The sequence below is a fragment of the Seleniivibrio woodruffii genome (assembly GCF_029267515.1).
Classification (GTDB): domain Bacteria; phylum Chrysiogenota; class Deferribacteres; order Deferribacterales; family Geovibrionaceae; genus Seleniivibrio; species Seleniivibrio woodruffii_A.
In genome coordinates, this window is the sequence record NZ_JAJUIS010000013.1 from 1 (window position 1) to 43,033 (window position 43,033).

A 43,033-nucleotide genomic window follows, 5' to 3' on the forward strand; every position below is an offset into this window, starting at 1 on the left:
CGAAATTTTCTCCATCCATGGAAAAATTTCGTCAGCGCTTCTGTCGGCAAAGCCTCCATACGCTCACGTTACTCTCGCTCAACCGAATAAATCCGGTTTCACTCTCTCCACGGATTTCTTCCTGAAATCTTAAATGCCTGTTTCCTCTATCTCTGGACTGACAGCCTTATACTGAGGCATTACCATACCGACGGTGGCATTGATATACGTCGGGTCGGCGACAGAATATTTTTTGCCCTTATATGTCAGATAAGCTCCTATGGTTTTGTCGCCCATGTCAACCGCTGTTGCAACGTGGTCAGGGTAATTCAGCATAACCACATCCTTTTTAAGCAGTTTTTCAACCAGATATGCGAAGAAAACACTTCTGTCCTCGCAATCGCTGTAGGGATAATAGATTATCTCCTCTGCATAGAAAGACTTTTCTTTTCCGAACTGCTGGTCGTCCGTCTTATAATCGAAAGCAGTCTGGACGAAGCGCAGAAGGATGTTTATGCTCTCTTCCGTGGATTTACCCTGAACGATTCCAGCGAGTGTGGGCAGAATTGTCTTGTCAACCCACTGCGGAACAGATGCGGAAGTATATATCGGCAGATCGGTCTGCGGAAAAGAGGTCAGGTATGCGATGTCATACTTATTGGCAACTGCCTTTACGGTGTATTTATTTTTATCATATTCAAATGACAGGTCTCTGTCGAAACGGGAAAAAGAAAGTTTCGGCTGCTTCATGTTCAGAAAGCTGACAGCCTTTGTCGCAGTGGGATAATTGCCTTTGTATGTGTAAAGCGCTTCAGTTGAGGTGTTTATCTTCTCAAGGGTATTCACGAGATAAAACCGTTTGCTGTCAAATGTATAAAAAGAGATATCATACAGACTGGAATCCGCCGGCAGCATGAGTTTTGTAACGCCTGATTTCGTGTAGCCCAGCTTCGCGTTGTATCCGCTCTTAACAAGAAAAAACCATGCAAGCATTTTTTGCTCGGATGCCTCAAACATGAGTTTCGATGTGAATCTGTCAACCAGCATAACATAACCCCAATCGCTGAGGTTAATCTCTTTTGCAGTTTTATGAAGCACTGTCAGAGATTTGTTATAGTCGGCGGAAGCAACGGTCTCCCACCATTTCGCAACGTTGTCGGAAGATACGGGTTTCTGCACGTTAGCTTTTATTTTTCTGTCATAGGGTATGCTCAGGCTGATCCCGAAAAAAGTCATATCTACGGAATCGCCTTCTGTCGGGGCATAGAAAGGCTTGGGTTCCGGTATATCACCTGTGAAAGAGGGCTGCGGTTCCTTTGGCTCGGCTGGTTCTTCTTTTGGTTTAACAACCGGCTTCGGCGTTTCCGCTTTCGGCTGTTCCTTAACAGGCTCCGGCTTGGGCGCAGGAACAACCACAGGAGCAGGTGCTGGTTTCGCTATTATCTTAACAGGTTCTGGCTTTGCCACTGGTTTTGTTTCAGGCTGAACCACAGGTTTCGGCTCATCAAACTGCTTAACAGGCTTCTGACCTTTATATTCTTTCCACTGCTGTTTCAGAAAGGCGGAAAACTGCCTGTCCATCTCATCCAGATAGCTTTTATATTCACCCATAACGGATTTTTTGTAATCTTCGAAACTGCCTGCGGCATTTGCCTGAAATGCGAAAACACAGGATAAAGCGATTGCCAAGAAACCTTTCATGTCCGTCTCCCAGAATTTGATATCACCAATATACAACGCAAACGCCTCTGTTTCGAGTGAAAAAGAACATTGCGACTTAGACAAAGGAGAAAAAAAGCCGGATTACTTCGCTGCACCAGTAAAAACAAAAAAAGAAAAAGCTATCTCTGCCATAGCTTTAGCCAGAAACAATCTCATCAGATTTTAACAGGATTTAGTTTATAGGCAACCTGAACATTGAGATAAAATAAAGAAGGGAGCGTCCCCGCGGAAAGCCCGCAGAGACGCGTTATTATCAGTTGAATTCTACAGAAATGATTTCGTATTCGATATCGCCGCCGGGAGCCTGAACGATAACTTCATCTCCGGCTTTCTTGTTAACAAGGGCGCGGGCAAGCGGCGACATGATGGACACTGTACCTTTTGATATATTAGCCTCGTCCGGACCGACAATCTTATATTTTTTATGTTCGGAAGTTTCAACATTTTCGATGACAACAGTAGCTCCGAACACAATCTTCTCTCCGGAGAGAGTTGTTGTGTCAATAACCTGAAATCTGCCCATTTTGCTTTCAAGCTCGGCTATGCGCGCTTCTATCATGCCCTGACGTTCTTTCGCAGCGTCATATTCGGCATTTTCGCTGAGGTCTCCGTGGCTTCTCGCCTCTTCAATAGCAAGAACGATCTCTTTTCTATCGACAGACTTGAGTCTTTCCAGTTCTTTTTTCAGCGTTGCATATCCTTCAGTCGTGATCGGGATCCTTTCCATCCTTTTCCTCCGAGACTTTCCTACCGGTTACGAAGCTGCTAATATACCCGTCCTTGAGTCTTATTTCAAGCTCATCTTGCAAGCGCACATCAAATACGCTGCGGACAGCCTTTCCGTTTGCACTCACCCGTGCATAACCTTTTTTCAGAAGGTTGTCGGGATTCAGCGTACACAGCTTCGCCATCAGTGGTTCCAGTCTTGCTTTGTTTTCCGCCGTTTTTTTCTGGGTTGAAACAATCATTCTGGTTTCAAACCGTTCGACGTTGTTCATGTATTTTTCCGCCCTCCTCATTGGGGAGAGCAATGAAATCCTTGCGTGCAGCCTGTCCGTTCTGACAGATACCCTGTTCAGACCGGTCTGCGTGCGCTCACGCAGAACTGACAAAAGACCGTCCAGTTGCCTGCGGTCTTTCTGCACCCTTGCCGCGGGTGACAATGATTGTAGTATACCAGCAAGTTCGGATAAATGTGTGTTTTTTTTATTTATAATTTCTTTTATATCTGCCATCAATGACTTACCAAGATACGCAAGCCTTTGTCTGTCTCTGTTTATCCTGTGAAGGGGTGATGCGGCTATGACACCTGCCTGAAGCATGTCCAGTCTCTGAACGTTTTGGTACAGCCTGTTCAGCATCAGCTCCGCCATGCGTTTTTTATGATTCTCCACGTCCCGCACCGCATTGACATATCCCGTGCAAAGGTGCGTTGCTGCCGCGGTTGGCGTTGCGACGCGCAAATCCGCCACAAAATCGCATATGGAAAAGTCCCGCTCGTGTCCAATGGCGCTGACAGTAGGTACGGCACATGCCGAAAATGCACGCGCCACCTGTTCCTCGTTGAAAACAGCAAGATCTTCAAGCGAACCGCCGCCGCGCATAAGAACCAGAGCGTCGTACCTGTGCGTCATGGCTCCGGCAGAGTTCAGCGCTTTTACAATAGGCGCTATGGCATCTTTGCCCTGAACAGGCACAGACCACACGTCCACGGCAAAAACGCCGCCCGTATTTTTCATAGTAACCAGAAAATCCTTTATCGCTGCACCTGTCGCAGAAGTAACCACGGCGACCCTCTTAGGCAGCAGCGGAACAGTTTTTTTACGGCTCTCGTCGAAAAGTCCTTCCGCCTCCAGCTTCCGTTTCACCTCTTCAAAAAGTTTCCAGAACAGCCCCACGGAATCGTAATCCATCCGCTTCACAAGAAGCTGATAGTTCCCGCCCGCCTCATAAACCGTAAGCTCCCCTATCGCCTCGACACTGTCCCCGTTTTTCGGATTATAATCCCGCATGGACATGGCAGAACCCTTGAACATGACGCATTTTATCTGTGATTTTTCATCTTTCAGAACGAAATACAGGTGTCCTGCCGGCGATACGGAAAAACTGGATATCTCACCTTTAACGGCGATATTGTCTTTGAAAGTCCCCTCAAAGAGCTGTTTAACAGTCCTTGTGAGTTCCGTTACGGTATATTTGTTCATTTGGATTTTTCAGATTTTTTATCGGTCGGTTTGTCTTTGTTTTCCAGAATATACAGGTCTTCGTCCTGCTGTTTCATGTTAAGGTCTTTCTTTATAAGCATTTCAAGATAGTCTTTGTCTTTGCGTACAAGGTTGAGTTCGTCGGTAAGCACCTTAACCTTTTTGTCGGTCTCTTCGATACGCTTTTCATAGGACGCACGTATTGCGGCAAGTTCCCTGTATTTCAGGATGCCGTTGTGTCCGAAAACCATATAAAATATCAGCACGCCTATTATGACAATAAAAACTATGTTGGTTTTCATTTAACGCCCGTCAGGTCTTTTCTTTTGCTGAATTATACCACAGGTTTCAGCCATTCCCACGCGCTGTTCAAGAATTTTTCTCGCTTTTTCAAAAAAGCCCAGAACAAAGTCGAACTGGTAATCCTGAAAAGTCCACTCAAGCGGGACATACGAACCCTTTCTGCGGTAAAGCTGGAGGTCGCCGTATATGTTGTCGCGCAGGTATATCCTGTGGGTAAAGTTCTTTGTACTCGCCGCAACTACCTTTTCCATGGCAACATAGCCCGGATCAATGTTAATTATCCTTTTACCGCCCACAGCAAGAGTGTCCTCGATATTCACCGCATGTATCTTGTAATCCGGCAGGTTGTCCGGATGCTCCACGAGATCGTAGAGGGCAAAATATTTCGCGAGATTTTCTCCCATCTCAGGCTCATAATAGGACGTATGCGAAAAGTCGAACTCCGCGGACTTCACAATCGGTTCGCCGAAAAGCGGCAGCGCGAACTCATCGGGATTCTTAACATAATCCTTGTTGTAAAGGATGGCATTAAAGAATATGACCCTTCCGGTCTGCCTGAATCCGCCGCCGGTGACCATCAGTTCATTTCGAGTTCGAGGATTTCCTCAGAAGGCTCTATTGTGGAAATAGCGTGTTTGTAGATCATTTTCTGAGATTCGTCTTTCATAATAATCACAAAGTTGTCAAACCCCTTGATAACGCCTTCAATCTTGACACCGTTGACAAGATATACTGTCATGGGTATGCGTTTTTTTCTAAGGTGGTTCAGAAACACATCTTGAATATTGATTTTCTTGCTCATTACGAGCCCCCTAAAAACAGATAAATAAGTAAAATTGCATTAACAATATATTTTACTTTATCCAAAATACAGTTCTAATTCAAGTGAAAAACACTTGAGAGAGTATTTTTACCGTCTGACCATCCTTCATATCCAGATAAGTTGTGTCCTGCATATGCCGGAACCATGTCAGTTGACGTTTTGCGAAGTTTCTTGTTGCCGTCTGTATCCGTTCACAAACCGACACAACATCGTATCCGCCGCGGACGCATCCTGCTATCTCTCTGTAGCCTATCGCTTTGAACGAATCCATGGATTCATCGTATCCCATTTCCAGAAGCCTTTTCACTTCTTCTGCCCAGCCGTCTTTCAGCATCTGCACGACTCTTTTGTTTATGCGGTCGTAAATAAGCTGTCTGTCGCCGCCTATAACAAAAATATTGTACTCATAAGCGGGGCTGCGGTGATATTTCTTCTGTGCTTCCTTAACATTCATTCCGAGCTGGCGGTTTATTTCCAGTCCGCGGACTATACGTGTTTTGTCGGCGGGTTTGACATTCGCCGCAAATTCAGGGTCGATGTCTTCCAACTCCGCATGAAGCGCGGCATACCCCCTTGCTTCGGCATCCTCTTCAAGCCGTGCACGCAAGTCCTTATCCCTCTCAGGCGCCGCGAATATGCCCTTTTGCAGCGATTCGATATAAAGCCCGGTTCCGCCGGCTATGACGGGTATTTTTCCACGGGAAAGCACGTCGGCGATTATCTGCTCCGCCTGCTCAAAGAATATTCCGGCGGAATATGTCCCGTCAGGGTTCATAACGTCTATAAGGTGATGAGGCACAGCCTCAAGCTCCTCTTTTGAAGCCTTTGCCGTGCCGATATCCATATGCCGGTACACCTGATAGGCGTCGGCGCTGATTATCTCTATCGGGTAATGTTTTGCCAGCTCCAGAACGGCGGCGGTTTTGCCTGTTGCCGTCGGACCTGTAACTACGGGTATTCTCATCTGTCGAATTTCCTGAAAAGCCATGCCCTGTCCATTTTAAAAACTATGGGTCTTCCGTGGGGACATGTATAGGGATTTGAAGTGCGGAAAAGGTCGTCCACAATCTTGCGCATCTCGTGCATTTCCAGCCTGTCACCAGCCTTAACGGCGTTTTTGCAGCTCATGACTATCACGCGGTAATCCACGCTGCTGTCCTTGCGGTTCTCAATCATATCGGCAAGTATCTCCCGTATCTCTTTGGCGATGTCGCGGTTGAGTACGTCGGACGGCACGCGGCTGACCTTCAGGCTGTTCCCGCCGAAAGGTTCTATGTCGTATCCGAAGGCTGAAAGCACCTCGGAACCTTTTTCTATGATGTCCGCCTCGTCCTCGGTGACGTCTATAAGAATAGGCTCGTAAAGCACGATGGATGGAACGGAGACTGTCTTCTCTTCAAGATATTTTTCGTAAAGCACCCGTTCGTGGGCAACGTGCTGGTCGATAAAGAAAGCCTCTTCGCCCTTCTCGCACACTATCACAGTGTTAAAAAGCTGTCCCACAACACGCACCCGTTCCTCTTCGGGAACGTCCGGCACCTTAACGGCATCGTCCGCGCGGGCTGTGTACTGTACGGTTTCAAGCTCTTTCGCCATATCGAAACTGCGCACGGCATCTTTTGTGAAATTCTTTTCATTGTACTTCGATTCATAGACGGTAACAGGTTTAAACACGGGTTCAGGAGCGCGCATCTGTTCGCCTGTCTCCCTGCCCGCTTCTTCAAGAATCTTTTTGACTGTGTTGTGTACGAAGCTGAAAATCTCTCTGGAATCAAGAAGTTTCACGACAGTCTTGGCGGGATGGACGTTCACGTCCACCTTTTCCGGGTTGATATGCATGGATATTGCCGCCGCAGGAAATTTTCCTTCGGGGATAAGCCTGTGATAAGCGGTTATAACAGCCTGAACCAGCGAAAGGTCTTTCACCACACGCCCGTTTATGCCTATGATTATCATATCTTTGCGGAATTTATGCACAGAAGGCAGAGAAACCGCCGCCTTCACGCTCATATCCTCAAATTCATTTTCGCCGCACACAACATCGGTCTCCTGAAACACCCTTACGGCACGTTTCAGCATATCTTCCGACCTGTCGACGGAATATACGCGTTTACCGTTGATATCGAGATCAACTGCAATGTGCGGGTTTATGAGGGAGAACTGCCGCACGAAACGGGCAATCTCCTTCTCTTCCGTCTGATAGTTTTTGAAGAATTTCAGACGCGCCGGAACGTTGGCGAACAGTGATCTCACCTCCACCCTTGTCCCCTCCTGTATGGCGGCGGGGAGGATATCGGACTTTTCACCGTATTTTATGCGAAGTTCCGCGCCGATGTAGCCTTTACGGAATGAGCGGATGGAGAAATCGGACACGGAGGATATGGCGGCAAGCGCCTCTCCGCGGAAACCGAACGTTGCGACGCGGTAAACGTCGTCAACGGTTGATATCTTGCTGGTGGCAAAGCGTTCAACGGCAAGGGGCAGGTCGTCGGGGACTATGCCTTTTCCGTTGTCCGTGACACATATATAGCCCGCTCCGCCGTTTTCAACCACAACGGACAGTCTGTCCGCTCCGGCATCGGCAGAGTTTTCCATCAGCTCTTTTATGACGTTATAGGGACGTTCAACGACTTCGCCTGCTGCAACCTTGTTGGCGACATCCTCGCAAAGTCTTTTAATTTCGTTCATGTTTACTCGGCAAAAACGCCCATATTGCGGAATTTCTGATACCTGTCCTCAAAAAGCTGCTCAGGTGTCATTGTTTTCAGTTCCGCGAGGTTTCTGACTATAAAGTCCTTAACCTTAGCCGCTGTTGCGGGGTGGTTCCTGTGGGCGCCGCCCATAGGTTCCTCTATTATCTCGTCGATGATATTCAGTTCTTTAAGGTCTTTGGATGTGAGCTTGAGGGCTTCCGCCGCTTTGCCCGCATATGACGCGTCTTTCCAGAGGATAGATGCGCAGCCTTCAGGGCTGATAACTGCGTATATTGAGTGTTCAAGCATACCGATACGGTTGCCCATGGCTATTGCCAGCGCTCCGCCTGAACCGCCTTCTCCGGCGATAACGGTTATCATGGGAACTTTAAGCCCCGCCATAACCATAAGGCTTCTGGCGATCGCCTCCGCCTGTCCACGCTCCTCGGCACCTATTCCGGGGTAAGCTCCGGGGGTGTCAACAAACGTTATTACAGGACGTTTGAACATGTCCGCCATTTCGAAAAGTCTCTGGGACTTTCTGTAGCCTTCGGGGTTAACCATTCCGAAGTTGCGGTGGATGTTCTCTTTCGTGTTGCGCCCTTTCTGGTGCCCGATAACCATGACGGGTTCGCCGTCCAGCTTCGCCATGCCGCACACAAGGGCGGGGTCTTCGCGGAAAAGCCTGTCGCCGTGAAGCTCAGTGAAGTCGGTGAAGATATTCTGGATGTAATCCAGTGTGTAGGGTCTGTCGGGGTGGCGGGCCACCATGACTTTCTGCTGGGGAGTGAGACGCTTATATATGTTTGCTCTGACCTTCGCCAGTTTGTCTTCAAGACTGGAAATCTCTTTGTTCATCTGGTCGCTGTTCAGCCCCGGAAGGTTGCGAAGCTCGTCAAGCTGTGCCTCAATCTCAACTATCGGTGCTTCAAAATCAAGTACCGTTGCCATTTTTCACCTCATGCCTTTCATTGGTTGTGTATAATAACTTTTAAGCGGTTCAATATCAAGGAATAAAATATAAGCTATTACGGGACAAAAGAAAGCCCGCAGAAAACCGCGGGCTCGTATCTTAAATCCCATTGCTGTTTAGATGCAAGCAGTACAAGGAAAGTCTTTTGAGAGGGCTGCGAGCATACATTGCAAGTATGTGAGCAGTTCCGAAAAAGACCTGACGCCGTAATGCGAAGCATATAAACGGCAATATGTTATTTCATGTCGCGTATAGCCATCTCGTACATATCAGGATTAAATCCACCTACCCCTTTACCGTTAAAGAAAATATGCGGAGTGCCTGTGATACCCAGAGATGAGGCATATTTAGCCTGCGCATCAACTTTGGCGGCGATCTCTTTAGAGTTCACAAGGCTTTTGAATTTTGCTGGATTGCCGGATTTTGCAGCGAATATTTCAACAATCTGAGCATCGGTTTTGGAATCGGTCGCCTGATCTGTTGAATAGAGTGCATCGGAAAAATCTTTGCCGAGAGAAAGACCGGCTTCAAATATTTTTGAATAGATGGGTGCTTTCGGGTGGATAGCAAGGGGAAGAGCTATCATGTATACGGCTGCGTCGGGTTTAGCCTGTGCCAGCATACCTCTGAGAACAGCGTGAGCCTTGCGGCAGTATGGGCACTGGAAATCGCTTACAACAACGATGGTGTTTTTCGCGCCTTTCTTACCGTCGAAAAGGGTTGCTTTTGAAAGATCGATGTTAGTTTTGGGTGTTGAGCTGTATACAAGTGCATCCTTGATGCTTACGTTGTTTGAAGCGTTAACAATTTCAGGAATTATGTATTTGCCGTCGGAGAACATGTACTGTTCCTGACTTCTCTTTGTCTTGGTGTCTGTGATTGAAATTTTGATAAAATAGAGACCTGTGGGTTCGTTGAGTTTCTTCACCACTGTAACAGTGGGAACAAGATTTGTAAGGTTCTGGCTTTTAAAGAAATTTTTCATGCTGGTTTCGAGACCCGTTTTAACGTCGGCCGCGAAAGCGTTAAGAGAGAGAGCCAGTAAAAGGACTGTCAGTACAGCCGTGATTCTTTTCATTTTTTCCTCCGAAATGGAATGACGGGAATATACACCCGCCATATATGACAGAGCAACACTTTTTTTAGTTCATTTGTTCCATCTGGACTTGATTAATAAAGTATTTGGTGTTAAAAATTGCGTTCAATTCTTTCTTTCGAATCTCAAGGAGTTTTTTAGATGGACTACAAAGATACCCTGAATCTCCCCCAAACGGAATTTCCCATGAAGGCGAGCCTCACTGTCAAGGAACCGGAACGCCTTAAAAAATGGGAAGAGGAAAAGGCGTATGAGAAAATGCTGTCCGCAAGAGACAGAAACAACCCATACATACTCCACGACGGACCTCCCTATGCAAACGGCGAAATTCACATCGGACACGCTCTTAACAAGATTCTGAAAGATATTATAGTTAAATTGAAAGCATTTGAAGGATACTACACTCCCTACGTACCCGGATGGGACTGCCACGGTCTGCCCATTGAACTGCAGGTTGACAAAAAACTCGGCAGCAAAAAGCAAGGCATGACAAAATCCGAGATACGGAAGGAATGCCGCAGCTACGCCGACAAGTTCATCGACCTCCAGAGACAGGGCTTCAAGCGTCTGGGCGGTTTCGGCGACTGGGATCATCCTTATATTACTATGGACTATAAATACGAGGCGAAGACTTTACAGGAACTCTACCGTTTCTTCGACAACGGCGGCGTTTTCAAAGGTCTTAAACCCGTTTACTGGTGTACGTCATGCGTTACGGCGCTTGCGGAAGCCGAAGTTGAATACGATAACCACACGTCAACTTCCGTATACGTTAAATTTCCCATGAAGGATGCTTTCAAGGCAAAATTCGGTCTCGCCGAAACCGACAAAGTATCCGCAGTGATATGGACGACGACTCCGTGGACGCTCCCTGCAAACCTCGGAATATGCGCCAACGCTGAGCTTGAATACTCAATCATCAAAATCACCGACACCTGCAACAAAAACCTTGCAGTCGGCGAATATATAATTGTTGCAACCGACCTCATCAAAGGACTGAACGAAGAGTTCCATATCCACGGATTTGAAACAGTAAAAGTGTTCTTCGGAACGGAGCTTGAGCGCGTAGAGTTTAAACACTGCTTCTACGACAGGCTGTCGCTGGGAATCCTCGGCGACCACGTTACGCTGGATGCAGGTACCGGACTTGTGCACACAGCACCCGGTCACGGTCAGGAAGACTACGAAGTCGGGCTTAAATACGGGCTTGAGATACTCAACCCCGTTGACGACAGAGGATTTTACAAGCGCAACGTGGAGATATTCGCGGAGCAGAGCATATATAAAGCGGGCAAAGAGATAGTCACCATGATGGACGAGCAGGGAAGTCTGCTTTCAAGCGGCGACATAAACCACTCATACCCCCACTGCTGGCGCTGCAAACACCCCGTGATATTCCGTGCCACACCCCAGTGGTTCATCGGCATGGAGCGCAACGACCTGCGCAAAAAGACCCTTTCGGAGATTAAAAAGGTGCGCTGGACACCCGTGTGGGGAGAAAACCGCATCACATCCATGATAGAGAACCGTCCCGACTGGTGTATCTCACGCCAGAGAACGTGGGGCGTACCCATCGCCGTTTTCCTCTGTGAGGACTGCGACGAGATAATCATCAACAAAGAGATACAGGAACGCGTTCTGTCGGCTTTCCGCGAACACGGAGCCGATGCGTGGTTCGACAACGAAAACTCCGCTTTCATACCCGAAGGCACGAAATGCCCCAAATGCGGCGGCACACACTTTAAGAAGGAAACTGACATCCTCGACGTATGGTTTGACTCAGGCACATCCCACTCCGCCGTTCTTGAAGAAAGAGACGAGCTTTCATGGCCTGCGAACATGTACCTTGAAGGTTCCGACCAGCACAGAGGATGGTTCCACAGTTCTATCCTTGAAAGCGTCGGCACACGCGGCACAGCACCATATAAAGAGGTGCTCACCCACGGTTTCGTCGTTGACGGAAAAGGACGCAAAATGTCGAAATCCGTTGGCAACGTCGTTTCGCCCGCCGAGATAATCAACAAATACGGCGCAGAGGTTCTGCGTCTCTGGGTTTCCGCAGAGGATTACTCAGAAGACATCAGAATATCCGACGACATCATAAACCGACTGGTGGAATCATACAGAAAGATACGCAACACTGCGCGTTATCTGCTTGGAAACCTGTACGATTTCAACCCCGACACAGATATGACGGAATTTAAAGATATGCTCGACCTCGACCGTTTCGCCCTTTCAAGATGGCAGACGGTGAAAAAGCGTATCTATGAGGCATACGACAGATATCAGCTCCACGTCTTCTATCACTCGTTCCTGAACTTCTGCATAAACGACCTGTCGTCCTTCTATCTGGACATACTGAAAGACAGGCTGTACGCATACAAACCCGCATCACGGGAAAGACGTTCCGCGCAGACCGCCATGTATACCATCCTTAAAGAGATGGCAGAGGTCATGGCTCCCGTACTGTCCTTCACCGCGGATGAGATATACGAATACATGCCCGCATGTTCATCCAAAAAGGAGAATATCTTCATGGAAATGTTCGCACCCGCCGTTGAATATGACGATGCGGAAAACGCAGCGAAATGGCAGAAGATACTTGAAGTGCGCAAAGAGGTTACGAAAGCCCTTGAGGTGGCGAGAGCCGCAAAGGTAATCGGTCACCCGCTGGATGCCGACGTTGTTATAGGCGTTGACGAAGACACCAAAAAATATCTCACAGCCGACGAAGGTATAGAGAGAATATTCATCGTTTCCGAAGTGCGTTTCGAAGACCCCGCGGCAATGACAGACTGCCACGTTTCCGAAGACGGAAAGGTAAAAGTTAAGGTAGCCGTGTCCTCAAACGGAAAATGTGAAAGATGCTGGACAAAATCGTCCACCATAGGACATAACCCCGAACATCCGACACTTTGCAAAAGATGTGCCGAGGCGCTTTCATGATGAAAAAAGCAATGATAGCACTTGCACTCGCCGTAGTCGTCCTTGACCAGTGGACAAAAGCGTATATTGTGAAGAACTTCATTCTCCACGAATCGCGCCCAGTCATAGACGGTTTCTTCGATATCACATACATACTGAACCCCGGTGCGGCGTTCGGCTTTCTCGGCAGGCTGCCGGAAACCTACCGCAAGATGTTCTTCATCGCGGTTACCATTCTGGCAATATCATGTGTGGCTTACCTTCTCATCAAAGAAAAAGGGATGAAACTCCGCCTTTTTTCATATACTCTTGTATTGGCGGGAGCTGTGGGTAACTTCATCGACAGGCTCTTTGTGGGAAAGGTGGTTGACTTTCTGCTGTTCTATTACAAAACATGGCAGTGGCCGGCGTTCAATGTCGCGGATATCGCTATCTCGACCGGCATCGGGCTTCTGCTGCTGGACTATATATTCATAAAGAGGAGCACAAATGAGAATAATGCCTAAAACCGCTCTCATCAGCGTTTCCGACAAGGGCGGCATCGTAGACTTCGCAAAAGGTCTCAAAAAACACGGCGTAAAGATCATTTCCACGGGAGGAACCGCAAAACTGCTCGCAGACAGCGGTGTGGAGATAATTGAAATTTCCGAGTTCACAGGATTCCCCGAAATGCTTGACGGCAGAGTGAAAACTCTCCACCCGAAAGTACACGGAGGCATACTTAACATCCGTGACAACGCGAAACATCAGGCAACCATGAAAGAACACGATCTTGAAAACATCGACATGGTTGTTGTGAACCTCTATCCGTTCGAAGCCACAGTTGCAAAAGGCGCAGAGCACGACGAAGTTGTTGAAAACATCGACATCGGCGGTCCCTCTATGATCCGTTCCGCAGCGAAAAACCACAAGTTCGTGGCTGTCGTGGTGGACAACAACGACTTTTCAAGAATACTCTCCGAAATGGATAACGGCGGTACCGAGCTTGAAACCCGTATCGACCTCGCAAGAAAAGCGTATTCCCACACAGGCGTTTATGACTCCATAATCGCTTCGTATTTCAATAAAAAACTCGGCGTTAAATTCCCTGAGGAGATAGCTATCCCCGCGCGCAAAAAACAGCCTATGCGCTACGGCGAAAACCCCCATCAGGATTCAGCGTTCTACGTTAAGCCCCTTGTGAACGAAGTAAGCGTTGCCACAGGCAGACAGCTTCAGGGCAAAGAGCTTTCATTCAACAACATAGTAGACATCCACGCAACCCTTGAGCTTGTGAAAGAGTTCAAAGAACCCGCGGTTGCAATCATAAAACACACTAACCCCTGCGGCTGCGCAACAGGCGACAACGTTTACGAAGCATACCTGAAAGCCCTTGAGTGCGACCCGGTATCCGCTTTCGGCGGAATCGTGGGAGTTAACCGCGAAGTTGACAAAAAGCTGGCTGAAAAACTCGGGGAACTCTTCCTTGAAGTGGTTCTCGCACCCTCTTTCACAGAGGAAGCAAAAGAGTTCTTCGCCGCTAAAAAGAACCTTCGCCTTATCGAACTCGGCGATATTTACGGCGCAAGGGACTCTGAACTCGATATCAAAAACGTAACGGGCGGTATTCTTCTGCAAGACCGCGACCTGCACGAAATCAAAGATATCAGAAGCCTCCCCGTGCCCACCAAAAGAAAACCTACAGACTTTGAATACAAAGCTATGGATTTCGCATGGAAGGTTGCAAAACACGTTAAATCCAACGCCATCGTTTACACCACAGACGACAGAACCATAGGTGTGGGCGCAGGACAGATGAGCCGTGTAGATTCCTCCAAAATCGCCGCAAGCAAAGCCAGAGCCGAGCTTAAAGGCACCGTTATGTCTTCCGACGCATTCTTCCCATTCAGAGACAGCGTGGACGAAGCGGCAGGCAGAGGCATCACAGCCATTATCTCACCCGGAGGATCCATCAGGGATGAGGAAGTTATCAAAGCCGCAGACGAGCACGGCATCGCCATGGTCTTCACCGGCGTGAGACACTTCAAACACTAAAAATTAAATAATGAGATTGCCGCGTCGCTACGCTCCCCGCAATGACCGGAAAACGTCTCTGCGAGGAGGGACGACGAAGCAGTCTCATAAATAGATGAATAATATCAGAAAATCCTCGCATACAAACCTAATAGCGGGGATTTTTTGTATACCACATAAAAGGAGATGACGATGAAAGTCCTTGTTATAGGCTCAGGCGGAAGAGAACACGCCCTGTGCTGGAAAATAGCGCAAAGCCCCCTTGTGGCAAAGATTTATGCCGCACCCGGCAACGGCGGAACTCACCTTGAGAACAAGACCGAGAACATCGCCATAGAAGCGACCGACATTAAAAAACTGCTGGATTTCGCACTGACAGAGAAAATAGACCTGACGGTTGTCGGTCCCGAAGATCCCCTTGCCGCGGGCATTGTGGATATCTTTGAAGATAACGGACTGAGGGTTTTCGGTCCCTGCAAGGCGGCGGCACAGCTTGAAGCGAGCAAAGCCTTTGCAAAAGATGTCATGATAAAGGCGGGCATCCCCACTGCAAAATACGGTGAGTTCACCGATTACGAATCAGCAAAAAACTATGTCCACGAACACGGAGCCCCCATAGTCGTTAAAGCTGACGGGCTTGCCGCAGGAAAAGGCGTTACGGTGGCTATGACCTTTGAAGAAGCTCTGAAAGCTCTGGAAGAGATTTTTATAGACAGCGTTTTCGGCGATGCCGGAAGCAAGGTAGTTATTGAGGAGTTCCTTCTGGGCGAAGAGGCTTCATACCTCGCCTTCACCGACGGAAAAACGGTTCTGCCCATGGTCACAAGTCAGGATCACAAAGCTGTTTACGACGGCGACAAAGGACCCAACACAGGCGGAATGGGCGCATATTCACCTGCACCTGTGGTAACTCCCGAACTGTTTGACAGAGTTACGAAAGAGATTGCATACCCCCTCATAAAAACCATGGCAAAGGACGGAATCGTCTTCAAAGGTATAATCTACGCGGGGCTCATGATACATAACGGTCAGCCCAAAGTGCTTGAGTTCAACGCGCGTTTCGGCGACCCGGAAACACAGCCTGTGCTTTCACGCCTGAAATCAGACATTATACCTGTTTTCCTCGCCTGTACAGACCAGACCATTGACAAGGTTGAGATAGAGTGGAGCGACAACCCCACCGTATGCGTGGTGATGGCTTCCGGCGGCTATCCCAAAGACTATAAGAAAGGCTATGAGATATCAGGTATAGCCGAAGCAGACAAAATTGAAGGCGTTAAGGTTTTCCACGCAGGTACAGCAGACAGAGACGGCAAGACCGTCAACACAGGCGGACGCGTTCTTGGTGTCACAGCCATCGGCGACACTCTGGAAGAGACCATCAAAACGGCATACAAAGCGGTTGAAAAGATACACTGGACAGACGTACACTACAGAAAAGATATCGGAGCAAAGGCTCTCAGGAGGCTGAAAGGTGAGTAAGGTCGGAATAATAATGGGCAGCAAAAGCGACTTTGACATAGCAAAGGATGCAGTTGATATCCTCAAAGGTTTCGGTATCGAATACGAAGTTATCGTTTCCAGCGCCCACAGAACACCCGAACGCACTCTGGAATGGGCAAAGACCGCCGAACAGCGCGGACTTGACGCCATAATCGCCCTCGCTGGTGCCGCTGCGCACCTCGCAGGTGTTGTGGCGAGCGAAACCAACCTCCCCGTGATAGCTGTACCCGTGTCGGCAACTTCTCTTAACGGTCTGGATGCACTGCTCTCAATGGTGCAGATGCCCGGCGGTATACCCGTTGCGACAATGGCGATAGGCAAGGCTGGAGCTAAAAACGCGGGAATCTTCGCAGGACAGATAATCGCCCGTTCAAACGCGGAAGTCGCCGTAAAAGTGGCGCAATACAAAGAAGATATGAAAGAAAAAGTCTATAAGGACAACGAAGCGGTTCAGGAAATGCTGTAATGCTCATAGCACCATTCAGAAACGCGGAAGAAATATTCAGGCGGGCTTCCCTTTGCGGGGAGCCTGTCGTTTTCCCAACCGACACAATCTACGGCATAGGCGCGCCCATCACAGACAAAAAAGCCAATGACAAAATTTTCGACATCAAAGGCAGAGACAGGTCGAAACCTTTTCCGGTACTGGTATCCTCTTTCGGACAGGCGGCGGAACTTGCGGATTTTGACGGACAATGTCAGAAGATTATGGATTTTTTGTGGAGCAAAGGTTCTTTCACTCTGCTTTTAAAAGCAAAAAAAGAGGTTGATGACCTATATAAACTTAATGACACGATAGCGCTCCGTTTACCCCATATGTCAATTTTAAAACATTTGATTAACAAAACAGGTCCGATAAGCGCAACAAGCGCGAACCCCAGTAGTGTCGGATATGACCCGAATGAGGGGAATATAATATTCTGTTTCAAAGACTTAGTTAACTATTTCATCATCGGCGGAAGCACAGGTTCCGTCTCCTCCGTAATCATAGACCTCACAACTCCGCAGCCCGTATTAGTCAGAGGGGATTTCGACATCAGTTGTTTAACACGTATCTGAAAATGTTGTAAACGCCTAATATCCGTTATTGACAGTTTCTTTAGACGGGATTAATATCGTCAAACTTTTATCGAGAGGAGACATCATGAAAAAAGTTATCATTTCAATGATGGTTGTATTCGCGTTCGCACTTGTTGCCTATGCAGCCGCTAACGGTCCCGCTACAATAGACCTTGTTAAAGAGTTCAACGTAGCAGCACCCACTAAAAAAGCTGTTCAATTCCCCCACGCTGTTCACCAGTCTAAACTTCAGTGTGTTGACTGCCACATGTCTGACAAAGGCGGAGCACTGAAAAACCAGAAAACCGGCGCAGCTTTCGAACCCGCTAAACTCGGCATTAAAGGCATGAAAAACGCGGCTCACGACGATTTCTGCTGGGCTTGCCACGTTGAGAAAAAAGTTCCCCAAGGCAAATCCTGCAACAAATGCCACAAGTAATCTGATTATTTAAGGCATTAAAAAAGGAAAAAATGACCCCGTCTAAGGACGGGGTTTTTTTATGTCGTGGATTTAAGGAAATATCAAAGGGCTTTTTCAATCTCCGCTATCTGTTCGGAAATGGCGGCTTCATCAACATGCTGGTGCGCTTTTTCAAGAAATTCTTTTGCTTTTGCCAGATTGATGTGTCTGTCTTCGCTGAGAGTTTCATTCGCCTTCTCTATTCTCTGTTTTGCCATATCCAGAAGCGACCAGAGCATAAAACGCACCTGACGCACCTTGTCCATCTTAATTGATATTCTGAACAGGAAGAACGCGAATATTATGTAAGGAACCCATATGTACCATTTGGCGGGCTGATAAAGCAGATATACCGTGATAATTGTTATCAGTGATATTGCAATGGCTATAAAAAGCCCCGGCACACCGATGTAAAAGACCGGTTCGTTGCCGTTTTTATAGCGCATGGATCTGAACAGACGCTGGTTTCCGTATTTTTTCTTATAAATATCATACATTTGTTCAAAACTTTCTGTTATGTGTACCTTTTCCATACCGTTTTCCTTATGTATTAATGACTTTGGTTCTACAATAAATCACTCTTATTTACAATATTTATAAAACAATTTTAAGATATGTGTTATAATATAATATTACTATAATTATTTATATTGCAAATTGGATAATATAGAATATGTGGTGAACAGATGCGTATCAAAGTTAAATTGATTCTGTCTTATCTTCTTGTGTCGGCTTTCATTGTTGTTCTTTCCCTCTCTTTTATCTCATCCAGCAGTAAAGTCAACGGTTTTATCAGCACAAACCTGAACACTATCCTTGCTGACAAAGAGGCTTCAGGTGTTATCAACAACGAGTTCAAAAACGTTGTAATCTCACTTAAAAGCGCCATAAACACAACTGACGCAAAAGAAATTGACAAATTTGAACAGCAGACCACAGCAAGTTTTGAAAAGATAGACAAAGCAGTGGGACTTGTTAAGGATTCCGAAGAACTGGAAAAGATGAGCCATGACCTGAGGGCTAAGTCCGACGAATTTTTACGCACGAAAAAGGAATATATCCGCGTCCACGACGAAATGATGCTCCTTTTCGACGATATGGACTCCATTTTCCGTAAACAGAAGGGGCTTATTACTGTCAGCATGAACGAGCTTAAAAAATCCGGCGGTAATACGGCGTACCTTGAAAGAATGATGGAAGAACCCCTTGAGATAAAGGTTTATATCTCCGAGCTTATGACCTCCGGCGACGACGTGGATGTTGAAGAGGGGATATACTCCCTGCGAGGCTTCAACAAAACACTTGCGGCAAAAACGAGCACTATGGCGGCATCCTCTTCAAATGCCTTCGTTAAGGACAGAATGAAGCTCCTTCTTGGGGCAACACAGGAGATGGACAAGGCTGCGCTGGACATGCAGAAGATACGCGTAAACGCTCTGCATCTTGAAAAGAGCCTTTTCAGCCAGATAGACGGACTCGAAAAAACCGTAGCTGGTACGGAAAGCACACTGAATGCGATGGAATCATCCGCGCGCAACCAGATGGACAGCGGTATCAAAGAGGTATCGGCTATTTCCAGCCGCGTCACCAGCACAACGTTCATTATGCTCGCCGTTATCCTAGTTCTTGCGGTACTTGTCGGTCTTTTCTCTGCTACAAAGATAACCACCCCTCTCATAAGTATCATGAAGGTGGCAGACTGCATTAAAAAAGGCGACCTCACCTGCCAGGATATCAAAAAAACATCTAAGGACGAGTTCGGCGACCTCACCGATTCCATAAACGGGATGAAGAGCAACCTATATGAACTGGTTCATAACATAAAGGACAGCACGGACTACCTTAACACCACCAGTGACCAGACGGTTGCCCTTATGGCACAGATGAACGAAAACCTGAACAATACAAGCATGGAGATGGCTGCGGTTGCATCCGCTGCGGAGGAGCTTTCATCCTCCACATCAAACATCATAGACAGCGTTCAGAACGGCATCAGCGAGGTGCACAACGCAAGAAGCAAGGTTCTGGACGGAAACTCGAAGCTCCAGCAGTCGATAGATCAGGTAAACAACGTAGCGGCCGGGCTTGCAGGCGTGTCGGAAAATCTTGGCGACCTGAAAACGGCAAGCCAGCAGATAACAAATATCGTCAGCATCATCGTTGACATTGCCGAGCAGACAAACCTGCTCGCTCTCAACGCCGCTATTGAGGCGGCGCGTGCAGGCGAAGCCGGTAGAGGATTTGCGGTTGTTGCCGACGAAGTGCGTAAACTGGCGGAGAAGACCAGCACCTCAACTCAGGAGATATCCGGCATGGTCGGCTCCATACAGAAAAACGTTACAGACGTGGTCACGAAGATAAACACAGGAATTGAAGACGTTAAGCACAGTTCCGACTCCATAAACATCGTGGGTGCGAGCTTTGCAGAGGTCGTGAACCAGATGAAGACCGCGGCAGCAAGTGTAGAACCCATCCTCACCATCATAGAACAGCAGTCGGAGGCTATAAACAACATAACGTCAACCGTAACAAATGTTAGTATTGCATCGGCTGACAATAAGGTTATAGTAGACGATGTGAGTCAGTTCTCCAACAAGATAGGCGAACTGGCACACCAGCTCAAGGAGAATACGGCTCAGTTCAAGGTGTAGGTTTGGATAACGAATTATTAAAACTCAATAACTTAACAAAACAATACAGAGCCTTTGAGGGAATCTTCAAAGGCTCTTCTACTATCATAAAGGCTGTGGACAACATCAGCCTTTCAATAACAAAAGGGCGCTCGCTTGGTATAGTGGGTGAATCGGGCAGCGGGAAAACAACACTTGCAAAGATACTCACCGGAATAATTATGCAGGACAGCGGCGAAGTGCTTTACAAGGGCAGAGATATCCACGCGCTCGGCAAAGACTATCAGGAATACCGCAGAAACGTCCAGATGGTGTTTCAGGATCCATACCTCAGCCTGAATCCTAAACTAACTGTCTTTTCTTCAATGAAAGACGCTGTGATAAAATACAGCGGTAAAAAGAACGTAAGGCAGGAGTGCGAAAACTACCTTGCCATGGTGGGGCTGGACAAAGAATATCTGGACAGATACCCTCACGAATTTTCCGGCGGACAGCGCCAGAGGCTCTCCATAGCCCGCGCGCTCTCGCTTAACCCTGAAATAATCGTCGCCGATGAACCCGTCAGTTCTCTGGACGTATCCGTTCAGTCGCAGATTCTCAACCTGATGAAAAAATTAAAACTTGAAAACAGCCTGACGTTTATTTTAATATCACATGACCTTGCCGTGGTCTCTTTTCTCTGCGACGACATACTGGTCATGAACAGAGGCGAGGCTGTGGAATACGGGACGGCTCAGGAAGTTCTTGAGAACCCGCAGCAGGAATATACAAAGCGGCTCATCGCCGCCAGCAAGGGTGAATAATGCTGAACGTTTACAACACGCTCACAGGGCAGAAAGAGATTTTCAAACCTATCGAAGACAAAAAAGTGAAAATATACGTCTGCGGCGTAACCGTTTACGACTTCTGCCACATAGGACACGCCAGAAGCTCAACCGTTTTCGACGTTATCCGCAGGTACCTCATACACAAAGGATACGAGGTGACGTTCGTTAAAAACTTCACCGATATAGACGACAAGATAATCAAACGGAGCAACGAACAGAACATCCTCTGGACAGAGCTTACCGACAGATTTATAAAAGAGCACGACGCTGATATGGATGCGCTGAACATTCTGCGTCCTGATTTCACACCGAAAGCAACAGACTACATCGGCAAGATGATAGAGATGTGCGAAACCCTCATCGCAAAGGGCTTTGCATACGAATCCAACGGCGACATATATTACCGCGTGCAGAAATTCGAGGACTACGGCAAACTTTCGCACAGAAAGCTGGACGACATGATGGCTGGAGCCCGCATTGAAGTTAACGACAACAAAGAGAATCCATTCGACTTCGTTCTCTGGAAAGCGTCCAAACCCAGCGAACCAAGCTGGCAAAGCCCATGGGGACCTGGTCGCCCCGGATGGCACATTGAATGCAGCGTAATGAGCGAGGATATACTCGGTCTGCCCTTCGACATCCACGGCGGCGGACGCGACCTTGTTTTCCCCCACCATGAAAACGAGATAGCGCAGTCAGAGGCTGCCTGCGGATGTGAGTTTGCCAAATACTGGATACACAACGGCTTCGTTAACGTCAATCAGGAAAAGATGTCCAAATCACTCGGCAATTTCTTCACCATAAGAACGGTTCTGGAAGAGTTCGACCCTGAAATTGTGCGTTTCTTCCTCCTTACGACACACTACAGAAGTTCTCTGGATTTCTCGCAGGATCATCTGCTGGAGGCGGAACGCTCTCTGGACAGGATATACACCATGCTGGACGAGCTGAACAGGTTCAATGCCGGCAAGAAAGGCGCGGATGTCGCCGCGGAAGCCATGAAAACGGCAGATGTTTTCATGGAAAAGTTCAAAGCGGCAATGGACGACGACTTTAATACTCCGGAGGTACTGGCGGCGCTTTTTGAGGCGGTGCGTGAGTTCAACAGACTCATGGCGTCAAAACCTGAGAAAAACAGCTTTTCCGTGTTGAAAGAAGCGTGTGAAAAGGTATTCGCAGTGACGGCATCAGTTCTTGGTATAATCACTTATACCCCATCCGAATGGTTCAGGCTTAACCTGTCCATACCGGAAGAGGAGCTTGAAAACCTTATCAGCCAGCGCACGGAAGCAAAAAAGAACAAGGATTTCGAAAAGGCTGACGGGATACGCAACGGACTTAAAGAGAAAGGCATAGAATTGCTGGACACCATTGAAGGCACAATTTACAGAGCGAAAAAGATTCGCACAATATAAAGTATTTGCATAATCATATAGAATACGAGACTGCTTCACCCTTACAGGGTTTGCAGAGACAGAGGAGAGAGAAACGGCTTCGCGAGGGCTAACTAGCCGAAGGCTGTATGAGTCCATATTCAATTTAGTTGTCGAATAATGCCCGAAGCGATCTCATACTCCATAAAGTGCGTTAACTCAAATGAACAATACTCTAAATGCAAAAAGGCAGACCGGAGAAGTCTGCCTTTTCTATTTCTTAGAACCTACAGGGGATATACAAAGAGCTTTCGCTCAAGGATTGTCTTTGTTCGTCGGATTATACTTCAAAGATAATTGCAATCGAAAATAGTTCAATAAAATAATTCAAATTATTTTAATTCGTTCATTCCGTCGATAAAAGCGTATATCTCATCCGGTATATTTATATTTTCCGGGTTCACAGGACCCAGAATTTTCTTTTTATGCAGAACATTTTTTGCCAGATCCACCATCTGTATGGGGCGGCTTCTGCCCGCCTTGTCCATAAAAATAAGCACCATAGGCTCCGTGGGGCGCGCTGTATTCATCTTCCCGACAACGGCAAGTTCGTTGGTGTCCAGCAGAACCAGAGACCCGACAGGGTATATCCCGACGTTCATCACGAAGAACTCGAATACTTTTTTATTTATGTGGCTGTCCGTCCATTTGAACATGAGTTTCAATGCGGCGGGAGGTTCCATTCCCTTATGATAGCATCTGTCGCTGGTGATGGCGTCGTATATGTCCACAACAGCGCCTATCTTTCCCTCGACGGATATATGCTCGTCTTTAAGTCCCTGCGGATAGCCGGAGCCGTCGTATCTTTCGTGGTGCTGAAGAGCGAGATTAAGCATATCCTTAGGCAGCCCCTGTTTGACAAGATATTCGTAACCAAGGATAACGTGGCTTTTCATCACATTGAATTCATCGTCGGTCAGTTTTCCCGGCTTGTTCAGAACCCCTGTCGGAACCAGCATCTTTCCCGCATCGTGCAGAAGACCCGCCTGCGCGATGCGTTCAACCTCCTTTGCGCTCATCCCCAGATGCGCCGCAAGGCTCGAAGCGAATATGCTCACGTTCATGGAGTGGAGAAACGTGTAGTCGTCGTGATATTTCAGTTTCGTCATGCTGGACATCACGCCCTTGTTTTTAAGTGTGATTTCAGCGATATTGGACGCGACAGACTTAACGGCGTGTTCGTTGAACATCTTGCCGGAACGGATGTCGCCCAATACGTTATGAACTATTTTGACAGATTCGGAGTAAAGGGCTTTCGCACTGGATATATCGTCCAGATTGATATAATTGTCTTTGATAATTTCTTTTCTGTGCTCGATAAACTCGTCGGGTTTGCCGTTGAAAACGTCAACAACAGCCTCTTCCCTTTCGTCCCGCTCAACGTAGACATATTCCACGCCGTTATTGACGAGCTTTTCGATAACGGATCTGTCTTTAACATGAAATTTGTGTGTAAGAAAACCCGTTTCAAGCCAGCTTCTGTCCAGCTTGATCACTTTGTCACCGATTTGCAGGTCGTTGACGCTGATCTTTTTCATTTGGACCCCACTGAAAAAAGATTCAGCTAAAACTTAATCATGTGATGAGCCGTACTGTTTTTTGATAAACTGCCATCCGTTATAGACATGTTTTTCAACAACCTTTTCGACCATCTCCGCGTCTTTCTTTTCAAAGGCTTCCAGCAGATCGCTGTGTTCTTCCTTGACCTCCTTGGTTCGTCCCTCGATGGAGAAGGAATAAACGGTAGCTCTTTTAAACTGCTGCTGCAAACCCTCAAGCATTTTGATAAGTCGTTCGTTTCCGCATTTATAAATAAATATCCGGTGAAAATCGTAGTTCCAGTGGATCATCTGGGAAACAGCCCTTGATGAACCTGCGTCCATCTTTTTAACAAGCTCGCGCATTTTGTCAAGGTCATGATTGTCCAGATGCTCAATGGCAAGTTTTGAAGCCAGCGGCTCCAGCTTCATTTTTATAACAAAGATATCGTCAATATCCTTTTCCGTTAGCGTTGTAACGATTGCCCCGCGTCTGGGGATTATCTCTATAAAACCTTCCATCTCAAGCAGGCGAAGTGCCTCGCGGATGGGTGTGCGTGAAATTCCAAGCATCTCAGAAAGTTTCGGTTCAACAAGTCTTTCTCCGGGCTTGAGCTGACCTTTGATGATGCTGTTTCGAATGGTCGCCGCTATTTTTTCACTTAGCGGAGTATTGTCGATGTTAATGTCTTTAGCAGCCACAAAAGTTCCTCTTTATAATATCAGGCGTTGCTGTTGATCCGCTGTTTAAGGTATTCCCAGCCGCTTATGATGTGTTCGCGGACTGTTTTTTCAGCCAGATCCGGGTCTTTGGAAATGAAAGCGTCTATAATTTTCTTGTGTTCTTTAACGGCATTTGCAGCTCTGCCCGCGTCGGACATGAGCATACTTTTAAGTCTCTGGAAATTTTTCGACATACCGTCGAGAATATCGACAAGTTTTTCGTTGCCGGATGCGGCTATGAAAACGTTGTGAAAATCTATGTTGTCTTTATGGTGTTCGTCGGGGATTCCCGGATTTTTTTCCGCATAATCCCTGAATTTTTTGTTTATACCGATAAGGATCTCTATCTGTTCGCTTGTAAGGTTAAGCGTTGCCTGTCTTGCGGCGAGACCTTCAAGGTTTGCCTTGATGGCATAAAGGTCATCAATATCTTTTATTGTCAGTTCCTTAACCACAGCTCCGCGTCTGGGAACAATCTCTATAAAACCTTCGCCTTCAAGCTGGCGAAGAGCCTCTCTTATAGGTGTTCTGGAGATCCCCAGATTTTTAGCGAGCTTAGGTTCCACCAACCTTTCACCGTTACGGTAAACGCCTTTGATTATGTCGGTTCTGATTATATCGGCGATCTTTTCCCGCAGCGGCTTGCTTTCAATGAATACGTCCTGATTCAAGCAGCCAACCCCTCACCTGAATACTCTGCTTAAAAAGTACACAGTATACAGTATACAATAAACCGAATATAACTGTTTTTTTTTTCCACGTCAACGGGTATTCGGAATGATTTGAAATAAAACAAATTCAAACTAATTAACACAAGGGTTCAAAAAAAAGGAAAGAAGACCCGTAAGCCGGATTCTGTTCTAACGGTCATTTATCCAGCCCCGCGGTTGCCCGCGGGATCAAGCTGCCCACCCGCAGACAAAGGACGGGCAATCCTTAACTGTCTGCCTATTTGGCATTGCACCGGATGGGGTTTGCCCTGCCGCCTGCGTTACCGCAGGCGCGGTGGTCTCTTACACCGCCGTTTCACCCTTACCGTGTTTTCACACGGCGGTTTGTTTTCTGTGGCACTGTCCCTGCCTCACGACAGACCGACGTTATCGGTCATCCTGCCCTTTGGTGTCCGGACTTTCCTCCCGCGCAAAATACGCCGGCGACCGTCCGGTCTTCTTTCATTTATAAAATGTATAGGTTAAACAGATTTTTTACAACACTTTTAATGCGAAAGCTGCCCCAACCTTGAGAGCCAGAACGCATACTCCTCAGCGGAAACGCTGCTGTTCCAAAGCCCGAAAGCCACCGCGGCTAAGATAAGCGCCGTAGACACGCCTAAAACAGCGAATGGGAGATATTTCGCTTTGATATCCTTTCCGCAAGTCTGAAGGCATTCTTCGTTCTGACGCACTACTATGCAGTCATGGCAGCCTATGCAGTCAGGATTGAGAACAAGTTTGGCTTCGTGCACCTGAATGTTCATGGGACAGGCGTTCGTACACTTCATGCAGCTTACGCAGGCATCGGCGTTCCGCTTTATAACAAACGGAGAGACCGCCGCGATAACAGAGTGGAACACCCCGTACGGGCAAAGATACTTACACCAGAATCCTTTAAAAAGAAGCGTAAGCGCCGACATAGAAATAACGAAAATGATTGTAATTGTGCCTGGCGAAGTGAAGAACTCCAGCATTTTTGCATCAGCCAGCTTATTGTAAGGTGACTGGAGAAAACCTTCTATGGCGGACACAGGCATGTTTACCAGGATTATATATGCAAAGAAGCCGAACAGCCCGTATTTGACAACGGACAGAACGTATCCGGCGTATTTATTAACCCTCATTCCGCGACCTATGAGCGAAACCATTTCAGAGACAAACCCCACGGGACAGATATATCCGCAGAACGAACGGCGGAAAAGAAAGCTGACGATCATGAAGATAATGAACAGACTGAGACCCGCCGGATGCACCCAGTCGTAGCTTCCGGTGAGTATGAATCTTTTGAGCGCAGCAAGAGCGCTGATAGGCAGAAACGCCTCCACCCCGCCAGGTTTTACAATATCAAATCTTCCGCTCTGGATGTGGTTTAAAAATCTTACGAACATGATTCCCAGATAGATTGAAGACGCGAAAAAGATAAACTGAACGATTCTTCTGTTTCTCATTTTTTCCCCCGAAACATAGATAAAATAATTAAATCCGCCGGTAATTGACGGATATCAAAAAACGATGTCTATAATTCTTTCGGGGCGGTTTGTGGTGAGGCTGTCCACACCTGTTTCCTGATAAAACAGAGCCTCGGCCGGGTCGTCCACTGTCCAGACATTAAGATGCAGATCTTTCAGACGCTCACGCATGACCGGAACGTGCACACTGTCGGCGCGGGTTGAAAAACCATCCAGATTTGCCCGGCGCACCATTTTTTCAGCATGGTCGTACATTTCATCCTCAATCTGGATATTGTATCCAAACTCACCTATCCACAATGTCTTATACTCAGGCAGCAGCCTTTTTGCCTCTGCGGCGACATCGTAACCGAACCCGAAGATAACAACGTTATCAGCATGACGGTGATATGTGCGTAAAAGTTCTGAAAGAAAAGGAATTATTTCGGTTCCGCATTTTATCTCTATAAAAATATCCCGATTTTCAGGCATAAAATCCAGAACAGCGTCCAGCGAGGGGATGCGCTCACCGAGGAATTTTGAGGATTTCCAACTCCCGGCGTCACAGGTTTCAATGAGTCTGAAAGGGGTCTCGTCCGCACGGAACAGTTTATCCGAGGTTCTCGCCGTGGTGACGTCGTGCAGGGCAATTATCCTTCCGTCGGACGTGAGCCGCACGTCAAGCTCAATGCCGTCCGCTCCCTCCTCTATCCCCATTCGGAAAGCGGAAATCGTGTTTTCGGGTGCAAGAAAAGAGGCACCCCTGTGGGCAATAATTTTCATAATGATAAAATACCTCTGCAAAGCTGATTTGGCAATGATACAAATGGGTTTTACAAATATACAATAAAGTCTGCTGAAATTTACTGGATTTATGTTTTATTTTGCTGTAGAACATTCGCTGCAAATACAACAGAGGGAACGAAAATGCGTTTTCTATTAATAATTTTCATGCTTGCATCATCCATGATTGCACAAGCGGCAACAGCACCCAAAAGAGAATTCACCAAACCCACCGGATACGAAAGAACGGCGGAAATGTATAAAATGTACGGCATCAACGAGTTCGGACGGATATTGATGCTGGGCGATTCCATCACCCACGGAGCTTACTGGAACGAACTGATGAAACGCAGCGACGTCATAAACAGAGGCATCCCCGGCGACACTACATTCTGGATGCAGGAGCGTCTTGAATACACCACCACCGGCAGAATAGAAAAGGCGTTCGTGCTTGTCGGCATAAACGATATTTCGAAATATCAGCTTCCAGCCTCCGTTTTCAGCAGATACACGAAGATAATAGACTATCTGGTGGCACAGGGCATAAAACCGCACATCCAGTCTGTAATCTATCTGGGCAAACTGAACCCGAAATATGATGTATACAACGTAAGGATAAAAGAACTCAACGCCATGCTGAAAGACTATGCGGACAAGAACGGCTATGCGTTCATTGATCTTAACCCCACACTGGCGCCGGACGGCTTCCTTAAAGATGAATACACCTACGACGGCACACACCTAACAGCGCTTGGCTATACACTGTGGCGCGACATCCTGACCCCCTTTATGGCAGAGACACCTGCGGAACAACAGCCGACAGCACCGGAAACAGCTCCTGCTGCGGCACCTGCCGCAACCGAAACAGCGCCGGCACCTGCGGAAACCGTACCTGTGCAGGAACCTGATATGGTTCCCGCTCCGGTTCCTGCTCCTGCACCGGAAAAGATCACCGTTCCTTAGAAATAAAATAAAACTGCCGCATAATCCTGCGGCTTCACCATCGAGACAGGTTTCGTATTGACGGCAATCTGCAAAACAGCCTGCTGCCGATACGAAACCGCTCATTACAGAATCAATCCATTGCAGATTCATATATAATTTAAATTTTAATTACATATTATTTATTATATGCGATTAATTCCCTGACATTTTAGAGCGTTAATACAAAAAACCTCAGAGGTGACAAAATGTCAGAGAACGATAATATTAAGAAAGGGATCAACAGGCGTCAGTTCATCAAATTTTCAGCGGCTTCAATGGCTGTTGTGGCGGCAGGCTCTGTTGCGGGATGCGGAAACGACAGCGACAGCACTTCGGAAACTCCCGATCCTTCCAGTCCCGAAACTCCTGAAACGTCCGTTCCCAAATCAACGCTGCCTTCAGCAAATGCTTGGAAATTCGGAATAATATCAGACACTCAGTGGACAAAGGACGACGACGGGGAAAACCCCGCATCATGCGCAGTGGATATAATTAATGCGCTCAACTCCAGCTTTGTTGAACATGGAGTTAAATTCGTTCTGCATGTCGGCGACCTTACTGATGACGGAAGAAACACCTTCACAGCGAACAACACAAAAACCGGACTCACTTATACTTACTCAGTTGCTGACGCAATGGGTATAAGAGCCAGATATGCTCAAGAGCTCTACAACAACGGTATCGGATTTTTTCCTATGAGAGGAAACCATGACGATTCCCAGTCTGCCGCTATTGAATTCAACAACTACTTTCCGCAGACAACAACTGGCGAACACAACGTTACTTCAGTTCAGACGGCTGCATATGCTGCACAAAACCCGGATACGAGTTATCTTCCTGATATAAAAAGAACCAAAACAACTTCGTTCGACATGGGGTCATCTTTTTCAAGCCCTTCAACAGCGCTTAACGGTCTTTCATACTCCTTTGACTACGATAACGTAAGGTTCGTTATACTCGATACTTTCACCGGCACAGACGGGACAGTATATCCTGTAACCTCACAGCAGTCATGGATAAACTCCGTACTCTCATCCAGACAGACAGGAACCCACGCATTTGTTCTTTCCCATAAAGGTCTCATGACACAGGATCACACGGATATAATATTCGGAAGCAACCCCTCAGCAACCACACCGGGGCAGGATGAATTTATTACCAGTCTTTCGAACAACAAAGTAAAATACTATATCAACGGTCATGACCATATGCACGACAGAAGCTATGTGTATACGCATGACGGGGCAACTGCAAAAGTCACCCAGCTTGTAACAGCTTCAGACAGTTCAAAATTTTACACACCTGCGAACCCCTCAAACGATCAAACATACTGCAGCGGTCTCAGACAGAAACTTATAAGCCAGGAACTCTACGGAATCGGTTATTACATAGTAACCGTTGACGGCGAACATGTAACTTTTGAATATTACTCGGCACCCAGCTATTCTGCGGATTCCATAACCACAACGCCGGCACTGCGCTTCGCAAAAAAAGAAACTTTCGGTTACAGCCTGAAAGGAACAGATTTTCTGATAGCCTACGGTGCGTCCTACAATACTGTAGACCTGACAAGCACAGGCGGAACAAGGGCAAAGATTATTGACGGAAGAAATGCGAACGTTGCCAGCGACCTCGCCGGCAGAAGGTTCAATGTTGAAGTGAACGCAGGGTTCTATTCCGCTGATGATGCGACATCAAGCGATATTCTCAGCCTCAGAGGCATGGATTATACAATGGGAAGCACTGTCACAGACGTTTTCACTCTTTCAATGAGCTATACAGATACGAGCATAACGGATGCGGATATCAACGATCAGACCTTCGGACTGGCAAAACTCAACGATAACGGAGTATGGGAAAACGCTGTCATTGCAAATTCAGGCGGGAAAGCCGAATTTGTTAAAGGTGAATGGACCGATGGTTATACACTTGGAACATGGGGAGTTGACACCACATCCAAAACAGTCTGGGCTGTAATCAACAGCAACGGATTCTTTTCTGCAGTAAAAGGTATATAATTCTATTAAGATTCATAGAAAAAAGGGTGGCTCCGGTCACCCTTTTTTGTGCTATGATAACCTATGTTAAACAGAAGGAAGTTCATAAAGCTGTCCGCTGCGGTTCTGACAATGATATCCGCCGGATGCTTCCCGCGAGAAAAAAAGAAAGCACTGAAACAGCCGCCGTCTTCAAAAATACCCTCCAGTTCCGCATGGAAATTCGGTATCATGTCCGACAGTCAGTGGATGGGTGACGACAACGGTAAAAATCCGGCATCCTGCGCGGTTGAGATAATCAATGCGCTTAACGCGGAGTTCATCCGCCAAGGTGTCGAACTCGTTCTGCATGTCGGCGATCTTACAGACAGCGGAAGGGAACCCTTCGCCGTTTACAACAAAAGCACAGAACAGACTGACGTATATTCCACTTCCGACGCAATAGGAATAAGAGCACGGTATGCGCAGGCGCTTTACAACAGCGGAATAGCCTTTTATCCCATCCGCGGAAACCACGACGACTCGCAGATAGCCGCCATAGAGTTCCTGAAATATTTCCCGCAGACATCAGACGGCACACAGAACGATGAAAAGGCGCAGAAAGCTGCCTTTGAAGCGTTTAATCCCGATGCCGGAAATCTACCAGACATACGAAGAAAAGGCGGAGCGTTCAGACTTGGGAGCGATTTTTCTTTCCCGTCCGACAGCCTGAAAGGTCTGTCTTACTCGTTCGACCACAGAAACGTGCGCTTCATTACGGCTGACCAATACACCGCCCCCGACGGCAGAGAACACCCCATACGCGGTCAGCAGGAATGGATAACCTCCCGTTTGAAAAGTAAAAAAGAACACGCGCTGGTTTTCACCCACAAAGGACTGCTTACCCAGCACAACAGGGGCATCCTTTTCGGCGCGGAACCCTCACCCTCCACACCCGGTCAGGACGAGTTCATCAGAGCCATGGCAGACAACGGCGCGCAATATCTTATCTGCGGACACGACCATATGCACGACCGCAGCCGGGTTTATACCACAGATGGCAAAACCTCATATGTAAATCAGCTCATAACCGCTTCCAACAGCTCGAAATTTTATTTTCCGCGCAGACCATCCAACGACGAAGCCTTCTGCGGCGGCAAACGCCAGAAGCTGATCAGTCAGGAACTTTTCGCCATCGGCTATTATACCGTTACAGTTGACGGCGGGCACATGACATTCGACTATTATTCATCCGTATGCCGCACCGCAGACACCATCTCGGACACGCCATATCTCACTTTCAGCCATAAAGAAACCTTCGGATACAGCCTTAACGGGAAAAACTTCCTTATAGAATATGGCAAACCATACACAGCAGTGGACATCACATCTGCAAACGGCACGCGGGCGAGGATACTGGACGGGATAAACATACGCGATGCAAAGGATTTGGCGGGACGCAGGTTCAGTGTGGAAGTCAACGCCGGATTCTATCCGCGGGATGAGGCAACGGCAGGCGATATACTGTTTCTGCGCGGAATGGACTTTTCAACCTTAAATACGGACATATATACCCTTTCAATGAGCTACGGACAGGGCGAACCCTGTCTCGCAAGGCTTGACAGCCGCGGTTTCTGGCGCAAGGCTGCGGATTTTAACATAGGCGGCGTAAAACAGTTCGTCCGCGGTGCATGGCAACCTGAATACACGCTGGGCACATACGGAATCGATACCTCGTCAAAGACCGTCTGGGCGGTTATCAACACCAACGGAATATTTTCACCCGTAATTTTCTGATTTTCCTACCTTGACACAACGCACTCTTTAGACTAACGTATGAATATATATTCATTTGTTTGAGGATAATATGGAAGACATAATCGTATGCGAAAAGAACTGCAATCATGACGAAAAAGCCGTGTGCATAGCTAAGGCGGCGATGCTGCCGGAATCAGATATTCAGCGTCTGGCGGAAATGTTCAAAATTCTCGGCGACCCCACACGCATAAAGATACTCCATGCGCTCACAGGTCGCGAGCTTTGCGTATGCGACCTCGCCGAAACCATAGGCATGGGTCAGTCGGCAATCTCGCACCAGCTTCGGATGCTGAAAGGATACAGGCTGGTGAAATACAGAAAAGAAGGAAAAGAAGTTATATATTCTCTGGACGATGCGCATATTCTCGGGCTTCTGTGCATGGGTCTGGATCACATAAACCATTCATAGGGAGCCTGATATGGAACACAAAGATCCATGCTGCAACTGTTGCTGTTCACAGGAACAGGAGAGCGGACAAAAAGAAATGCCGGAGGGCGGCAAACAGTCTGTCTTTCGCATAGAGGGTCTGGACTGTGCAGACTGTGCAGCGAAACTTGAAACCGTCGTACAGAAAATGGAGGGGGTTCTTTTCGCACGCCTCAGCTTCACATCGGCAACACTGACCGTTCGCCACAATATAAACAATGCGGTTATAGAGCGCGCCGTTAAACAGGCTGGATACAGAGCAATTGCCGCCGATGGCAGCGACGACGGACACAGCTCGTCATGGCTGAAAAACCACAAAACCATAGGCACGATACTGTCAGGACTTTTTCTTGTGCCGGCTTTCATATGGGACAGCACGCCGCTTTTTGCCGCTGCAATGTTCGCGGGCGGCTGGCATGTGGCTGTCACAGGACTTTATAACCTTCGCAGAAAGGTTATGGACACAAACCTTCTGATGCTTATTGCAGCCATAGGCGCTGGAGCTATAGGCGAATGGAGCGAAGGCGCAACGGTGGTTTTTCTGTTTTCCCTCGGCAATGCGCTTCAATCTTACACAATGGACAGAACAAGACGCTCCATACGCTCACTGATGGATAAAGCGCCCAACGAGGCTGTTGTTCTGCGCGGCGGGAAAGAAGAAAAAATGCACGTTGACAACATAGCAGTGGGCGACGTCATCCTCGTTAAACCCGGCGAAAAGATAGCCATGGACGGTGAGGTTATGAACGGTTTTTCCGCCGTAAATCAGGCATCGATCACCGGAGAATCCGTTCCCGCCGAGAAACAGAAAGGAGATGCCGTTTATGCCGGAACGCTCAACACTACAGGCGCACTTACAATAAAGGTTACGCGCCTTGCCGCCGACTCCACCATAAGCCGCATCATGAACATGGTTGAAGAGGCGCAGGCACAGAAAGCACCTATGCAGACGCTGGTGGATAAATTTGCCGCGTGGTACACACCCGCTGTGATAGCTTCCGCAGTGCTGATAGTTGCCGTGCCGGTTCTGCTGTTCGGTCAGAATTTTGACGAATGGTTCTACAGAGCGCTTGTGCTGCTTGTAATCTCATGCCCATGTGCGCTGGTAATATCCACTCCGGTTTCCATAGTCTCAGCCATCGGTAACGCTTCCAAGAGGGGAGTACTCATTAAAGGCGGTGTTTTCCTCGAACAGATGAGCCGTATAAAGGCTGTGGCGTTCGACAAGACAGGCACGCTGACATCTGGCAGCCCCGTTCTTACAGATGTTTTTGCAGTGAACGGAAACGAACATGAACTGAAAGTACTCGCGGCATCCGTTGAAAGATTCTCCGAACACCCTCTGGCACACACCATAGCCGCATCAGTCGAACACGACGAACTTAAAGCGGCAGACAACTTCGAGGCGATACCCGGAATGGGTGCGAAAGCCGACGTAGAAGGCAGAACAATATATATAGGCAGCCGGAAACTCTTTAACGGGCTTGCGGAGAAATATGATATAAACGGACTGGAACAGCATGGGAAAACAGTCGTCTTCATCGGAACCAACGACAGAATACTCGGTTATCTGGCGCTCGCAGACGTTCTGCGCGAAGGCGGGAAGGAAGCGGTTAAGGCGCTTAAAGACAGTGGAATAGAATGTGTAGCGATGCTGACGGGAGACAACAGACGCGCGGCTGGAATGATAGCCGACAGGCTGGAACTTGACGTTTGTTACAGCGAACTGCTCCCTGAAGATAAAACCGCGGCACTTAAACCGCTTGCAGAAAAATACGGTAAAGTGGTGATGGTGGGCGATGGCGTCAACGACGCTCCGGCGCTTGCCACTGCCGACATAGGAATAGCCATGGGTGCCGCCGGAACTGACGCGGCGCTCGAAACAGCAGATATAACTCTTATGTCGGACGATATCGGAAAACTGCCCTATCTTATTAAACTGAGCAGAAAAACAGTCGCGGTGATTAAACAGAATATCACGTTTTCGGTACTGATAAAATTCGTGTTCATAGTGGGCACATTCGCAGGAATAACAAACCTCTGGCTGGCAGTGTTCGCAGATACAGGAGCGGCGCTGCTGGTTACAGCCAACGGTATGAGGCTTGTTCGTGAAGTTAAATAAATTTTTCAAACCAATGACCTTTTAGAATCAAGCAGTTATAGGCAAAAAACGGAAAATATGCGCAGTGTACGTGTATTGTACATGAGCAGTATTTTCCGTTTTTTAACGACTAAATGCGTAGATTATAAATGGTCAGAGAATCATGCCGCCGGAGGCTTCTATTCGCATCCCGTTTATCCATCTGGCATCGGCAGAAAGCAAAGCTGCGACCGCACCGCCGATATCATCAGGCAGACCGACACGACCAAGTGCAGTTATTGAAGCTATGTGGTCGTTCACATGTTTGTTGTCGCGTACCATACCGCCGCCGAAATCTGTCTCAATGGCTCCGGGGGCAAGCACAACAACACTGATACCTCTTTTGCCGAGTTCAGCCGCCATATAACGTGTCAGAACCTCTACACCGCCTTTCAAAGCGCCGTATGCGCTGTAGCCCGGCATACAGAACCTTGCCAGACCGGACGAAATATTCATAACACGTCCTCCGTCATTTATAAGAGGCAGAAGTTTCTGGGTGAGAAAGAACGGGGCTTTCAGGTGGATGTCCACCAGAAGGTCGAACTGCTCCTCAGTCGTTTCCTCAAATGGTGCGTTTATGCCGATGCCTGCGTTATTCACGAGGTTATCAAACCGCTCTGCGCCGAAAACTTCTGAGAGAACTTTTTTAACGGAATCTGCAAATACGCTGAAAGTTCCGCTCTTTGAAACGTCAAGCTGCAAAGCTGCCGCCTGCCTGCCGAGTTTTTCTATCTCAGTAACGACCGACTCCGCTTCGTCTTTCTTGCTGTTGTATGTGAGAATTATGTCGTGTCCGCGCTCAGCCAGTTTAAGCGCCATGTTTTTACCTAGTCCGCGGCTTCCGCCTGTGATGAGTGTTATCATAGAAATACCTCACAATGAATTTCCTATATAATAATCCACGCAAGGTTATATTTAAATACACAGAGATGTGAAATGATTGCCTGTTCCTGCAAAAAGCAACAAAAAAGGGGAGCTTAAAGCCCCCCGCGTTTTATCTGAGTATTGCACCAAATTCTTTGGTCAGGTTCTCTATCATTTTGAGCAGCAGCCCGTTTGTCTCCTCGTCCGTCAGGGTTCTGTCGGAAGCTGTGAAATACACACGGTATGTGCGGCTCTCTTTACCTTCTTCAATGCCTTTTCCGGCGTAAACATCGAACAGGAAAGCGTCTTCGGCAAGTTTGCTCGTACCTTTTATACAGTTTATCATATCCACTGACGCAGTTGCCCTATCAACAACTACTGATATATCTTTGTATATCGACGGGAATTTGCTGAAATCAGCAAACTTGTACTGGAACACCGCATTTTCCACAAGCAGTTCCATATCTATTTCAAAAAGCACAACGTTTTCACGGATGTCCGCTTCGTCCGCAACCGCAGGGTGAAGCTCGCCGATGAAACCGATGACAGTTCCGTTTACAACAACGTCAGCACCTTTTCCTGGATGCAGGAAGTGTTTGCCGCTTCTGACATATTCCGCTTTTATTTTGTATGAGTTCAGCACGTTTTCAAGTATGCCCTTGAGCGCGAAAAAAGGCTCAACTGGTGCGGGAGCCGCCCAACTCATGGTCCAGAAATCGCCCGCAACAGCAGCCGTAAACTTCATGCGCTGTTCGGGCAGTCTGTCCGTCTTTATGAAAGAAGATGCAAACTCGAAAAAGCGAGCCTGTTTAAAACCATTGTTAAGGTTATACTTTATATTTGCCAGAAGACCGGGGAACACAAGAGTTCTCAGTGTATTCATGTCTTCGGAGATGGGATTCAGTAATTTCACAAATTTAGCTTCATCGTCAAACAGCTTTAAAAAATCATCCTTCATGAAAGAGTAGTTTATAGCCTCGTTGAAGCCCAGTGTTTTCATCTGATATCCGATGTCGCGTCTCGCCGCGAGCAGCCTGCTCATGGGTTTTGAATCGGAATCTATGCGTGGCAGAGTGGTCGGGATGTTGTCGTATCCGTACATCCTCGCAACCTCTTCGGCTATATCCTGATCGGATACGATATCTACTCTGTAAGACGGAGCGGTCACTGTTATTGAAGTACCGCTTACCGCAGGGTTCAAACCAAGGTCGGACAGTATTTTAACTATCTGCTCGTCGGGAACGGAAGTTCCCAGATAGCTGTTTATCCATTTGGTATCAACAGTCACCTTTCTTTCGGCGGCTTCGGCATATTCGCCGAGTTTACCTTTGCATATCTTACCTCCGGCAACCTCCTGAAGAAGATAAGCAGCGTAATCCACCATTTTAACGGGGTTTGCGGGATCCGCTCCCCTTTCGTATCTGTATGCCGCGTCGGATGTCATTCCGAGTTTCCTTGCAGTTTTTCTGGTCTGTTTAGGCTCGAAATAGGCACACTCAAGAAACACGTCCTTAGTGTCGTCGCTTATACCGGAGTGTTCGCCGCCCATAACTCCAGCAAGAGCCAGAATTTTCTTTTCATCGGTGATGAGGAGCATCTCTTCGGTGAAAGAGCGCTCTTTTTCATCCAGCAGAAGGAGTTTTTCACCCGCTTTCGCGTTACGAATGATGATTTTACCGTCAATCTCGCGCAGGTCAAACGTGTGGAGCGGCTGACCGTACTCGAACATAACATAGTTAGTTACGTCAACTACGTTGTTTATGGGACGTACGCCGACAGCACGCAGTCTGTTCTGCATCCAGACGGGCGACGGAGCTATTTTCACGTCCTTTATCACCCTTCCTATGTACGACGGGCAAGCCTCTTTGTTCTCGATAACGACTCCGCCGTAATTTTCGGCTTTGTCGTCAGTCTCGGCAAGGTTCCAGCTTCTCTCTTTCAGTTTAAGTCCGTAAAGAGCCGCAATCTCCCGCGCATAGCCCACCATACTGAGACAGTCCGCCCTGTTGGGGGTAATGCCTATCTCCATAACGGTGTCTGGAAATCCGAGATATTCGTTTATATCCATCCCCGCCTCAAGGTGGTCTGGAAGTATCATTATGCCTGCATGGTCGTCGGAAAGACCTATTTCATCCTCGGCGCATATCATACCGCAGGATTCTATGCCGCGTATTTTTGCTTTTTTGATTTTAAATCCGCCCGGCAGTTCCGCGCCTATCATGGCGAAAACAACAGTCTGCCCCGCCCTTACGTTGGGCGCGCCGCAAACAACCTGATGTTCCTCTGCGCCTGTTGAAACAACACACAGGGACAGTTTGTCCGCATCGGGGTGCTTTTCGCATTTCAGCACTTTTGCAACTACGACATTGTTTAGTCTGTTTTTCGTTTCGACAGATTCAACCTCAAGCCCCGACATAGTAAGTTTCGCCGCAAGCTCCTGCATGTCTATTCCGGTGGTATCTACAAATTCGTTTATCCAGTTGATGCTTATTTTCATTTCATTCCTCCGCCTTAAAACTGCCTTAAAAATTTCAGGTTGTTTTCAAAGAATGAGCGAAGGTCGCCTATGCCGTATTTCAGCATGGTTATACGCTCTATGCCCATTCCGAAGGCGAAGCCTCTATATATACTGGTGTCGTAACCTGCGTGTTTAAAAACCTCGTTGTTCACCATTCCGCAGCCGAGGATTTCAAGCCAGCCTGTGCCTTTGCACACACGGCAGCCCTTCTGTCCGCAGATCACGCAGCCCATATCCACCTCTGCGCTGGGTTCTGTGAACGGAAAGAAACTGGGGCGGAAACGCACGGGTATCTCTTTTCCGAACATGCGCTGAATGAACTCGGTAAGAGTGCCTTTAAGGTCGCCGAAAGTTACGTCTTTATCAACGAGCAGACCTTCAACCTGATGAAACATAGGTGTGTGCGTCAGATCATAATCGCATCTGTAAACTTTTCCGGGAGCAATGATTTTTATGGGCGGCTGATTATCCTTCATAGTCCTTGCCTGAACAGGCGAGGTGTGGGTGCGCAGAAGGATATCTTCCGATATATAAAACGTATCCTGCATATCTCTTGCGGGGTGTTCTTTGGGGATGTTGAGCATTTCAAAGTTGAAAAGGTCAAGTTCCGCTTCGGGACCGACAGCAACTTCGAAGCCCATGGATGTAAATATGTTAACTATCTCATAGTAAACGGACATAATGGGGTGTATGCTGCCAGTGGTCAGAGGAAGACCGGACATTGTGACATCCAGTGATTCGCCAGTAAGTTTTGACGAAAGCTCCGCCTGCGCAAGTTTTTTATCCTGCGCTTCATACTGTGCCTCAAAAGAGTTACGCAGCTCGCCTATCATCATTCCGAACTCTTTTTTCTGTTCGTTGGGAACGTCTTTAAGCTGTTTACTGAGATCGCTTATGATACCTTTTTTGCCGAGGTATTTAACCTTTACCTCGTAAAGCTGCTGAGTGGAGGCTGCCTGCGCAATCTCCTGTTCGAATTGCCTGATGGTCTGTAAATCGACTTGCATTTATATTCTCCGACTGGGGATTTACATTTGAGATCGCTTCGTTGCTCTGCTTCCCGCAAAGACTTTTCTGCGAGCCGCAGGCGAAGCAGTCTGGTTTTTTATACAAACCCAATACCTATTGAGGCTGTATAAAAAAGGGGAGCTTTTGGCTCCCCCGTTTAGCTTAATCAGGCTTTAACCTGCTTGCAAAGCTGTTCAAATTCGGCGGGGCTTTTAACCGCCATATCGGCGAGGACTTTTCTGTCCAGCTCGATACCTTGTTTTTTCAGACCGCCCATGAAAGCACTGTAGCTGAGTCCGTGCTGGCGAACTGCGGCATTGATACGGATGATCCACAGTTTTCTGAAATCACGTTTTTTGATCTTTCTGCCCGCGAATGCGAAGTTAAGCGCACGCTCAACCGCCTCACGGCTCTTTTTGTAGACGTTGTTAATCTGTCCTCTGAAACCTTTGGAGCGTTTCAGCCACTCTTTTCTTCTTCTGCGGGTTTTAAACCCGCCTTTAGCTCTTGGCACTGTTAACCTCCTTAATCCTTACATGTAGGGCAGCAAAACTTTGATATTCTGCGCATCTTGCCCCTGAAGAATCGTGGATTGGCGCAGTGACCGCTTACGCTTCGTAGTCTTTTTTGTCAGAATGTGTCTGAGACTACATTTCTTTGCTTTAACTTTGCCGCTTCCGGTAATTTTAAACCTTTTTGCGGCGCCCTTGTGGGTCTTCATTTTCGGCATTTCGAAAACTCCTTAAAATTAGTTTCCAGCCGGAGACGCAACAGGTGAAATCATCATGATTTGCTGTTTACCCTGCATCTCTGGTTTCTGGTCAACGACACCGACGTCTGCGACGTCTGTCTTGACTTTATTAAGTAACTCCATTCCGGCTTCCTGAAACATCATCTCGCGTCCTCTGTATCGAAGGACGACCTTGACCTTGTCTCCAGCCTCAAGGAACTTACGCACCGCCTTCAGCTTGACGTTGTAATCGTGTTCCTCAATTTTCGGACGGAATTTAACTTCCTTTGTGTCCACCTGATTCTGGCGTTGTTTTTTTCTGGCTTCCCTGTCTTTTTTCTCTTTTTCAAATTTGAACTTGCCGTAGTCCATGACCCGGCAGACAGGCGGTTTTGCCGTGGGAGCGACCTCAACAAGGTCAAGCCCCGCGCGCTCGGCAAGTCTTAATGCCTCATCTATGGAACACACGCCATATTGTGTTCCGTCGTCCAAAACAAGCCTTACCTCTTTATGGGGAATAGCTTCGTTAATCCGTTCTTTGTCCGCACTGGGACCGAATTTGCCGCCGACCTTTATATATCACCTCCAGAGGTTTAATGTCTTATTTTGGTCAAGCTCTTTTAATACACTAATGTACTCTGAAAAAGCAAGCTCATTTTTTGTTTCTCCGTTGCGTAAACGCACGGAAACAAGATTTTCATCCACCTCTTTCTGACCGATTATGACCATATGAGGAATCTTTTCAAGCTGCGCTTCGCGTATCTTGAACCCTACCTTCTCGTTGCGGAAGTCTGAATCCACGCGGAAACCTTCTGCTTTCAGCTTTGCCACCAGAGACTTGCAATAGTCAAGATGTACATCTGTAATGTTTATCACGCGGACCTGAACTGGTGATATCCAGAAGGGAAAATTACCCGCAAAGTGCTCTGTAAGAACACCTATAAACCTGTCCACTGAACCGAGAATTACTCTGTGGAGCATAACGGGTCTGTGTTTCTGCCCGTCCTCTCCTATGTATGTGAGGTCAAAACGTTCCGGCAGGTTGAAATCCACCTGAATTGTTGCACACTGCCAGAAACGACCGATGGCATCTTTCAGTTTAATATCGATTTTGGGACCGTAGAAAGCACCGTCGCCCTCGTTAATCTCATAGGGCAGCCCTTTCACTTTCAGAGCGTTGAAAAGCGCGTCTGTGGCTTTTTCCCAGTTATCTATGGAGCCGATGAATTTTTCAGGACGGGTTGAGACCTCAATCTCAAACTCGAAACCGAAAATGCTCATAACATCGTTAACGAAATCTATGATACCGATTATCTCATCATTGAGCTGTTCAGGCGTACAAAGGATGTGGGCATCGTCCTGCGTGAAGGCACGAACACGCATAAGTCCATGTAGAACACCGGATTTTTCATGACGGTGAACAGTTCCCAACTCAAAATAACGCTGGGGCAGGTCACGGTAGCTTCTCATTTCGGACTTGAAAACCATCATGTGCGCAAGGCAGTTCATGGGTTTAACGCCGAACGCCACGTCGTCTATGGTTGTGAAATACATATTCTCGCGGTAGTTGTCATAGTGACCGGAAAGTTTCCAGAGATCCTGTTTGAGTATCTGGGGACCGTACACTATTTCGTATCCGCGTTTAAGGTGTTCCTTGCGCTCAAACTCTTCCAGAGTGGCACGGAGTGCGCCGCCGCGGGGAAGATATATAGGAAATCCGGCGCCCACTTCGTCTTCGATGGTGAAGAGCTTGAGCTGTTTGCCAAGCTTGCGGTGGTCACGTTTTTTCGCCTCTTCGAGCATGTTGAGATATGCGTCAAGCTCGTCCTTTTTGAACCAGCTTGTACCGTAGATACGCTGGAGCATCTTGTTCTTTTCATCACCGCGCCAGTATGCGCCCGCAACGGAGAGCAGCTTAAAATGCTTGATGCGTTTAGTGTTGTCAAGGTGCGGTCCGCGGCAGAGGTCGGTAAAATCGCCCTGAGTATAGAGCGATACATGGTCTTCACCGATGATGTCTATGAGTTCCAGCTTATAGCTTTCGTTTGCGAACTCTTTTCTCGCCTCGTCGGCAGTAACGTCGCGGCGGCGGCAGGGCAAAGCCTCTGCTGCTATTTTAGCCATCTCTTTTTCTATAGCTTCAAGGTCTTCGGGGGTGAATTTTTTATCACCCATGTCGAAGTCATAGTAAAAGCCGTCTTTGATAACCGGACCGATGGTAACTTTGGCATCCTTAAAGAGCCTCTGAACAGCCTGTGCCATAAGGTGCGCCGTTGAGTGGCGGAGAATTTCCAGAGCTTCCGTGTCTTTTTCCGTTATAATTCTAACTTTATCGTTATCGCCGACTGGGGCGTAAATATCAACAAGTTTGCCGTTCACTTCTGCGGCGAGCGCGTTCTTTGCCAGTCCTTTGCTGATGGTGTTTGCCACGTCGAAAGCGGTTGAACCGTTTTCGAGTTCTAGCTTTGCGCCATCGGGAAGAAAAATATTCATAATGGTCTCCCTATGGGTATTTGAGCGATAAAGTATAATTATTATCACTTTTTTTGTCAACATATTAGGTCAGAATATAATAAGGAATAAAAATAAAAAAAGTGAAAAAAGTTTCTTGACATTTATTTGGCGTTCATGTAATTTCTGTTTCTCGCAAGGCCGAGGTGGTGGAACTGGTAGACACGCAGGACTAAGGATCCTGTGGGCGTCAAAGCCTGTGGGGGTTC

General features: G+C 47.5%; 39 protein-coding genes and 1 other RNA gene. 16 read left to right on the top strand and 24 right to left on the bottom strand.

Going from position 1 to position 43,033, the window contains the following annotated elements; all coding sequences use genetic code 11:
- Positions 1-129: 129 nt before the first annotated feature.
- On the bottom strand, positions 130-1,680 hold the full coding sequence (locus Q7P67_RS11445; RefSeq protein ID WP_303852255.1) for a hypothetical protein: 1,551 nt from the start codon (positions 1,678-1,680) through the stop codon (positions 130-132).
- Between Q7P67_RS11445 and Q7P67_RS11450 the strand changes: the two genes are divergently transcribed.
- The gene (locus Q7P67_RS11450; RefSeq protein ID WP_303852257.1) at positions 1,679-1,867 is read left to right on the top strand and encodes a hypothetical protein; all 189 of its coding nucleotides are present in this window, start codon (positions 1,679-1,681) and stop codon (positions 1,865-1,867) included. The genes Q7P67_RS11445 and Q7P67_RS11450 overlap by 2 nt on opposite strands.
- 87 nt (positions 1,868-1,954) lie before the next feature.
- On the opposite strand, the gene greA is transcribed toward Q7P67_RS11450, so the two are convergent.
- From greA to Q7P67_RS11495, 9 genes are all read right to left on the bottom strand, one after another.
- A complete protein-coding gene (greA, locus tag Q7P67_RS11455) occupies positions 1,955-2,428 on the bottom strand; it encodes a transcription elongation factor GreA (RefSeq protein ID WP_303852259.1) in 474 nt (157 codons plus the stop codon).
- Entirely contained in the window at positions 2,403-3,905 is a 1,503-nt protein-coding gene (xseA, locus tag Q7P67_RS11460) for an exodeoxyribonuclease VII large subunit (protein ID WP_303852261.1), read from the bottom strand. Before xseA ends, greA begins: the two co-directional genes overlap by 26 nt.
- Positions 3,902-4,207, bottom strand: coding sequence for a septum formation initiator family protein (locus Q7P67_RS11465; RefSeq protein WP_303852263.1), 306 nt, complete (start codon positions 4,205-4,207; stop codon positions 3,902-3,904). Before Q7P67_RS11465 ends, xseA begins: the two co-directional genes overlap by 4 nt.
- A complete protein-coding gene (locus Q7P67_RS11470; protein WP_303852264.1) occupies positions 4,208-4,786 on the bottom strand; it encodes a DUF4416 family protein in 579 nt (192 codons plus the stop codon). It lies immediately after the preceding gene.
- Positions 4,786-5,010, bottom strand: a complete 225-nt coding sequence (gene hfq / locus Q7P67_RS11475) for an RNA chaperone Hfq (protein ID WP_132873300.1) — start codon at positions 5,008-5,010, stop codon at positions 4,786-4,788. Before hfq ends, Q7P67_RS11470 begins: the two co-directional genes overlap by 1 nt.
- A gap of 79 nt (positions 5,011-5,089) precedes the next feature.
- The gene (gene miaA, locus Q7P67_RS11480; protein ID WP_303852267.1) at positions 5,090-5,995 is read right to left on the bottom strand and encodes a tRNA (adenosine(37)-N6)-dimethylallyltransferase MiaA; all 906 of its coding nucleotides are present in this window, start codon (positions 5,993-5,995) and stop codon (positions 5,090-5,092) included.
- Positions 5,992-7,719, bottom strand: a complete 1,728-nt coding sequence (gene mutL, locus Q7P67_RS11485; protein ID WP_303852269.1) for a DNA mismatch repair endonuclease MutL — start codon at positions 7,717-7,719, stop codon at positions 5,992-5,994. The genes miaA and mutL overlap by 4 nt, the downstream gene beginning before the upstream one ends.
- Before the next feature lie 2 nt (positions 7,720-7,721).
- Complete coding sequence (locus Q7P67_RS11490) at positions 7,722-8,675, bottom strand: acetyl-CoA carboxylase carboxyltransferase subunit alpha (RefSeq protein WP_303852271.1); 954 nt, start codon at positions 8,673-8,675, stop codon at positions 7,722-7,724.
- 257 nt (positions 8,676-8,932) lie between these two features.
- Positions 8,933-9,775, bottom strand: a complete 843-nt coding sequence (locus tag Q7P67_RS11495; RefSeq protein ID WP_303852273.1) for a DsbA family protein — start codon at positions 9,773-9,775, stop codon at positions 8,933-8,935.
- 159 nt (positions 9,776-9,934) lie between these two features.
- On the opposite strand from Q7P67_RS11495, the gene ileS reads away from it, so the two are divergent.
- From ileS to Q7P67_RS11530, 7 genes are all read left to right on the top strand, one after another.
- Complete coding sequence (gene ileS / locus Q7P67_RS11500; protein WP_303852275.1) at positions 9,935-12,739, top strand: isoleucine--tRNA ligase; 2,805 nt, start codon at positions 9,935-9,937, stop codon at positions 12,737-12,739.
- Positions 12,736-13,224 (top strand): signal peptidase II, encoded by a 489-nt coding sequence (gene lspA, locus Q7P67_RS11505; RefSeq protein WP_303852277.1) that lies wholly within the window; start codon positions 12,736-12,738, stop codon positions 13,222-13,224. Before ileS ends, lspA begins: the two co-directional genes overlap by 4 nt.
- Positions 13,214-14,752 carry a bifunctional phosphoribosylaminoimidazolecarboxamide formyltransferase/IMP cyclohydrolase gene (gene purH, locus Q7P67_RS11510; RefSeq protein WP_369696030.1) on the top strand — a complete coding sequence of 513 codons (1,539 nt, stop codon included), beginning with the start codon at positions 13,214-13,216 and terminating at the stop codon, positions 14,750-14,752. Before lspA ends, purH begins: the two co-directional genes overlap by 11 nt.
- 171 nt (positions 14,753-14,923) lie before the next feature.
- On the top strand, positions 14,924-16,213 hold the full coding sequence (purD, locus tag Q7P67_RS11515) for a phosphoribosylamine--glycine ligase (RefSeq protein WP_303852281.1): 1,290 nt from the start codon (positions 14,924-14,926) through the stop codon (positions 16,211-16,213).
- Positions 16,206-16,700 (top strand): 5-(carboxyamino)imidazole ribonucleotide mutase, encoded by a 495-nt coding sequence (purE, locus tag Q7P67_RS11520; protein ID WP_303852282.1) that lies wholly within the window; start codon positions 16,206-16,208, stop codon positions 16,698-16,700. The genes purD and purE overlap by 8 nt, the downstream gene beginning before the upstream one ends.
- A complete protein-coding gene (locus tag Q7P67_RS11525; protein ID WP_303852284.1) occupies positions 16,700-17,293 on the top strand; it encodes an L-threonylcarbamoyladenylate synthase in 594 nt (197 codons plus the stop codon). Before purE ends, Q7P67_RS11525 begins: the two co-directional genes overlap by 1 nt.
- An 85-nt stretch (positions 17,294-17,378) precedes the next feature.
- Positions 17,379-17,732: a cytochrome c3 family protein gene (locus Q7P67_RS11530; protein ID WP_303852286.1), complete on the top strand. Its 354-nt coding sequence runs from the start codon at positions 17,379-17,381 to the stop codon at positions 17,730-17,732.
- A gap of 83 nt (positions 17,733-17,815) precedes the next feature.
- Here Q7P67_RS11530 and Q7P67_RS11535 read toward each other — a convergent pair whose 3' ends face one another.
- A complete protein-coding gene (locus tag Q7P67_RS11535) occupies positions 17,816-18,286 on the bottom strand; it encodes a hypothetical protein (RefSeq protein WP_303852287.1) in 471 nt (156 codons plus the stop codon).
- A 153-nt stretch (positions 18,287-18,439) separates the two neighbouring features.
- Here Q7P67_RS11535 and Q7P67_RS11540 point away from each other — a divergent pair, with 153 nt between their 5' ends.
- Genes Q7P67_RS11540 through cysS form a run of 3 tightly spaced genes read left to right on the top strand, consistent with a single transcriptional unit; the run spans position 18,440 to position 22,625 of the window.
- Positions 18,440-20,404 carry a methyl-accepting chemotaxis protein gene (locus Q7P67_RS11540; protein ID WP_303852288.1) on the top strand — a complete coding sequence of 655 codons (1,965 nt, stop codon included), beginning with the start codon at positions 18,440-18,442 and terminating at the stop codon, positions 20,402-20,404.
- 2 nt (positions 20,405-20,406) lie between these two features.
- Entirely contained in the window at positions 20,407-21,186 is a 780-nt protein-coding gene (locus Q7P67_RS11545) for an ABC transporter ATP-binding protein (protein WP_303852289.1), read from the top strand.
- Positions 21,183-22,625 carry a cysteine--tRNA ligase gene (gene cysS / locus Q7P67_RS11550; RefSeq protein WP_369696031.1) on the top strand — a complete coding sequence of 481 codons (1,443 nt, stop codon included), beginning with the start codon at positions 21,183-21,185 and terminating at the stop codon, positions 22,623-22,625. The genes Q7P67_RS11545 and cysS overlap by 4 nt, the downstream gene beginning before the upstream one ends.
- Before the next feature lie 350 nt (positions 22,626-22,975).
- Here cysS and Q7P67_RS11555 read toward each other — a convergent pair whose 3' ends face one another.
- The 6 genes from Q7P67_RS11555 to Q7P67_RS11580 all read right to left on the bottom strand — a co-directional run bounded on the left by Q7P67_RS11555 (position 22,976) and on the right by Q7P67_RS11580 (position 27,848).
- Positions 22,976-24,181, bottom strand: a complete 1,206-nt coding sequence (locus Q7P67_RS11555; protein WP_303852293.1) for an HD-GYP domain-containing protein — start codon at positions 24,179-24,181, stop codon at positions 22,976-22,978.
- A gap of 33 nt (positions 24,182-24,214) precedes the next feature.
- Positions 24,215-24,883, bottom strand: a complete 669-nt coding sequence (locus Q7P67_RS11560) for a GntR family transcriptional regulator (protein ID WP_303852294.1) — start codon at positions 24,881-24,883, stop codon at positions 24,215-24,217.
- A 20-nt stretch (positions 24,884-24,903) separates the two neighbouring features.
- Positions 24,904-25,575, bottom strand: coding sequence for a GntR family transcriptional regulator (locus tag Q7P67_RS11565; protein WP_303852297.1), 672 nt, complete (start codon positions 25,573-25,575; stop codon positions 24,904-24,906).
- A gap of 157 nt (positions 25,576-25,732) precedes the next feature.
- Positions 25,733-26,077: RNase P RNA component class A (gene rnpB, locus Q7P67_RS11570), an RNA gene on the bottom strand.
- A gap of 43 nt (positions 26,078-26,120) precedes the next feature.
- Entirely contained in the window at positions 26,121-27,065 is a 945-nt protein-coding gene (locus Q7P67_RS11575) for a 4Fe-4S binding protein (RefSeq protein WP_303852299.1), read from the bottom strand.
- Between the two features lie 54 nt (positions 27,066-27,119).
- Positions 27,120-27,848: a glycerophosphodiester phosphodiesterase family protein gene (locus Q7P67_RS11580; RefSeq protein WP_303852301.1), complete on the bottom strand. Its 729-nt coding sequence runs from the start codon at positions 27,846-27,848 to the stop codon at positions 27,120-27,122.
- Between the two features lie 144 nt (positions 27,849-27,992).
- On the opposite strand from Q7P67_RS11580, the gene Q7P67_RS11585 reads away from it, so the two are divergent.
- The 5 genes from Q7P67_RS11585 to Q7P67_RS11605 all read left to right on the top strand — a co-directional run bounded on the left by Q7P67_RS11585 (position 27,993) and on the right by Q7P67_RS11605 (position 35,175).
- Positions 27,993-28,811 (top strand): GDSL-type esterase/lipase family protein, encoded by an 819-nt coding sequence (locus Q7P67_RS11585; protein ID WP_303852303.1) that lies wholly within the window; start codon positions 27,993-27,995, stop codon positions 28,809-28,811.
- A 227-nt stretch (positions 28,812-29,038) separates the two neighbouring features.
- On the top strand, positions 29,039-30,850 hold the full coding sequence (locus Q7P67_RS11590; RefSeq protein ID WP_303852304.1) for a metallophosphoesterase: 1,812 nt from the start codon (positions 29,039-29,041) through the stop codon (positions 30,848-30,850).
- A 63-nt stretch (positions 30,851-30,913) separates the two neighbouring features.
- On the top strand, positions 30,914-32,605 hold the full coding sequence (locus Q7P67_RS11595; RefSeq protein ID WP_303852305.1) for a metallophosphoesterase: 1,692 nt from the start codon (positions 30,914-30,916) through the stop codon (positions 32,603-32,605).
- A 70-nt stretch (positions 32,606-32,675) separates the two neighbouring features.
- Entirely contained in the window at positions 32,676-33,035 is a 360-nt protein-coding gene (locus Q7P67_RS11600) for a helix-turn-helix transcriptional regulator (RefSeq protein WP_303852307.1), read from the top strand.
- 10 nt (positions 33,036-33,045) lie between these two features.
- A complete protein-coding gene (locus Q7P67_RS11605; protein ID WP_369696029.1) occupies positions 33,046-35,175 on the top strand; it encodes a heavy metal translocating P-type ATPase in 2,130 nt (709 codons plus the stop codon).
- A 132-nt stretch (positions 35,176-35,307) separates the two neighbouring features.
- On the opposite strand, the gene Q7P67_RS11610 is transcribed toward Q7P67_RS11605, so the two are convergent.
- From Q7P67_RS11610 to thrS, 7 genes are all read right to left on the bottom strand, one after another.
- Positions 35,308-36,057, bottom strand: coding sequence for an SDR family NAD(P)-dependent oxidoreductase (locus Q7P67_RS11610; protein ID WP_303852308.1), 750 nt, complete (start codon positions 36,055-36,057; stop codon positions 35,308-35,310).
- 130 nt (positions 36,058-36,187) lie between these two features.
- Complete coding sequence (gene pheT, locus Q7P67_RS11615; protein ID WP_303852309.1) at positions 36,188-38,554, bottom strand: phenylalanine--tRNA ligase subunit beta; 2,367 nt, start codon at positions 38,552-38,554, stop codon at positions 36,188-36,190.
- 14 nt (positions 38,555-38,568) lie between these two features.
- Complete coding sequence (pheS, locus tag Q7P67_RS11620; protein ID WP_303852311.1) at positions 38,569-39,582, bottom strand: phenylalanine--tRNA ligase subunit alpha; 1,014 nt, start codon at positions 39,580-39,582, stop codon at positions 38,569-38,571.
- A 167-nt stretch (positions 39,583-39,749) separates the two neighbouring features.
- Positions 39,750-40,097, bottom strand: coding sequence for a 50S ribosomal protein L20 (rplT, locus tag Q7P67_RS11625; RefSeq protein WP_303852313.1), 348 nt, complete (start codon positions 40,095-40,097; stop codon positions 39,750-39,752).
- 18 nt (positions 40,098-40,115) lie between these two features.
- Positions 40,116-40,313, bottom strand: a complete 198-nt coding sequence (gene rpmI, locus Q7P67_RS11630) for a 50S ribosomal protein L35 (RefSeq protein WP_303852315.1) — start codon at positions 40,311-40,313, stop codon at positions 40,116-40,118.
- An 18-nt stretch (positions 40,314-40,331) separates the two neighbouring features.
- Complete coding sequence (gene infC, locus Q7P67_RS11635; RefSeq protein ID WP_303852321.1) at positions 40,332-40,889, bottom strand: translation initiation factor IF-3; 558 nt, start codon at positions 40,887-40,889, stop codon at positions 40,332-40,334.
- Between the two features lie 3 nt (positions 40,890-40,892).
- Entirely contained in the window at positions 40,893-42,806 is a 1,914-nt protein-coding gene (gene thrS / locus Q7P67_RS11640; RefSeq protein WP_303852317.1) for a threonine--tRNA ligase, read from the bottom strand.
- Between the last annotated feature and the right edge of the window lie 227 nt (positions 42,807-43,033).

What these genes read in the sequence shown, in the direction of transcription:
- Q7P67_RS11450 (WP_303852257.1), top strand. Translation starts at nt 1,679, where the DNA reads ATGTCCGTCTCCCAGAATTTGATATCACCAATATACAACGCAAACGCC.
- Q7P67_RS11445 (WP_303852255.1), bottom strand. Translation starts at nt 1,680, where the DNA reads ATGAAAGGTTTCTTGGCAATCGCTTTATCCTGTGTTTTCGCATTTCAG.
- greA (WP_303852259.1), bottom strand. Translation starts at nt 2,428, where the DNA reads ATGGAAAGGATCCCGATCACGACTGAAGGATATGCAACGCTGAAAAAA.
- xseA (WP_303852261.1), bottom strand. Translation starts at nt 3,905, where the DNA reads ATGAACAAATATACCGTAACGGAACTCACAAGGACTGTTAAACAGCTC.
- Q7P67_RS11465 (WP_303852263.1), bottom strand. Translation starts at nt 4,207, where the DNA reads ATGAAAACCAACATAGTTTTTATTGTCATAATAGGCGTGCTGATATTT.
- Q7P67_RS11470 (WP_303852264.1), bottom strand. Translation starts at nt 4,786, where the DNA reads ATGGTCACCGGCGGCGGATTCAGGCAGACCGGAAGGGTCATATTCTTT.
- hfq (WP_132873300.1), bottom strand. Translation starts at nt 5,010, where the DNA reads ATGAGCAAGAAAATCAATATTCAAGATGTGTTTCTGAACCACCTTAGA.
- miaA (WP_303852267.1), bottom strand. Translation starts at nt 5,995, where the DNA reads ATGAGAATACCCGTAGTTACAGGTCCGACGGCAACAGGCAAAACCGCC.
- mutL (WP_303852269.1), bottom strand. Translation starts at nt 7,719, where the DNA reads ATGAACGAAATTAAAAGACTTTGCGAGGATGTCGCCAACAAGGTTGCA.
- Q7P67_RS11490 (WP_303852271.1), bottom strand. Translation starts at nt 8,675, where the DNA reads ATGGCAACGGTACTTGATTTTGAAGCACCGATAGTTGAGATTGAGGCA.
- Q7P67_RS11495 (WP_303852273.1), bottom strand. Translation starts at nt 9,775, where the DNA reads ATGAAAAGAATCACGGCTGTACTGACAGTCCTTTTACTGGCTCTCTCT.
- ileS (WP_303852275.1), top strand. Translation starts at nt 9,935, where the DNA reads ATGGACTACAAAGATACCCTGAATCTCCCCCAAACGGAATTTCCCATG.
- lspA (WP_303852277.1), top strand. Translation starts at nt 12,736, where the DNA reads ATGATGAAAAAAGCAATGATAGCACTTGCACTCGCCGTAGTCGTCCTT.
- purD (WP_303852281.1), top strand. Translation starts at nt 14,924, where the DNA reads ATGAAAGTCCTTGTTATAGGCTCAGGCGGAAGAGAACACGCCCTGTGC.
- Q7P67_RS11525 (WP_303852284.1), top strand. Translation starts at nt 16,700, where the DNA reads ATGCTCATAGCACCATTCAGAAACGCGGAAGAAATATTCAGGCGGGCT.
- Q7P67_RS11530 (WP_303852286.1), top strand. Translation starts at nt 17,379, where the DNA reads ATGAAAAAAGTTATCATTTCAATGATGGTTGTATTCGCGTTCGCACTT.
- Q7P67_RS11535 (WP_303852287.1), bottom strand. Translation starts at nt 18,286, where the DNA reads ATGGAAAAGGTACACATAACAGAAAGTTTTGAACAAATGTATGATATT.
- Q7P67_RS11540 (WP_303852288.1), top strand. Translation starts at nt 18,440, where the DNA reads ATGCGTATCAAAGTTAAATTGATTCTGTCTTATCTTCTTGTGTCGGCT.
- Q7P67_RS11555 (WP_303852293.1), bottom strand. Translation starts at nt 24,181, where the DNA reads ATGAAAAAGATCAGCGTCAACGACCTGCAAATCGGTGACAAAGTGATC.
- Q7P67_RS11575 (WP_303852299.1), bottom strand. Translation starts at nt 27,065, where the DNA reads ATGAGAAACAGAAGAATCGTTCAGTTTATCTTTTTCGCGTCTTCAATC.
- Q7P67_RS11580 (WP_303852301.1), bottom strand. Translation starts at nt 27,848, where the DNA reads ATGAAAATTATTGCCCACAGGGGTGCCTCTTTTCTTGCACCCGAAAAC.
- Q7P67_RS11585 (WP_303852303.1), top strand. Translation starts at nt 27,993, where the DNA reads ATGCGTTTTCTATTAATAATTTTCATGCTTGCATCATCCATGATTGCA.
- Q7P67_RS11590 (WP_303852304.1), top strand. Translation starts at nt 29,039, where the DNA reads ATGTCAGAGAACGATAATATTAAGAAAGGGATCAACAGGCGTCAGTTC.
- Q7P67_RS11595 (WP_303852305.1), top strand. Translation starts at nt 30,914, where the DNA reads ATGTTAAACAGAAGGAAGTTCATAAAGCTGTCCGCTGCGGTTCTGACA.
- Q7P67_RS11600 (WP_303852307.1), top strand. Translation starts at nt 32,676, where the DNA reads ATGGAAGACATAATCGTATGCGAAAAGAACTGCAATCATGACGAAAAA.
- Q7P67_RS11605 (WP_369696029.1), top strand. Translation starts at nt 33,046, where the DNA reads ATGGAACACAAAGATCCATGCTGCAACTGTTGCTGTTCACAGGAACAG.
- Q7P67_RS11610 (WP_303852308.1), bottom strand. Translation starts at nt 36,057, where the DNA reads ATGATAACACTCATCACAGGCGGAAGCCGCGGACTAGGTAAAAACATG.
- pheT (WP_303852309.1), bottom strand. Translation starts at nt 38,554, where the DNA reads ATGAAAATAAGCATCAACTGGATAAACGAATTTGTAGATACCACCGGA.
- pheS (WP_303852311.1), bottom strand. Translation starts at nt 39,582, where the DNA reads ATGCAAGTCGATTTACAGACCATCAGGCAATTCGAACAGGAGATTGCG.
- rpmI (WP_303852315.1), bottom strand. Translation starts at nt 40,313, where the DNA reads ATGCCGAAAATGAAGACCCACAAGGGCGCCGCAAAAAGGTTTAAAATT.
- thrS (WP_303852317.1), bottom strand. Translation starts at nt 42,806, where the DNA reads ATGAATATTTTTCTTCCCGATGGCGCAAAGCTAGAACTCGAAAACGGT.